At 33.2% G+C, this 49984-nt stretch carries 46 protein-coding genes, 2 tRNA genes and 4 pseudogenes; 31 read left to right on the forward strand and 21 right to left on the reverse strand.

Annotated elements, in window-relative coordinates:
• Positions 1-652 precede the first annotated feature (652 nt).
• Positions 653-2545 (forward strand): hypothetical protein, encoded by a 1893-nt coding sequence (locus FWJ34_RS01890; protein ID WP_308253642.1) that lies wholly within the window; start codon positions 653-655, stop codon positions 2543-2545.
• A gap of 168 nt (positions 2546-2713) precedes the next feature.
• On the opposite strand, the gene FWJ34_RS01895 is transcribed toward FWJ34_RS01890, so the two are convergent.
• Positions 2714-2932 (reverse strand): SDR family NAD(P)-dependent oxidoreductase, encoded by a 219-nt coding sequence (locus tag FWJ34_RS01895; protein ID WP_308253644.1) that lies wholly within the window; start codon positions 2930-2932, stop codon positions 2714-2716.
• Between the two features lie 89 nt (positions 2933-3021).
• Here FWJ34_RS01895 and FWJ34_RS01900 point away from each other — a divergent pair, with 89 nt between their 5' ends.
• Both FWJ34_RS01900 and FWJ34_RS01905 read left to right on the forward strand, forming a co-directional pair.
• Entirely contained in the window at positions 3022-5685 is a 2664-nt protein-coding gene (locus tag FWJ34_RS01900; protein WP_308253645.1) for a TIGR03960 family B12-binding radical SAM protein, read from the forward strand.
• A gap of 78 nt (positions 5686-5763) precedes the next feature.
• Positions 5764-6342, forward strand: coding sequence for a Uma2 family endonuclease (locus FWJ34_RS01905; RefSeq protein ID WP_308253646.1), 579 nt, complete (start codon positions 5764-5766; stop codon positions 6340-6342).
• 147 nt (positions 6343-6489) lie between these two features.
• Here FWJ34_RS01905 and FWJ34_RS01910 read toward each other — a convergent pair whose 3' ends face one another.
• Positions 6490-7152 carry a PEP-CTERM sorting domain-containing protein gene (locus FWJ34_RS01910; protein WP_308253647.1) on the reverse strand — a complete coding sequence of 221 codons (663 nt, stop codon included), beginning with the start codon at positions 7150-7152 and terminating at the stop codon, positions 6490-6492.
• A 205-nt stretch (positions 7153-7357) separates the two neighbouring features.
• On the opposite strand from FWJ34_RS01910, the gene FWJ34_RS01915 reads away from it, so the two are divergent.
• The 3 genes from FWJ34_RS01915 to kaiC all read left to right on the forward strand — a co-directional run bounded on the left by FWJ34_RS01915 (position 7358) and on the right by kaiC (position 10306).
• Positions 7358-8329 (forward strand): circadian clock protein KaiA, encoded by a 972-nt coding sequence (locus FWJ34_RS01915; RefSeq protein ID WP_308253648.1) that lies wholly within the window; start codon positions 7358-7360, stop codon positions 8327-8329.
• Positions 8330-8386: 57 nt separating this feature from the next.
• Positions 8387-8692, forward strand: a complete 306-nt coding sequence (kaiB, locus tag FWJ34_RS01920) for a circadian clock protein KaiB (protein WP_017293901.1) — start codon at positions 8387-8389, stop codon at positions 8690-8692.
• A 69-nt stretch (positions 8693-8761) separates the two neighbouring features.
• The gene (kaiC, locus tag FWJ34_RS01925) at positions 8762-10306 is read left to right on the forward strand and encodes a circadian clock protein KaiC (RefSeq protein ID WP_308253649.1); all 1545 of its coding nucleotides are present in this window, start codon (positions 8762-8764) and stop codon (positions 10304-10306) included.
• Positions 10307-10329: 23 nt separating this feature from the next.
• Here the strand turns inward: kaiC and FWJ34_RS01930 are convergent, their stop codons facing one another.
• Positions 10330-10485 carry a PepSY domain-containing protein gene (locus tag FWJ34_RS01930; RefSeq protein ID WP_308253650.1) on the reverse strand — a complete coding sequence of 52 codons (156 nt, stop codon included), beginning with the start codon at positions 10483-10485 and terminating at the stop codon, positions 10330-10332.
• A 231-nt stretch (positions 10486-10716) separates the two neighbouring features.
• Between FWJ34_RS01930 and folB the strand changes: the two genes are divergently transcribed.
• The 3 genes from folB (at position 10717) to FWJ34_RS01945 (ending at position 12145) form a co-directional block, all read left to right on the forward strand.
• A complete protein-coding gene (gene folB, locus FWJ34_RS01935) occupies positions 10717-11073 on the forward strand; it encodes a dihydroneopterin aldolase (RefSeq protein ID WP_308253651.1) in 357 nt (118 codons plus the stop codon).
• A 327-nt stretch (positions 11074-11400) separates the two neighbouring features.
• Complete coding sequence (locus tag FWJ34_RS01940; protein WP_308253652.1) at positions 11401-11604, forward strand: hypothetical protein; 204 nt, start codon at positions 11401-11403, stop codon at positions 11602-11604.
• Entirely contained in the window at positions 11582-12145 is a 564-nt protein-coding gene (locus FWJ34_RS01945; protein WP_308253653.1) for a DUF3318 domain-containing protein, read from the forward strand. The genes FWJ34_RS01940 and FWJ34_RS01945 overlap by 23 nt, the downstream gene beginning before the upstream one ends.
• A 111-nt stretch (positions 12146-12256) precedes the next feature.
• On the opposite strand, the gene dapF is transcribed toward FWJ34_RS01945, so the two are convergent.
• A complete protein-coding gene (gene dapF / locus FWJ34_RS01950) occupies positions 12257-13099 on the reverse strand; it encodes a diaminopimelate epimerase (protein ID WP_308253654.1) in 843 nt (280 codons plus the stop codon).
• Between the two features lie 35 nt (positions 13100-13134).
• On the opposite strand from dapF, the gene FWJ34_RS01955 reads away from it, so the two are divergent.
• Positions 13135-13344: an Hfq-related RNA-binding protein gene (locus FWJ34_RS01955; protein ID WP_308253655.1), complete on the forward strand. Its 210-nt coding sequence runs from the start codon at positions 13135-13137 to the stop codon at positions 13342-13344.
• 3 nt (positions 13345-13347) lie between these two features.
• Here the strand turns inward: FWJ34_RS01955 and FWJ34_RS01960 are convergent, their stop codons facing one another.
• Complete coding sequence (locus tag FWJ34_RS01960) at positions 13348-13746, reverse strand: hypothetical protein (protein WP_308253656.1); 399 nt, start codon at positions 13744-13746, stop codon at positions 13348-13350.
• A gap of 305 nt (positions 13747-14051) precedes the next feature.
• Between FWJ34_RS01960 and lysS the strand changes: the two genes are divergently transcribed.
• Complete coding sequence (gene lysS, locus FWJ34_RS01965) at positions 14052-15626, forward strand: lysine--tRNA ligase (RefSeq protein WP_308253657.1); 1575 nt, start codon at positions 14052-14054, stop codon at positions 15624-15626.
• Positions 15627-15919: 293 nt separating this feature from the next.
• On the opposite strand, the pseudogene FWJ34_RS01970 reads toward lysS, so the two are convergent.
• Positions 15920-16558 (reverse strand): annotated as a pseudogene (locus FWJ34_RS01970) (Uma2 family endonuclease).
• 202 nt (positions 16559-16760) lie between these two features.
• Here FWJ34_RS01970 and glgB point away from each other — a divergent pair.
• Both glgB and FWJ34_RS01980 read left to right on the forward strand, forming a co-directional pair.
• The gene (glgB, locus tag FWJ34_RS01975; protein WP_308253658.1) at positions 16761-19046 is read left to right on the forward strand and encodes a 1,4-alpha-glucan branching enzyme; all 2286 of its coding nucleotides are present in this window, start codon (positions 16761-16763) and stop codon (positions 19044-19046) included.
• Between the two features lie 157 nt (positions 19047-19203).
• Positions 19204-19395: a (2Fe-2S)-binding protein gene (locus FWJ34_RS01980; protein ID WP_308253659.1), complete on the forward strand. Its 192-nt coding sequence runs from the start codon at positions 19204-19206 to the stop codon at positions 19393-19395.
• 328 nt (positions 19396-19723) lie between these two features.
• On the opposite strand, the gene rnhA is transcribed toward FWJ34_RS01980, so the two are convergent.
• The 3 genes from rnhA to lexA all read right to left on the reverse strand — a co-directional run bounded on the left by rnhA (position 19724) and on the right by lexA (position 21170).
• Positions 19724-20197: a ribonuclease HI gene (rnhA, locus tag FWJ34_RS01985; protein ID WP_308253660.1), complete on the reverse strand. Its 474-nt coding sequence runs from the start codon at positions 20195-20197 to the stop codon at positions 19724-19726.
• Positions 20190-20396 (reverse strand): hypothetical protein, encoded by a 207-nt coding sequence (locus FWJ34_RS01990; protein ID WP_308253661.1) that lies wholly within the window; start codon positions 20394-20396, stop codon positions 20190-20192. Before FWJ34_RS01990 ends, rnhA begins: the two co-directional genes overlap by 8 nt.
• Positions 20397-20564: 168 nt before the next feature.
• Positions 20565-21170 (reverse strand): transcriptional repressor LexA, encoded by a 606-nt coding sequence (gene lexA / locus FWJ34_RS01995; protein WP_308253662.1) that lies wholly within the window; start codon positions 21168-21170, stop codon positions 20565-20567.
• Between the two features lie 119 nt (positions 21171-21289).
• Between lexA and FWJ34_RS02000 the strand changes: the two genes are divergently transcribed.
• The 3 genes from FWJ34_RS02000 (at position 21290) to FWJ34_RS19510 (ending at position 22714) form a co-directional block, all read left to right on the forward strand.
• Positions 21290-22066, forward strand: a complete 777-nt coding sequence (locus tag FWJ34_RS02000) for a class I SAM-dependent methyltransferase (RefSeq protein ID WP_308253663.1) — start codon at positions 21290-21292, stop codon at positions 22064-22066.
• Complete coding sequence (locus FWJ34_RS02005; protein WP_308253664.1) at positions 22050-22202, forward strand: hypothetical protein; 153 nt, start codon at positions 22050-22052, stop codon at positions 22200-22202. Before FWJ34_RS02000 ends, FWJ34_RS02005 begins: the two co-directional genes overlap by 17 nt.
• Positions 22203-22477: 275 nt before the next feature.
• Entirely contained in the window at positions 22478-22714 is a 237-nt protein-coding gene (locus tag FWJ34_RS19510) for a GNAT family N-acetyltransferase (RefSeq protein WP_396231608.1), read from the forward strand.
• A gap of 82 nt (positions 22715-22796) precedes the next feature.
• On the opposite strand, the gene FWJ34_RS02010 is transcribed toward FWJ34_RS19510, so the two are convergent.
• The 3 genes and pseudogenes from FWJ34_RS02010 to clpB form a co-directional block, all read right to left on the reverse strand.
• Positions 22797-23120 (reverse strand): DNA-binding transcriptional regulator, encoded by a 324-nt coding sequence (locus FWJ34_RS02010; RefSeq protein ID WP_308253665.1) that lies wholly within the window; start codon positions 23118-23120, stop codon positions 22797-22799.
• Positions 23117-23485: pseudogene (locus tag FWJ34_RS02015) on the reverse strand (type II toxin-antitoxin system RelE/ParE family toxin). The gene FWJ34_RS02010 and the pseudogene FWJ34_RS02015 overlap by 4 nt, the downstream one beginning before the upstream one ends.
• Before the next feature lie 69 nt (positions 23486-23554).
• Positions 23555-26152, reverse strand: a complete 2598-nt coding sequence (gene clpB, locus FWJ34_RS02020) for an ATP-dependent chaperone ClpB (protein ID WP_308253666.1) — start codon at positions 26150-26152, stop codon at positions 23555-23557.
• 330 nt (positions 26153-26482) lie between these two features.
• On the opposite strand from clpB, the gene FWJ34_RS02025 reads away from it, so the two are divergent.
• The 4 genes and pseudogenes from FWJ34_RS02025 to FWJ34_RS02040 all read left to right on the forward strand — a co-directional run bounded on the left by FWJ34_RS02025 (position 26483) and on the right by FWJ34_RS02040 (position 29906).
• Positions 26483-27256 (forward strand): SDR family oxidoreductase, encoded by a 774-nt coding sequence (locus FWJ34_RS02025; protein ID WP_308253686.1) that lies wholly within the window; start codon positions 26483-26485, stop codon positions 27254-27256.
• Positions 27257-27469: 213 nt separating this feature from the next.
• Positions 27470-29407, forward strand: coding sequence for a DNA topoisomerase (ATP-hydrolyzing) subunit B (gene gyrB, locus FWJ34_RS02030; protein ID WP_308253667.1), 1938 nt, complete (start codon positions 27470-27472; stop codon positions 29405-29407).
• Positions 29408-29506: 99 nt separating this feature from the next.
• A pseudogene (locus FWJ34_RS02035) lies at positions 29507-29687 on the forward strand (type II toxin-antitoxin system HicA family toxin).
• 3 nt (positions 29688-29690) lie between these two features.
• Entirely contained in the window at positions 29691-29906 is a 216-nt protein-coding gene (locus tag FWJ34_RS02040; protein ID WP_308253668.1) for a type II toxin-antitoxin system HicB family antitoxin, read from the forward strand.
• 22 nt (positions 29907-29928) lie between these two features.
• On the opposite strand, the gene FWJ34_RS02045 is transcribed toward FWJ34_RS02040, so the two are convergent.
• The gene (locus tag FWJ34_RS02045; RefSeq protein WP_308253669.1) at positions 29929-30372 is read right to left on the reverse strand and encodes a hypothetical protein; all 444 of its coding nucleotides are present in this window, start codon (positions 30370-30372) and stop codon (positions 29929-29931) included.
• A 202-nt stretch (positions 30373-30574) separates the two neighbouring features.
• On the opposite strand from FWJ34_RS02045, the gene FWJ34_RS02050 reads away from it, so the two are divergent.
• From FWJ34_RS02050 to FWJ34_RS02070, 5 genes are all read left to right on the forward strand, one after another.
• Positions 30575-30862 (forward strand): hypothetical protein, encoded by a 288-nt coding sequence (locus FWJ34_RS02050; protein ID WP_308253670.1) that lies wholly within the window; start codon positions 30575-30577, stop codon positions 30860-30862.
• 73 nt (positions 30863-30935) lie between these two features.
• On the forward strand, positions 30936-31244 hold the full coding sequence (locus FWJ34_RS02055; protein ID WP_308253671.1) for a hypothetical protein: 309 nt from the start codon (positions 30936-30938) through the stop codon (positions 31242-31244).
• 120 nt (positions 31245-31364) lie between these two features.
• The gene (locus tag FWJ34_RS02060; RefSeq protein WP_308253672.1) at positions 31365-31949 is read left to right on the forward strand and encodes a Uma2 family endonuclease; all 585 of its coding nucleotides are present in this window, start codon (positions 31365-31367) and stop codon (positions 31947-31949) included.
• A gap of 137 nt (positions 31950-32086) precedes the next feature.
• Positions 32087-32809 carry an RNA methyltransferase gene (locus FWJ34_RS02065; RefSeq protein ID WP_308253673.1) on the forward strand — a complete coding sequence of 241 codons (723 nt, stop codon included), beginning with the start codon at positions 32087-32089 and terminating at the stop codon, positions 32807-32809.
• Between the two features lie 106 nt (positions 32810-32915).
• The gene (locus tag FWJ34_RS02070; RefSeq protein WP_396231607.1) at positions 32916-34196 is read left to right on the forward strand and encodes a serine hydrolase; all 1281 of its coding nucleotides are present in this window, start codon (positions 32916-32918) and stop codon (positions 34194-34196) included.
• A gap of 181 nt (positions 34197-34377) precedes the next feature.
• Here FWJ34_RS02070 and FWJ34_RS02075 read toward each other — a convergent pair whose 3' ends face one another.
• From FWJ34_RS02075 to FWJ34_RS02095, 5 genes and pseudogenes are all read right to left on the reverse strand, one after another.
• On the reverse strand, positions 34378-34608 hold the full coding sequence (locus tag FWJ34_RS02075; RefSeq protein ID WP_308253674.1) for a hypothetical protein: 231 nt from the start codon (positions 34606-34608) through the stop codon (positions 34378-34380).
• A 1186-nt stretch (positions 34609-35794) separates the two neighbouring features.
• Positions 35795-35867 (reverse strand) — tRNA-Ala (locus FWJ34_RS02080).
• Positions 35868-35893: 26 nt separating this feature from the next.
• Positions 35894-36595 (reverse strand): HAD family phosphatase, encoded by a 702-nt coding sequence (locus FWJ34_RS02085; protein WP_308253675.1) that lies wholly within the window; start codon positions 36593-36595, stop codon positions 35894-35896.
• A gap of 69 nt (positions 36596-36664) precedes the next feature.
• Complete coding sequence (gene arsS / locus FWJ34_RS02090; RefSeq protein ID WP_308253676.1) at positions 36665-37663, reverse strand: arsenosugar biosynthesis radical SAM (seleno)protein ArsS; 999 nt, start codon at positions 37661-37663, stop codon at positions 36665-36667.
• Between the two features lie 100 nt (positions 37664-37763).
• A pseudogene (locus FWJ34_RS02095) lies at positions 37764-38645 on the reverse strand (methyltransferase domain-containing protein); the annotation flags it as partial.
• A gap of 284 nt (positions 38646-38929) precedes the next feature.
• Between FWJ34_RS02095 and FWJ34_RS02100 the strand changes: the two are divergent.
• Positions 38930-39721 carry a D-alanyl-D-alanine carboxypeptidase family protein gene (locus FWJ34_RS02100; RefSeq protein WP_308253678.1) on the forward strand — a complete coding sequence of 264 codons (792 nt, stop codon included), beginning with the start codon at positions 38930-38932 and terminating at the stop codon, positions 39719-39721.
• A gap of 193 nt (positions 39722-39914) precedes the next feature.
• Here the strand turns inward: FWJ34_RS02100 and FWJ34_RS02105 are convergent.
• A tRNA-Asp gene (locus FWJ34_RS02105) sits at positions 39915-39988 on the reverse strand.
• A gap of 227 nt (positions 39989-40215) precedes the next feature.
• Here FWJ34_RS02105 and FWJ34_RS02110 point away from each other — a divergent pair.
• The 4 genes from FWJ34_RS02110 (at position 40216) to FWJ34_RS02125 (ending at position 43342) form a co-directional block, all read left to right on the forward strand.
• Positions 40216-41421 (forward strand): argininosuccinate synthase, encoded by a 1206-nt coding sequence (locus FWJ34_RS02110; RefSeq protein WP_308253679.1) that lies wholly within the window; start codon positions 40216-40218, stop codon positions 41419-41421.
• Positions 41422-41594: 173 nt separating this feature from the next.
• Positions 41595-42443, forward strand: coding sequence for a prohibitin family protein (locus tag FWJ34_RS02115; RefSeq protein ID WP_308253680.1), 849 nt, complete (start codon positions 41595-41597; stop codon positions 42441-42443).
• A 145-nt stretch (positions 42444-42588) separates the two neighbouring features.
• Positions 42589-42960 (forward strand): DUF1823 family protein, encoded by a 372-nt coding sequence (locus FWJ34_RS02120; protein WP_308253681.1) that lies wholly within the window; start codon positions 42589-42591, stop codon positions 42958-42960.
• Between the two features lie 40 nt (positions 42961-43000).
• Positions 43001-43342 (forward strand): histidine triad nucleotide-binding protein, encoded by a 342-nt coding sequence (locus FWJ34_RS02125; protein ID WP_308253682.1) that lies wholly within the window; start codon positions 43001-43003, stop codon positions 43340-43342.
• Between the two features lie 7 nt (positions 43343-43349).
• Here the strand turns inward: FWJ34_RS02125 and lgt are convergent, their stop codons facing one another.
• The gene (gene lgt / locus FWJ34_RS02130) at positions 43350-44177 is read right to left on the reverse strand and encodes a prolipoprotein diacylglyceryl transferase (protein ID WP_308253683.1); all 828 of its coding nucleotides are present in this window, start codon (positions 44175-44177) and stop codon (positions 43350-43352) included.
• A gap of 233 nt (positions 44178-44410) precedes the next feature.
• Between lgt and FWJ34_RS02135 the strand changes: the two genes are divergently transcribed.
• Entirely contained in the window at positions 44411-45637 is a 1227-nt protein-coding gene (locus tag FWJ34_RS02135) for an NAD(P)/FAD-dependent oxidoreductase (RefSeq protein ID WP_308253684.1), read from the forward strand.
• 609 nt (positions 45638-46246) lie between these two features.
• Here FWJ34_RS02135 and FWJ34_RS02140 read toward each other — a convergent pair.
• A complete protein-coding gene (locus FWJ34_RS02140; protein WP_308253685.1) occupies positions 46247-49783 on the reverse strand; it encodes a calcium-binding protein in 3537 nt (1178 codons plus the stop codon).
• Between the last annotated feature and the right edge of the window lie 201 nt (positions 49784-49984).

A 49984-nucleotide genomic window follows, 5' to 3' on the forward strand; every position in this document is an offset into this window, starting at 1 on the left:
GCTAAATACCGTAAATCTTAAGGCACAGATTAGGCTACATATTTCACTTACTTTGGTACACTTACTTTGTCGGAAGGATTGATAAGCAAGCGATCTCCCTATCAATCTTCTTTTTTTTTCTGGGAAACCTAGATAACAAGTAAACATAGTTTCTCATTGATTTATTATCTCAACAAGTAGGGAGATTCTTCGCATATCAGGATAAAGCTAATCTTTAGCTCCTAAATTATCCGTTTCTTGATCTACAAAAAACCTTTATATCTGTTTCATAGCAAGTATTTTAAAAAAAATTCAAAGTTGGAATCAAGGCTAGAACTAGAATTACTAACCTATTTGAATCTTAACAGAAAATATCTTTAAACCTCGTATTTATCTACATCATAGCTGCAATTTGCACAAATATTAATTTGAATTGCTAAATAGTATTTGCATATAGCTACTGAATCCAATCTCTACGGAGGTAAATTTGAGAGGGAGACTGTACCCCTTATATATCAATAGTTTGAGAATGGAAAGATTCCTTTGCAGTTAAATCTTTCTTTAACCAGACTGGTTAATATCACAATTTAATCGGAGTCTTAAAATGAAAAAGTTACCTCAAACTCTCCCTCACAACCTTAGAAAAATTACTCTGAATACTTGGCAAAGAATCTTGATCCCTTTTGCATATACTGTGGGAACAGCATTTTACGATGATTATGGTGATGAAGATAATCAGCACAAAAAACTACAACAAAAATACAAAAATCAAAGTCAAAGTAACCCAAAAGGAACAACCAAAGCTTTGTTTAGAAAATATAAAATTTATAAAGCTTTACCCAGTCATATTTTTCGCCAAGTTATTAACTTGATGATGACGTTTTCATCAACATCATCTCAAAAGTTTAAAACTGAGGGTGATATAATGAGTTTTCTAGTCAAAAAATATTTAGAGTTACATTCTTTGTTAGAAGAAGAAACAAAAGAGCCGGAACAAGAGTTTGAAATTAAAAATATACCAGAAAAAAACTTTGTTTTTACCCAGAAACAAGCAGTATCTCAGGTAATATACTCTTATTTATCACCTATTTTCGACAAGTTAACTCCTAACCTTACTAAAACCTTCCATGAAATGAATTATCGGCAAGGAGAAGATAAAGAATTATTATTGAAAGTGCTTGAAACCAATGTTATAAAAAAGTTACTCCAAGATAACGCTTTTTGGAATACCTATGATCAAAGATCAACTAAACAACAAAATGGGATGTTGTACAACAAGCTAAAAGAATTACTAGAGCGTGAAAGATATAGTGTTATTAAAACTGGACATTATAAAGCACAACATCTTACATGGAGTAACAGGACAGAATATACTGATGAAACTATGAAAATTTGTTTAGAACACCAATTGGGGATAAGAGATTCCGATAAAGATTGGTATAGTCTTTTGGATTTACATATTGATGTACGGAAAGAGTACCGCAAACTTGTGTTTGATACCTGTAGCGAAGCTGTCAAAAAACTTAAAAATGTCAAGCCTGTATATACTTCAGAGGAAATAAAATTTACATTACAATCTAAGCAAATATCTACTTTTGATGCAACATGGCAAGAATTAGAGAAAGATGGGGATTTTACTACTTTAGTATATATTTTGTTAATCCATTACAACGCTTTTGCGATTATAGGTAGTAAATTTGGCTTGAATTTCATCTTAAAAGTTTTACATGGTGCTACTTTTGGTTTTACAGAGTTGATAACTCAGCGTATTAATCGTAACTATGAGGCTAAGTATAATACATTACCTCAAAAAACTCGTAAACAAAGAGGTGATTTTACTCCCTTTAAAGGATCATTCATTCAAGGTAGTATGAATAATCTACGGAAAGTAGTCAAAATGAGCCATCGTGTAGTTGAGGGGAATCAACCTTTAGACAGCGAGGATTCTGAATCGTCGGATGAGTTATTAAGTTTCATCTCTTATGAAGACGATGAAAGCCCTGAAGATTACACTATGAACAAGCACCGTGAGCCTTTAAGAAAACACATTCGTGAGCTATTTGAAGAAACTGAAGACGCTCTTTTAAATGAGCATCCATACCTTAATAAATCAATTTTATTATGTATCTATGGCACAAGAGTTAAATACGAGCGTGTGATTGAACTATTAGAATTAGATTTAGTTCGTAATACCTTAGAAAGACGAATAATTAAACTACAAGTCGATATTCTTAAGACTACTTTAGATAAATTTTTAATTCGTCATTCTGAAATAAAAAGCCATATCAACAACATTGATCAAAAGGATTTAAAAGAGATTATTAAGGAGTATTTAACAATGAAGTATCGAGCTAAACTAGCCAAACATATCGAAAAGACTTGTCTTTCTCAAAAAGCATATCGAGGAGAAATGAATGGTAATAGAATGATGATTAAAATCAATTTCAACCAACTGGATTTATCTGATGTTTTACCAGTCATGCCTCGTACACCCCAAGAGCTTAATGAATTTCAGAAAGCTGTTGATTTAGCACAAGACAATATAAACTACGAAAAAATTCGTTGATTTATTAAACAGTATTAATTAGGGTAGGGTCTAAAGAAACCATCTTCTATTACCGCCTAGAAGGTGGTTATTTGTTCTTGTCAGCTAGGAAAGAAAGCATAGCATCTAAATTTACTCCTTTACTGGTGACGTTAAGCAATGGGTAAGAGGCATTGAGTGAATTAATCGCTACCAGCCAAGCAGCAATTTGATAAAACTTTCAAAGTTGCCCAAGAATGGGCCGATTTGTTTAAGTTCCGATAATACTTCTTTTCCTTTTTTCTCATTTTTGTCCCATAAAATACAAGAAACATCATTCTGTAGCAATAACTTTGCAGTTTCATAACCTATTCCACTTACACCGCCTGCAATAATAGCAATCTTGTTCTTTAAATTTAAAAAACTCATATAATATCTTTACAAAGCCAACTCTATAATTCTACATAAAGATTAAGATTTTCAATTGAAATTCATTAAATAATTATTTATTTTCAGCTATGTTGATCGAATCTAGTACACTAATTACACCAGAAATATTCAAACCAGCCCGTTATTTAGGCAACGAATTAGGGGCAAAACATAAAGACTTCGACACCGCTAAAGTGAGATGGGTGTTGACTTATCCCGAAGTTTATGAGGTGGGAGCGTCAAATTTAGGTCATGTTATCCTCTACAATATCATTAACGCTCAACCAAGGCAAATGTGCGATCGAGCCTACCTACCAGCGCCCGATTTAGCTATGAAGATGAGAGAAACAAAAACTCCCTTATTTGCCCTTGAAACGAAAAGAGACGTTAAAGAATACGATATTTTAGGGTTTAGCTTGAGTTATGAATTAGGAGCGACTAATATCTTAGAAATGCTCAGTTTAGCTCATATTCCCTTAACGTGGCAGGAAAGAAAAGATACCGATTACCCTTTAATATTTGCAGGAGGACAAACCGCAACCTCAAACCCTGAGCCTTATGCAGACTTTTTCGACTTCGTGGCTTTAGGTGACGGTGAAGAATTATTACCCGAAATTGGTTTAGTTATTGAAGAAGGAAAGCGAGACGGGTTAACTAGAACAGAGTTACTATTAGATTTAGCCCAAGTGCCGGGGGTGTATGTGCCTCAATTCTATGATATGCTGGAGGATGGTAGTGTTAAGCCTAATCGCCCTGATGTGCCTGAAAAGATTTTGAGAAGGGTTGCCACCCCTATACCTGCTTATTCTATCGGTTTAGTGCCTTATGTACAAACGGTACACGATCGACTTACCATCGAGATTAGAAGGGGTTGCACAAGGGGATGTCGTTTTTGTCAACCGGGGATGTTAACTCGCCCCGCCAGAGATGTTGAGCCTGAAGAAGTAGTAAATAGCATCGTTGAGGGCATGAAACAGACAGGATTTAACGAATTTAGTCTATTATCTCTCAGTTGCTCCGATTATCTCTCTTTACCAGCCGTTGGCATCGAAATAAAAAACCGTCTTCACGATGAAAATATCTCCTTATCCCTTCCCTCTCAAAGAGTCGATCGATTTGACGAAAATATCGCTAATATTGTGGGAGGCACTCGAAAAGGCGGTTTAACCTTCGCCCCGGAAGCTGGCACTCAGCGAATGCGTGATATAGTCAACAAAGGTTTAACTAATGAGGAGTTATTGCGAGGTATCCAAACGGCGGTAAGAGAGGGTTGGAATCAAGTAAAACTCTATTTCATGATAGGCTTACCCGGTGAAACCGATGAGGATGTTATTGGTATCGTGGAGACTGTTAAATGGTTGCGTCAAGAATGCCGTCACCTGAGTAAAAGAAGGCTTGATTTTAATATCACCATCTCTAACTTTACTCCTAAACCCCATACCCCTTTTCAATGGCATTCCGTTTCTACTTCCGAATTTATGCGTAAACGAAACATCCTCAAAGATGAATTTTATGGCATGAGGGGAGTTAAAGTTAATTATACTGATGTGCGCATCTCGGCGATCGAGGATTTTGTCGGTAGAGGTGACAGAAGACTTGCACCTGTGGTTAAACGGGCGTGGGAATTGGGTGCAGGTATGGATTCATGGTGGGAAAACATCGACAAGGCTTATAAAGCGTGGCAAACTGCCATTGATGAGGCTGGTTTAACTTGGAAGTATCGACTGGTAGAAAACGGCGAATGGAATCTATTTGAGAAGGCAGAAGACAGACGGCAGACGGCCGAAGGTGATATTCTAGATTATGAGCAACAATTATCAACGATTAACTATGAATTATTAGCGAATAAGCCCTTGCCGTGGGATCATTTAGATACGGGTATTGATAAACAATGGCTGGTGGAAGACTTAGAAAGGGCGTTACAAGAGGCTACTGTGCCTGATTGTGCCTTTGATGGTTGCAGTAGTTGCGGTGTTTGTAGCCCTGATTTTGGGCATAATATTGTCGTCACCCCTCCTCCTATCCCTGAATATTTAGGGGAGTTTAAGCCTAACCAAGAAAAAGCTCAAAAATTGCGTGTCTGGTTTGGTAAACAAGGAGATATGGCTTTAGTTAGTCACCTCGACTTAGTGCGTTTGTTCGATCGAGCTATCAGACGGGCGAGGATACCTATATCCTATACTGGAGGATTCCATCCGGGTCCGAAAATTTCGATCGCCCTTGCCTTATCATTAGGGATGACGAGTAATGGGGAAATAGTGGATTTTGAAAATCATACTCGGATGGATATAGCAGAATTTACCGAGAAATTAAGAGCAAGTTTACCGGCTGAAATTCCCATTTTTAAAGTGGAAGAATTGCCCGTAAAATTCCCTAAAGCTACCCAAATTTTAGATAAAGCTGAATATTTTATCACGATTTCTACGGATAATAAATATAGCCTATCTCAATGGCAAAATTGGCTTACTGATATAGAAAAATCCAGTGAAATCTTAATGAAAAAAACAGCTAAAACTGGTAAAAAAAAGATAGTTAATTTAAGGGAAAATTTAGATAAAATCTCTTTGATAAATGATAACTTTGAGGAATCAGATCAAGTTAAAATTAACTATGTAGGCAGTGCTAAAAACGATGGAAGTTTATTAACTCCTGAGCATATTTGTTATATGTTAGAACAAGTTAGTAACGAAAAAATTAACCTTATTAAAGCCCATCGAGAAAAAATAATTTTAGCCGATCATATCACCCAATAAAAGTAAGGTGATGCACCGCCCACCGATTTATATTTCATTCTTTATTAACTTAAATTTTAGCTAAAAAAATTATTAACTATGGTAAAAACAGTAATTAAATCTGTTAGTTTAAAAGAATTTTTAGATCAACCAGAAACAAAACCAACACAAGAATATATTGATAATTGTATTTATAAAAAACCAATGCCTCAAGGAAAACATAGTAGAATTCAACAAAAATTAATTAATATCATTAATAACGTTACTGAAAATAATTTAATTGCCTTGGCATTACCCGAATTAAGATGTACTTTTGATAATTATTCTATTGTGCCAGATATAGCTGTATTTAAGTGGGAAAATATACCTGTAAATGAAGATGGAGAAATTGCTAATCAATTCAATTTTACCCCAGATTGGGTGATTGAAATTTTAAGTCCAGATCAATATATGGGATTAGTTACCAAAAAAATTTTATCCTGTTTAAATAATGGTAGTTTCATGGGATGGTTAATTGATCCACAAACTAAATTAATTTTTATTTATACGGCTAATAATCAACCTCTGTTTTTTGAAAATAATAATGATATAATTCCTGTACCTAATTTTGTTGATAATTTAAAAATTACTGTGGGGGATATTTTTGATTGTTTGAAAATAAGAAAAAAAATTAATTAAACATCAGGATTGTCGTTAATTAAACCTTTAAAATTTTCCATAAATCACCTAAGTTAGCTACTAGGTAAAAAACCCAACATTTATAGTATTTTTATACACTTATACTTTTTGGGTTATTGATTGTTTAAATAAATCTACGTTTACTTACTACAGTGATTTTTGTTTCTTTTTGAAGGCAACACCCAAACCACCTGCCAATAATGTCCCTAAAATGGTTACAGGTTCAGGTACAGGTTCAGCTACAATGGGTTGTCCTACAATTAGGTTATTAACCGTAGGCCATATAGAAGTACCTGTAAAACTTGTATTAACAACTAAACTTGTTATGGGAGTAGCGTCATTAGAAATAAAACCAAAGAAATTAGTTGCACTACCAGTTACAGTGGATAAAGACGAACTTCCTCCGTTTACCGAAACGTTAATAATACCAGTAGTTAAAGCCCCAGAAACATCACTAGGAAAAAAGAAACCACCGATGGCTTTAATGGTAGGGCTAAAATTAGTGAAATTAATGGAATCATTAGCGTTATTTGCCGATAACCACTTATCACCGCTACTACCAGCACCATAAAATTCGTTTGATCCAAGTCCTGATACCGAAGCCTGATATGAGTATGTTCCATTAGTATAATTGATGGGACTTGGAGGTGTACCTGTAATAGATATACTTTCAAAATTCTCTTGATAATAACCGAGTTGAATGGCATTAAGGAAATCTGTTTGAATGGTGTAAGTGAGAATTAATGCCTGAGCGCTATTACCGATTCCGAAAACTGAGAGAGAAGTTAAAAGCCCAACCCCTAAAGCCAAAGCCTTATTGTTGTGGGGGGGGTAGAAATACTTACTTGATTCATAGTTATTTCAGTTAAAATTTTAGAAAAAGCCCACTATATTATTATTTTAAGCATCTGTCAAGCATCTATCAAAGTAAGGACAATATTCCTAATTGCTAATTGATGACCAGTCAAGTTAACATATAGCAGAGTAAATAATTTAGCATTATTAATAAAATCTCTTGTCTTCCCGATTATCCATTTGTATTTTTATTCCCATAGGACAAATTGTTCACTCCCTAACCCGGTTATTGAGTTGTGACAGTGAATTACCTATAGGCGATCGTTATCATTTACATATACTCAGTTCTGTGATCGAATTAAAAGAATTTATCATAGATAATAAAGAAAAATTAGATTGTTTAATCATTCTTAATGATAAAGTTAGCATAGAAATACTTAAAGAATTTTCTGAACTAGGATTAATCTTACCCGTAGTTATTCTTGAACCTGACGATCTCGATTTGTCTAGAGAATCTTCCATCATCGATTCACAGATTCAACTAAATCAAGATATTGCCCGGGAATCCGATACCCTTAACTATTTTTATCACACCGCCGAAATAAGAATAAGATTAAGACAACTAGGAAATATAATTAATTATATTGATAAAGCAATTACACAATTTTTGCATCTTGCACCCAGTTGTTCGATTCTGGAAAATCCCCATAATAATCAAACATCGAAACAAATAGAAGAAAAACAGAATTTTCTTTTGTTACAACAGAGAAGATTAGCGGAAAAACTAAAGGAAAGATTAGGATATTTAGGGGTTTATTATAATAGAAATCCTCACTATTTTTATCGTTATCTTTCCCAAACTGAAAAAGATGAATTAATAAAACAATTAAAAATAGATTATCGAGATATTATTTTAGAGTATTTTAATGCAGAAAATGAAGTTAATCAAGCCATCGATCAATTTGTGAATCAAGCCTTTTTTGCCGATTTGTCTGTGTCTCAAATCCTTGAGATTCATATGGAATTAATGGATAAATTTGCACAACAATTAAAATTAGAGGGAAGAAATGAAGATATATTGATGGATTATCGTTTAGCTTTAATTGATATTATTGCTCATCTTTGTGAAATGTATCGCCGTTCTATTCCCAAAGAAGATTTACCTTTTGAAGTTTTATTTCCAGTAGATTAAAGATACGCATAATTATAAAATATAGAATAAAATAAACAATTAATTTAATAATCAAATATGAGTCCTTTAAAAAAAACTTATGTCCTTAAACTATATGTGGCAGGAAATACACCTAATTCAGTGAGAGCTTTAAAAACTTTAAAAAATATTCTTGAAGAAGAATTTAAAGGAGTTTATGCTCTGAAAGTTATTGATGTTTTAAAAAATCCCCAACTAGCAGAAGAAGATAAAATTTTAGCAACTCCAACTCTGTCAAAAGTCTTGCCTCCTCCAGTTCGTAAAATTATTGGGGATCTTTCTGATCGAGAAAAAGTTTTGATCGGTTTAGATTTACTCTATGAAGAAATACGAGATCGAGAATAACTTAAATTAAATATTATTTAATAAAAATAAAACTATTTTAAAAATTAAACAATAATCTAAATTTAAACAATGAGTATAATAAAAAAAGAAGAATTAAAAGCAAAAGGAGTCAAAAAAATTCGCACCATGATCGAAGGATTTGACGAAATAAGTCATGGTGGTATTCCTATGGGTAGAACAACCCTGATTAGTGGCACTTCAGGTACCGGAAAAACCCTTTTTGCTATTCAATTTTTATATCATGGTATTAAATATTTTGACTATCCCGGACTGTTAATTACCTTTGAAGAATCCCCTAATGATATTATTCAACATGCTTATAGTTTTGGCTGGGATTTACAAAGTTTAATTGATGAAGGTAAACTGTTTATCTTAGACGCATCACCAGATCCAGAAGGACAAGATGTGGTTGGTAATTTTGACCTATCAGCTTTAATTGAAAGAATCCAATATGCCGTCAAAAAATATCAAGCCAAATTAGTTTCCATCGATTCGGTTACTGCCGTTTTTCAACAATACGATGCGGCTTCGGTTGTGAGAAGAGAAATATTTCGCCTTGTTGCTAGATTAAAATTATTGGGCGTAACGTCAGTAATGACTACTGAAAGATTAGAAGAATATGGTCCTGTCGCACGGTTTGGAGTGGAAGAATTTGTCTCTGATAACGTGGTAATTGTGCGTAATGTGTTAGAAGGTGAAAGAAGAAGAAGAACCATCGAAATATTAAAATTACGAGGTACAACCCACATGAAAGGAGAATATCCTTTTACGATCACAGGAGATGGTATTAATATCTTTCCTCTTGGTGCTATGCAATTAACTCAAAGGTCATCCAATACTCGTAGTTCATCGGGAATTAAAACCCTTGATCAAATGTGTGGAGGTGGCTTCTTTAAAGATTCAATTATTTTGGCTACAGGTGCTACTGGTACGGGTAAAACTTTGTTAGTCAGTAAATTTTTAGAAGAAGGTTGCCGACAAGGAGAAAGGGCAATTTTATTCGCTTATGAAGAATCACGGGCGCAACTGTCTCGTAACGCTTTTTCTTGGGGTATTGACTTTGAAGAAATGGAACAAAAAGGACTCTTGAAATTATTATGTTCTTATCCCGAATCAGCAGGGTTAGAAGATCATTTACAGATGATTAAATCCGAAATAGCAGAATTTAAGCCTAGTCGCATTGCCATCGATTCTTTATCAGCATTGGCTAGAGGCGTTACTAATAATGCTTTTCGTCAATTTGTGATTGGAGTGACGGGATATGCAAAACAGGAAGAAATTACAGGATTTTTTACTAATACTACCGATCAATTTATGGGGGCTCATTCCATCACGGAATCCCATATTTCCACTATTACAGATACAATTTTAATGTTGCAATATGTTGAAATTCGAGGCGAAATGTCCCGAGCAATTAATGTCTTTAAAATGCGAGGATCATGGCATGATAAAGGAATTCGAGAATATTCTATTAGTAAAGAGGGACCTGATATTAAAGATTCATTCCGAAACTATGAACGTATCATTAGCGGTTCACCAACTCGTATTACTATTGATGAAAAGACGGAATTATCTCGCATTGTCAAAAACGTTAAAGATAAAATAATTGATTAACAGTTATTTAACCATCTTTTTTGTTAGCCGTAACTTCCCCTGAAATAGGATTGATTTATTTTCAATTCTCGTTTTTGATTGTTACGGTAGGCTTTAATTTCCCAGCCATCATCATCATAATCAACCTCGACAATGGGAGAAAAACCTTGATTTTCTAAATTTCTGATAATTTCTGACAAAGGTTTTGCCTGAAGGGGGGCTTATCATCACCTAAAGCATTCGAGGTAACGCTAATACCCGTTAATAACAACAAAACAAAGATCGTATTTTTCATAAAATATTACATTAAAATTAATTATTAATTCTTGGTGACGAATTTATTAGTTTTAAGTTTCATTTTTTAGACTTGAGTCATAAGTAGTTCCAGAAATGCTATAACTTTTTTAAGTATTAAAGGTTAATCAATTATTATGGATTGTATCGAAGTTACAGGTATTCGCAGTTATGGTTATACAGGTTTTTTAGCCGAAGAAAGAACCTTAGGGCAATGGTTTGAAGTGGATTTAACATTATGGGTAGATTTGCAACCATCAGGAAAAAGTGATGATTTGAATGATACCTTTGATTATCGAAATGCCATTGCAATAGTTAAACAGATTATCCAAACTGCTAAATTCGCCCTTGTCGAAAAATTAGCACAAGTAATCGCTGAAGAAATTGTAAAAATGGAATCTATCCAGAAAGTCAGAGTCAGACTATCAAAACCAGCGGCACCTATCCCCGATTTTGGAGGCAGAATAACCATTGACATCACCAGAACTCAATAAATGTTATAAAAGTTTACATATTTGTCAATTATTACTAATTTTTTTAGTGCTAAAATTTAAGCATTATTAGGCAAATAATTGGAATTTCAGGGAAAATTAACCGTTTATCTCTAGTTTTCGTTCTGATCTAAAAAATCGAAAAATTTGTCAAATTATTAGTATATAGGATTTTTTTTTAAATTGTTTCATTTGGAAAATACTCTCTTTTGTCAAAAGAAATTAAAACAAACTAAATTTGACAACCAATCAAAAATCTTATGTAATATTTATTGTGAGGAAGTGAATCTAATTTTTTTTTATAGATCACTTATAAGGGAGATAAAAACTATGATTTACAATATACGCAAAATTAGTCATGCTCTGTGGCAATATCTAAATCAACCTCTAAATCCGAATATTGAGCAGGAATCTGTTTGGAAACCAACCCGTTTTTGGTATTTATACAAAATTAGATTATTAGAGATTTGTTGGTTGCAAGATTCTTTTTTACCTTCCCACGAAAATCAAGATGAGTATAGAACAGGAAATTAACCGCTTACAAGATTTAATGCCAGCATCGGGACGAATATACTGTAAAATTCGCAGTAAACCTCAACAAACTGAGATTATTACTACTGTTTTTCCCCTTCCTTGGCAATCACGAAATCGTTTAATTTATATTAATTTCGACTTATGGAGAAAATTATCTATCCCTCAAAGGGACTTACTTTTCTTGAGGAATGTTGCTTTTTCTTTGGGGGTAAAATGGTTTAAATTTAACATTTATCAAGGTATTTTTTTCACTGCATTAGGAGCATTAACATTAGAAATAACTAATCAAGATATAGTGGGAATAGTTCTTTCTGGTAGTTTATTAACTATGACAGGAAATCATATTTGGAAACAAAATCGTAGTATCGAAAAAGAATTAGAAGCTGATGAAGGGGCGATCAAAATAGCCATAAGACGTGGTTACTCCCCCGAAGAAGCCAAAAAACATTTAAGGGAAGCTATCGAAAGTTTATCAACTATTGAATCTCATGGCAGTTTAAACTTTACCGAATTATTAAGAGTTCAAAATCTGATGAAATAATTGAAGAAGGAAACATTATTAATTATCAACTATCAACTATCAACTGAAGAATTTAGAATTTAGCCATTGCCTATTATTACCCATTGCTGCGACTTGTGCAAAAAGTCTAATTTAGAAAACTTCCCCCGAAAACACCTTAGTAGCTGGCCCTGTCATATAAACATGATTGTCTTTTTCTGACCATTCAATTTCAAGACAACCACCTGGTAATTCTACAGTAGTGAGGCGATCGCATTTATGATTTAAAACTCCAGCTACAACAGTAGCACAAGCTCCAGTACCACAGGCTAAAGTAATACCTGCACCTCTTTCCCAGACTTTCATTTTCACATAATTAGAACGAATAACTTCGATAAACTCAGTATTGGTTTTTTTGGGAAAATAACTATTATGCTCAAACTTAGGACCAATTAAAGATAAATCTACACTATTGAGATCATCAACAAACACTAAACAATGAGGGTTGCCCATGCTTACACAACTAACAAAATAATCAGTATCATTAACTACTAATAACTGATTAATAACTTTTTCGTCTTTTTGTGCCAAAGTAGTAGGAATTTGTTGAGCTAATAATTGTGGTTCACCCATATCAACTTTAACTTGTCCATTACCCTTAATGGTAGGAGAAATTAATCCTGCCAGAGTATCGATTTTATAAGTCTTTCCTACCTTTTCAACTCCTTCTAACTCCGTCAGAAATTGAGCAAAACAACGAATACCATTACCGCACATTTCCGGCTCTGAGCCATCAGAATTAAAAATGCGCATACTATAATCAGTGTCATTTTTTGCTGGTAAAACAAAAATTACCCCATCTGCACCAATGCCAAAATGGCGATCGCATAATTTAACTGCCTCATCAGGAGAAAGAATAGGCTCAGGAGAAGCTAAATTATCAATTAAAATAAAATCATTACCAAGTCCGTGATATTTGGTAAACTTCAAAATCATAATCAATCCTCAATCAAAAGCAATAACTTACTATTATGACAGTATTTAACACGGGGTTTCCTAGTATCCGACAAATACAAAACTTTATCAAGAATAAAACACCAGTGGAAATTGGATTAATCACTAATCAAAGCGAAAAAGGGATAATATTATGGCAAGATCAAAACTGTTTCTGTCTTCAAAATAATAACAAAGAAAAAATTTTAATTTGGACACAATCCCTTGCTTATGTAAAAAGTAAATAAAAATTAACGACTTCCCTTCACACCCAAGCCTTTAAAAGAAGGAGAAGCACTACCATAATTGACTCGACAACCGATATTTAAAATACTTGTGCCACATTCTAACGGTACAACTTGCTCATTCATCATCGCCGTACAACTAATATATTCATCATCATTAGTATCCCTCACCATACAATCAATTGCCTTTGCATCAGCATGATTAACCCAAATCCGCATTCCCGTTACCGCAATGATATGTTGCCAATAAAAAACAAGTAAGAGACTCATCATCAACACACTAATCACCGCAGTAACTTTAAAACGCCAACTAGCAAAAAAAACTTTTAATTTATCAATCAAATTTTGGTTTTCATCGGTAACAGATTCATTAATTAATGGTTTTTCATCAGCTTGTATAGACATAATCGTAAAAATCTCCTTGAAATCATCATATTTTATCTTAACTCAATCTCAAAACAAGTCAGACGCTATAAAAACTAAGTGAGTGAGTAAAATTAATCGAAGCCCTTTATTTTTCTCAACACTATGATAACAATGAGTAACAAGGGGTTTTAACTCATTGCATTGCCTTGTCTATATACAATTAATTTTGCGTACTTATATACAATAAATATGTTCAGTCAAAGAAAAATTTAAAAGGCACTCATGAAAAAATTAAGATATAATTATGAGTTTGCAGTGTAAAAACATTCCATAAAGTATAAATTATGTTTTGGGCGGATAAAATAGCGGCAACATCACAACAACCCGAATTAGTGAACGATTCCAAAACCCCTTCAGGTAGAGTTCATGTTGGTTCAGTCAGGGGGGTTATTATTCATGATGTCATATATCGCGCATTGAAAAGAGCCGGAAAACCCGTTAAATTTACCTACGGCGTTGACGATTATGATGCTTTAGATACAATACCTTATTATTTAGATCAGGAAAAATTTGCCCCCTATTTAGGTTATCCTCTTTGTAATGTGCCTTCTCCTGATGATAATGCTTCTGATTATGCTAAGTATTTTATGAGAGAATTTCTCGAAGTTTTTGAGTATTTAGGAGTAAAAGCTGAAATTTATTATTTAAGAGACTTATATCGTTCTGGGAAATTAAACTCTTACATTGATCGATTTTTACGTCATGCTCAAGATGTCAGAGAAGTATATAAAGAAGTTAGTAAAGCCGATCGCCCTGATAATTGGTATCCTTTTCAAGTAATCTGCGAAAATTGCGGGAAAATTGCCACTACCAATGTTACTGATTATAACGGCAAAGAAGTTTTTTATACCTGTAAAGAAGATGCTACAGATTGGGTAAAAGGATGTGGGCATCAAGGTTGGGTATCACCTTTCGATGGTAACGGTAAACTACCTTGGAAAGTCGAATGGGTAGCAAAATGGGATTTAGTCGGTGTTACTATGGAAATGGCTGGAAAAGATCATTCTCAAAAAGGTGGATCTCGTGATGTAGCTAACGGTATTTGTCGTAAAGTTTTGCGTAAAAAACCGCCCTTTCATTCTCCTTATGAATTTATCCTTGTCAATGGCACAAAAATGAGTTCTTCTAAAGGTGTTGGTTCAGGTGCAAAGGATATGGCAGACTTATTGCCACCAGAATTATTGCGTTTTTTAATGTTAAGAACTCAACCAAAAACTGTAATTAATTTTGCTCCTAATTATGACACAATTATTCGTTTATTTAGAGATTATGATAATTTGTTAAATGATTATGCTAAATTGTTAGAAAATAATGAGCAAGTTGAATTAGATAAAAATTTATTACCCTTATTTTATGCTCAATTAGAGGAAGAAATTAAACCTTATTATACTTTTGATATAAGTACCTTAATTTCTTTATTACAAGTACCTCATTTAGACTTAAAAGCCGAGATTATTAAACGAGCGGAAAGAGCCTTAAATGAGTACGATTGGGAAAAAATCAATCAAAGAATTGCGGTAGCGAAAAAATGGTTAGAAGACTACGCAGATGAAGAAGAAAAATTAGTTATTTACTTTGATAAAATTCCTGCCACTGCCTCACAATTAACCGATGAACAAAAACAGTATTTAGCTACTTTAAAAGAGGTATTAACTACTGTTGAAAATTGGGAAGGAGAAGAACTACAAACAGCTTTATTTACTGCCACAAAACAGTTAGGAATCACCCCAAATATTGCATTTCCTGCGGTTTATTACTCATTTTTAGGTAAAGAAAAAGGACCAAAAGCTGGTTATTTATTCTTTTATTTAGATAAAGATTTTGTGTTAAAACGTTTAGAAGAAGTAATGAAGAAGTAATATAGCAATCTTATTTAATTTGTGGCATTTTAGTCGAAGAAAATTAAGAATTTAGAATGAAGAATTTAGAAATGATAAGAATTTCAGAGTTATTAACTACTATAGCAATCCTAAATCATTCGTGAAGAATTAAAGATTAAAAAATAAATCTGTAAATCTTACTATACCTTAAAGCTGACCACTGAAAGCTGATAGCTAATACCTCATAATAATCAAATTATTTTTAAATTTATTGAGAAGCCTAACTCAGAAGAAAATAATATTTTATTATTAATTATTAACTATCAACTTCTCTAAATATCATCAGGATTAATACCTAATTCTCTTAATTTATCTGCTAAACGTTGAGCTTTTTCCTCTGCTAATTGCATTTGAGTTTCTAATTCCACAAAACTGACAAATTTTTTCCCATCAGGTCTCTATATCTCTAATTGAAACTCTAATGTAACAAATTTAATTTTTAATCGAGGACTAATCCAATTATTAATAGTTTCTATCACTTCTAAACTGTTTTTCCTTCTTATCCAACCGCTTAAATCATTTTTATTTGGATCATAAAGATAGTATTCTTCTACTCCATATTGATTATAAAATTGTAATTTTTTTGCCATTTCGGTAAGGCTATTTCTGGGAGAAAGTATCTCAAAAACTACTTGAGGTGCAATATTATTTTCTCGCCACTGTAAATAAGAGCCTCTGTCACCTTTAGGGCGATCAAATGCTACCATAATATCAGGTGCTACTCTAATTTTATTATTTCCTTCCACTGGATACCAAAGTAAATCTCCAGCTACGAATACATCAGGATTATTTTTAAATAACGCATCAATGCCACCTTGAATAGTGACAATCCAACGATATTGTAAAGTATTATCCGCCATAGGTTCACCGTCACTTTCTGGATATTGAATTGGTGTTAATTGTGTTACCATAAACTTTGATCATTGATACCATTGAATATAGAATTATTTACATTTTAGGTTTTTTTAGAAGAAAATCGATCTTTTAGCTTTAACCATTGCTATATACATCAATACCTAGTAACACTTAAACAAAAAAAAGTAATTATTTTAAAAGTAAGACTAGCTATTATCATTAGAACAATATGACAAATGTTTAAATATCAAAAATTAAATGCCTACTACTATAACCTCTGAGCAAGTTAACCAAATAGTTCATAATTTACATAATGATCCTTTTGAAATACTAGGTTGTCATCTGCTGTCAGAAACAAATAATCAAAAAAAATGGGTAATCAGAGCATATTTACCAAAAGCTACCAGTGCTTCGGTGGTTATTCCTAATAGTCGTCAAGAATACGAAATGCGATCGCAACATCATCCCCACTTTTTTGAATGCGAAATCGAAGCACCAGAATTAAATAGTTATCAATTAAGAATAAAAGAAGAAAATCACGAAAAAGTAATCTATGATCCTTATCAATTCAAAGAAGGACAACTAACTGATTTTGATATACACTTATTCGGCGAAGGTAATCATCATCGAATTTATGAAAAACTAGGAGCTCACGTTATCGAACAAAACGGCGTAAAAGGGGTTTATTTTGCCGTCTGGGCTCCCAATGCGAGAAACGTATCAGTATTAGGGGATTTCAACTGCTGGGATGGCAGAGAACATCAAATGCGGAAACGTCAGAATATGATCTGGGAAATATTTATTCCTGATCTTAACTACGGGACTCATTATAAATATGAAATTAAAAATTGGGAAGGACACATTTACGAAAAATCTGATCCTTTTGGATTCTATCAAGAAGTACGTCCTAAAACTGCTTCTATAGTTGCTGATTTAGACTCTTACCAGTGGAATGATCAAGATTGGCTCGAAAAACGCCGTAATACAGATCCTCTAACTCAACCTGTCTCTGTTTATGAGTTACATTTAGGATCATGGCTACATACCTCTATTGAAGATCCCTTGAAACAATACGGAAAAACTGCTGAAATAGTACCTGTATCGGAAATAAAATCCTCCGCTCGTTTTTTAAATTACTATGAATTTGCAGAAAAATTAATTCCCTACGTCAAAAATTTAGGTTATACTCACATTGAATTATTACCCGTAGCAGAACATCCTTTCGATGGTTCATGGGGTTATCAAGTTACAGGGTATTATGCAGCAACTTCTCGTTATGGCAGCCCAGAAGATTTAATGTATTTTATCGATATTTGTCACCAAAATGACATCGGTGTTATTGTAGATTGGGTGCCTGGACATTTTCCCAAAGACGGACACGGTTTAGCTTTCTTTGATGGTACACACTTGTATGAACATGGAGATCCTCGCAAAGGTGAACATAAAGGTTGGGGTACTTTAGTATTTGATTATGGACGTAACGAAGTCCGTAATTTTCTAGTGGCTAATGCCTTATTTTGGTTCGATAAATACCACATTGATGGCATTCGAGTTGATGCAGTAGCCTCTATGCTTTATCTTGATTACGATCGAGAAAACGGTGAATGGGTAACAAATCAATATGGTGGGAGAGAAAATATCGAAGCAGTAGAATTTTTGCGCCAAGTTAACGGTACTATCTTTAACTACTTTCCGGGTATCTTATCCATAGCAGAAGAATCAACCTCTTGGGCAATGGTATCTCGTCCTCCTTATATGGGCGGTTTAGGCTTTAATATGAAGTGGAATATGGGCTGGATGCACGATATGTTAGATTATTTCGCCATGGATCCTTGGTTTCGTCAATTCCATCAAAACAGTATTACTTTTAGTATGTGGTATCATCAGAGCGAAAACTATATGTTAGCTCTTTCTCACGATGAAATTGTCCATGGTAAGAGTAACATGATTGGGAAAATGCCCGGGGATGAATGGCAAAAATTCGCTAATATGCGCAGTTTATTTGGTTATATGTTTGGGCATCCGGGCAAAAAAACCATGTTTATGAGTATGGAATTTGGACAATGGAGTGAGTGGAACGTCTGGAATGATTTAGAATGGCACTTATTACAGTACGAAAAACATCAACAACTTAAAAAATTCTTCACCGACATCAACACCTTATATAAAAATGAACCAGCTTTATATGAATTAGATTTTGAAGAAGAAGGTTTCCAGTGGATTGATTGTAGCGATAACCGTCATAGTGTTGTTGCTTTTTTGCGCCGTGCTAAAAATGGTGACTTTCTTGTCATCGTCTGTAACTTTACGCCTCAACCCCATAGTCATTATCGCATTGGTGTACCCCAAGGAGGATTTTATACTGAAATCTTTAACAGCGACTCCCGTGAATATGGTGGCAGTAACATGGGTAACTTAGGTGGAAAATGGACAGATAAATGGTTTTTCCATAACTATCAAGATTCCCTTGATTTGTGTTTACCACCATTAGGGGTTTTAATGTTAAAACTAGATGTCGAAACCACTAATTCTGTTAACAATTAAGAATCAGAAATTAGGAATTTTAGGAATTAGGAATCAGTAACTATTTATAAATAAGTTAAAATACATTGAACTTAAAGAAAAAATTTTGGGAAACAATGACAAAAGTTTGCAATAATGATAGTATTGTTTAGAATTTAATAATCAAAAAAGGTTTATAATGTACGTTTGTATTTGTAACGCTATAACCGAAAAAGATATTCAGAAAGCCGTAGAACAAGGTATTTCCAGCCTAGAAAAACTCTCGGAAATAACTTCTGTCTCTAAACATTGTGGTTGTTGTACTGATCATGCTTGTAAAGTTTTGCAAGAAGCCATGAATAATCGTAACTATAGTATGACTTCTTGTTAACAACTCCATCGCCTTGTCATTGCGAGGATTCTTCTTTCATAGAACGATGCCATTCAAAAGCAAACTTTTTACTCGATCTGTACGGACATAATATATTATGCCCCTACTCTCCAGAAACTGATGCGATATGTCCTACCACCAAATACCACAGACTTTTACTTGAAACTGGCTTGGTTTTTGGTATTTTTTTTCTGTAGCCACATCGGGTTAAACCTTTAAGCTGAGTATAGCACAAAGCCGTCATAAATGAAGGGGTTTTAAACCCAAAATTTTTGATAAATTATCGATTGTGATAATGGGGAATCAGAAATACTTTTTGACACACCCCCTACTTATAGTTAACGTCTTCTTTTAAGTTATTACTAGAGGCGGCATTAAAAGCAAGGCGATCGCAACGTTCATTTTCTTTATTTCCAGAATGTCCCCTAACCCAAGTAAAATTAAGCCGATGTTCCCTAGATAATTCCAATAATTCTTGCCAAAGATCAGGATTTTTAGCTTTTTCTTGAGCATTCCGTTTCCAATTATTCATTTGCCATTTTTTTGCCCAACCTTTAGTCATAGCATTAACAACATATTGAGAATCAGTATATATTGTCACTTGATGAGGTTTTTTTAAGGCTTTTAATCCCATAATAACGGCCAAAATCTCCATCCGATTATTCGTAGTTTTCCGAAATCCCCCCGATAGTTCTTGACGATCATTATTACTTAAGATAACAACTCCATAACCTCCCGGACCAGGATTATTAAGGCATGAACCATCAGTATAAATTTCTACTTGTGGTAAATCATTATTCATTTAGTTTTTTTCCTGAAGATAAAATATTATTAGTTTGTTCAGTGATAAATTCACTAATTTTGTGATCATAATTGGAAACGATCGCTAAGAAAGCACCCCCAAAAATATAAAGAGGAAGAGGTGTCACAAAATTTTTTAGCCATAAAAGAAATTGGGCTACTAAAAATAACAGAAGAAAACTGACTAACCAAACTTTCATTTTTTACTCCTCAAACCTTTAGAATTTAGAATTTAGAATTTAGAATTTAGCCATTGCCCCGATGCCTTTTTCCCTTTTCTGCTACCTAAACCAAAAATCTTAGAATGAAACAGTCTAGGTGATAAAGGGGGGTATCCCTACTCTCATAAAAATACTATGAGGCAATCCCTAATTAAATAAACGAAATACTCCTTGTAAAACTCCTTGAATTTCTACTTGCTCTCGAAGAGCAAAAATCGGGTCATAATTAGGATTTGAAGGCTGGAGAGTTACTTTATCGGCGGTAAAATAAACTCTTTTTAATGTTGTACCTTGTCCTTCTACTCGTGCCGCAACAATTTCTCCTTCTTTCACTTCCTCAATGTCAGAAACCGATCTCATAATTACATAGTCACCTTCAGTAATTTTATCATCGATCATACTATCACCTACTACTTGTAAAGCGTAACAGTTCGATTGATTAAATAAAGAATTAAAATCAATTTTCTCTTGTTCATCGGCAAAAGGCTCAACTAATCCTCCAGCGGTAATTTTCCCTAGTAAGGATAAACCCTGATCATAATTCTTTAAAATCTTCAGAGTCCGAGCTTGTCCTTCTGACCAGTCAATATAACCTTTTGTGCGCATTTTTTCCAGACGACTTTGAATTGGAGCTGGCGATCGCAAATTCATTGCTTTCATCATCTCCCGAATCGAAGGAGAATGTTTATTAGTACTAATATACTGAATTAACCAATCATATAGCTGTTTTTGAGGAGGAGTTAAATTTTCCATAGCTTTACCATTAAGAAATAAATAAACAATTAATGTTAATTACTACTAATTTAACCTAGAACACTCGTACTAAACAACTATTTTGATAAAATTGTTAACAAAAAATTATTTTTATTTATATGACTTCTCTGAATTTGGAAATATTAATTTGTCCTAACTGTGAGGCTTCCTTAAAATCACTCGATTATTGTGATAATTGTAAATTAGAATTTTCTCAGGATGAAGGTACACCCAAACTTTTTCCTTTTTCTCGTCATCGTACAGTTCAATATGAATTTAATTCGGATTATTCCACAATCAAAGAGGATATATTGAAAATGTATGTAAATGATCCCCCTATGGCCGATACAAAAGAAAAAATCCCTTTTCATTTAGATCTTGCTCATGCTTATGTAATTAACCAGATGCCACAACAACAGAAAATTTTGGAAGTAGGCTGTGGTGGTGGTCAAATGCGATCATGGGTTGAAACAAAAGGACATCAATATATAGGTGTTGATATTTCAAAAGCAATAGTATTCAAATGGTTACAACAATTTGGAGGTCCAGATATTTTATGTGATACACATTTTTTACCATTTAAAAATCAACAGTTTAACCTTGTCTATTCTGTTGCTGTTACCGAACATTTAGCAAATCCTTTTCTTGCTGTACAAGAAATTTATCGGGTTTTAAAACCTGGAGGTTATTATTTAGGAAATATCTCTTTTCTTGAACCAATGCATGACAATAGTTATTTTCATCTATCAATTTTAGGGGTCATTGAGTTATTAATTCAAGCAGGTTTTGAAATTAAATATGTATGGCCTGAAAGAGGATATAGTGGTTATCATGCCATATTTGATATGGGGAGTCAATTCACTAAAACCATAAAATTTATTGGACAAGGAGTATAATAAAGAATATTTTGCTTATCGAGGAGAAAATAAATTCAAGAATTTTGTCCGTCATTTTCTTAATAGGGAAGAAAAAAGAGATATTTTAGAAAGAGCTAGAGTATCTGGTGCTATTTACTGGATTGCAACTCGGTAGGCAATAGGGAATAGGCACTCTTGCAAAAATAAGAATAATTAATTAAAACTGTATTAAAATTCATTTTCCAAACTTTGTTGATTAAGTATTTTTGTTCTGATCCAAAATCTCAGTTAATCGTCAATATTAGTTGGCAATTCTGTATAGATATATTGAAAATAATTAGGAGATATGATTGTTGTTTACTACTCAAGAATAAAAACTCTCCGCCTTCATGAGAAGATTTTTTCAGTAAACTAGCTTATGAAAACTTTTTTGATTATCTGGATTGGTCAATTCATCAAGAGACTAATTTACTATCAAAAGAACAAGATAAATTTGATCAATATTGTGATCATTTAATAATTATTGATAAACCAACAGGGGAAACTATTGGAACTACTAGACTGCAAACTTTAAGTATGGCTAATAATGGATTAGGTTTTTATTCACAAACCATATTTGATCTGAGTTCCTTTCCTCTAAAGTTTGTGAAAGGAGTCGCCAGAGTTTATAGGCTTTATCATTTATAAATTGAGCAACTTTTAAAAAATAAATTCGGCTATTCAACAAAAATAATTAAGAAATTCGAATATTCTAAAACAATTTGGATAATTAAATTAAAATAGAAATTCCTTTATTTTTAACAAGATTTAACAATTTTAAAGATGAGCCTTTAGGTTTTTTTTCTCCATTTTCCCACTGTAAAATTAAACGAGAAGAGACATTCAAATATTTGGCAAATACTTCTTGACTTACATTTTGTTCTTGACGAATAGCTTTAATTTCTTCTGGTTTAAAAGATTGAATTGGACTTAAACATATCTCGTCAAATTCTTTCATTTTAGATTCACTTAACAAATCTGCGGAGTATAAATCAAATGCTATTTCATGAATAGAAGCTAAAATATCACTTTGATAAACATTTTTATTTTTCATAATTTTATCTCTTTTAAAATACCTTTTTCTATTGCTATTAATAAATTTTGTTCAGAATATGATAGCAATTCATTGCTTAATTTTTTTAGTGCTTTTAATTCTTTTTTATTGATATTATCTTGTTGATTTTTAGCAAAACCATAAACAAAAAACGCTCTATCATCTGCTTTAAAAATAATAATAGAACGAAATCAACTAGATTTTCCTTGTCCTTTTCTAGCAATTCTTTGTTTAATTAAACCTCCACCTAAATCAGCTGAAATTAAACCTTTATTTGCTCTTTCAACAGCTTCCCATAAATCTTTATCTTTGATTTTTTCATTTTTAGTAAATCTATCACAACTTTTATTTTTAAATACTCTCAAAATGATAATTAAAAACGTTATTTCTTGTTTAAATTATAATCAAAAAGGTGGGCATTGCCCACCCTACAGTTAGACTTTTTTAAGGCTTAATCTTTCGTCTTCTACATCGACTAAAATCGTGTCTCCGTCTTTAAATTCACCCCTTAAAATTGCCTTGGCGATCGCCGTTTCTAAATAGCGTTGTATAGAACGTTTCAAAGGTCTTGCACCATATACTGGATCATAGCCAATGTCAGCGAGAAAATCGAGGGCTGGATCGGATAATTTTAATGTCATTTTCTGCTCATTTAAGCGTGATTCTAGCCGTTGAACTTGGATTTTGACGATATTTCTTAATTCTGATTTTTCAAGGCTATGGAAAATGATTATTTCATCGATACGGTTTAAAAATTCTGGGCGGAAATTACCGCGCATAGCATCCATAACTCTACTACGCATCTCCTCATATTTTGAGTTATCCCCCGCTAAATCAAGAATATACTGCGAACCTATGTTACTGGTCATGATGATGATAGTATTGGTAAAATCAACGGTACGCCCTTGAGAATCTGTTAAGCGTCCATCGTCCAAGATTTGCAACATTACGTTAAATACGTCAGGATGGGCTTTTTCAATCTCATCAAATAATACTACAGAATAAGGTCTTCTGCGTATAGCTTCGGTAAGTTGCCCTCCTTCTTCATAACCAACGTATCCCGGAGGCGCACCCATTAAACGAGATACCGTATGTTTTTCCATGTACTCTGACATATCTATTCGCACGATCGCATCTTCAGTGTCAAAGAGAATTTGTGCTAAGGCTTTAGCTAACTCGGTTTTACCTACGCCAGTAGGCCCTAGAAAGATAAAACTAGCGGTAGGACGATTAGGATCGGCTAAACCAGCACGAGAACGTTGAATAGCGTCAGAAACGGCAATAACTGCCTCATTTTGTCCAATTACTCGATCATGAAGTTGATCTTCAAGGTGTAATAATTTTTCCTTTTCAGATTCCACTAATTTACTAATAGGAATACCCGTCCATTTTGAGATAATTTCTGCTATATCAGACTCGGTAACTTCTTCCCTTAAAAGTGATTTTCCGCTGGTTTGTTTTTCTGCTAATAATGCTTCTTTATCTTTAATTTGTCGTTGAATATCAGTTAATTTTCCGTACCGTAATTCAGCGGCTTTATTATAGTCATAATCTCGCTCAGCTTGTTGAATTTCAACGTTAATTTGTTCTAAAGATTTGCGTAAATTACGAATTTGATCAATAATATCTTTTTCTCCCTGCCATTGAGCATTTAATGATGATTGTTGTTCTTTTAAATTTGCCAATTCATGGTCTAATTTTTCTCTTCTTTCAACAGATGCTTGATCTTCCTCTTTTTTCAGAGATAAACGTTCCATTTCAAGTTGTAAAATTTTGCGATCAACTTCATCTAATTCCTCCGGTTTTGAAGTTATTTCCATCTTCAATTTAGCCGCTGATTCATCCACTAAATCAATAGCTTTATCAGGCAAAAATCGATCAGTAATATAACGATTAGAAAGCATAGCCGCCGCCACTAAAGCAGTATCAGCAATTTTCACCCCATGATGTACCTCATAACGCTCTTTTAAACCACGCAAAATTGAGATAGTATCAATAACATTAGGCTCATCGACAAATACCGATTGAAAACGTCTCTCTAGTGCCGCATCCTTCTCAATATACTTACGGTATTCATCAAGGGTTGTCGCCCCAATACAACGTAATTCACCCCGGGCTAACATCGGTTTTAACAAGTTTCCGGCATCCATTGCCCCTTGAGTCGCTCCGGCACCTACTACTGTATGAATTTCATCAATAAAAAGCACAATATTACCCTGAGATTCAGTGACTTCCTTCAATACCGCCTTTAGCCTTTCTTCAAATTCCCCTCGATATTTTGCCCCAGCGATTAAACCTCCCATATCTAAGGCAATAAGAGTTCTATCTTGTAAGGACTCTGGAACATCACGATTAATAATACGTTGAGCTAACCCTTCCACAATAGCAGTTTTACCGACACCGGGTTCACCAATTAAGACGGGATTATTTTTCGTGCGACGAGAGAGAATTTGAATAGTACGGCGGACTTCATCATCTCTACCAATAACCGGATCTAACTTTCCTAACCTTGCTAATTCTGTTAAATCTCGCCCATATTTAGTTAACGATTCATACTTATTTTCAGGATTTTGATCACTCACTTTTTGACTTCCTCTAATATCTTTAATAATCGATTTTAATTTATTTTCATCTAAGTTAAATTCTTGTAATAATTTCTTGCCAAAACGTTCATCTTGTGCATAGGCTAAGATAATATGTTCAATAGAAATAAAATCATCATTAAACTGTTTTCTATAATTTTCTGCTCTATCTAAAAGACTATCTAAACTTTTGCCTAAATAGACAGAATCACTGATATTTTTAATCTTAGCTTGACGGTTAATAAATTCATCAATTTTATCTCGTAAACGAGGCAGAGTTACATTAGCTTTATTAAAAATATTAACAGCTAATCCTTCTTGCTCTAAAAGAGATTTTAATAAGTGTTCGCTTTCAATTTGTTGATGTTGATTTTGTTTAGCAATATCCGGAGTTTTAACTATTGCTTCCCATGCTTTTTCAGTAAATTGTTGTGGGTTTGTTGGTTGCATTTTATTCTCTAAAATTAATAGAAATAAACAATAAATATAATAAATTAAATAAAGATAAAAACTGATAAAATAGCCTTAAGTAAAGATATTTTTCCTTTTAAATCTATAAATTATTATATAGTTTTCCTGAAAATTATTTAGATCGGAATACCTCACTAATTTAGTCGTGATTAAATCACCTGCTGAATAATCCGTAATCAATAATCTGAAATACACTAATTTAATTGCTAAAAGAGAAAGTTTACCATAGGATCTAAATATAAGTTTGACAATTTATTTTTTAAGACACAGAGAAACTACTTCTAGGGTTTATATCTATCTATTAACAAAATCATGACAAAAAAAGTTTTAATTACTGGTGCTACTGGCAGAACAGGATCTCTAGTTGTCAAAAAGTTACAATTAGATGATCATAACTGGCAAGTAATACCTTTTGCCAAATCAAAAAAGAAAGCTCAAGAAATTTTTACATCGACAGAAGGTTTTATTTTCGGTAATATTTTATCTTCAAAAGATTTGGCGATCGCAACTCAAGGTTGTAATGGGTTAATAATTTTAACCAGTGCTGTGCCAAAAATGATTGCACCACCCCAAGAAGGGAAACCACCCGAATTTGACTTTGAAGAGAATGGAAAACCAGAAGAAGTAGATTGGTTAGGGCAAAAAAATCAAATAGATGCAGCTAAAAATGCTGGAATTGAGCATATAATATTAGTAGGTTCAATGGGTGGCACAAACGAAAATCATCCTTTAAATCGTTTAGGTAACGGTAACATTTTAATTTGGAAACGCAAAGCTGAACAATATTTAATCGATTCAGGCATTGATTATACAATTATTAGAGCTGGAGGATTATTAGATAAACCAGAAGGTAGAAGAGAGTTATTGGTAGGAAAAGATGACAAATTTTTGACTTCACCTCCCAACGGTATTCCCACTTCAATACCTAGGGGCGATGTAGCTAACGTGGTAATTCAAGCCTTAAACAATCCTTTTGCTAGAAACAAGGCATTTGATTTAATTTCCCAACCTGAAAATGAAATAAATACTTCTGTTACCATCGATTGGGATAAATTTTTTCAAGAAACCACCGCTGGATTGTAAATAAAAAAACACTCTTTGAGGAAGAGAAGACTTTTTCAGTCCCCATGATTAATCTCTCATTCCTCATTACCTATAATAACCTATCCTTTTCAAAAAATGACTTGAGTGAAGGTTTAAATCGTGATATTCTCTTATATGTTATAATTTTGGATAAAAATATCATTCAAGGAAAAATAGCCGAAAAAAAGCCTTGAATCGGAGTAATAAAATTACATGAGTACAGAAAACCAAACCACGAATTACGGTGTAGATCAAATTCAAGTACTAGAGGGGTTAGAACCTGTTAGAAAGCGTCCGGGTATGTATATTGGTACTACTGGACCGAGAGGATTACATCATCTAGTTTATGAAGTTGTTGATAACTCCATTGATGAGGCTTTAGCAGGTTATTGTAGTCACATAGAAATAGAAATTAATCCTGATGGTTCAGTTACTGTCACTGATGATGGTAGAGGTATCCCTACAGACATTCACCCTACCACCAAAAAATCAGCATTAGAAACAGTTATGACAGTACTTCATGCTGGAGGTAAATTCGGAGGCGGAGGTTATAAGGTTTCTGGCGGTTTACATGGTGTTGGTATTTCTGTGGTTAACGCTCTTTCTGAGTGGGTACAAGTTACGGTTAAACGTCAACAGCAAATTTTTACCCAACGCTATGAAAGGGGTAATCCTATTACGGAATTGATAGCCAATCCTAATGCTGATAATTCTACAGGTACATCTATCACTTTTTTACCTGATAATCAGATTTTCACTGAAACTACCGAGTTTGATTATAATACCCTCTCCGGCAGACTTCGAGAATTAGCTTACTTAAATGCGGGAGTTAAAATTACTTTTAGCGATCACCGTGTTACTCCAATACATATTGAAACCTATTGTTATGAAGGAGGTATTAAAGAATATGTCACCTACATGACAAGAGAAAAAGAGGTTTTACACCAAGACATTATTTATGTGGAAGGAGAGAAAAATGGTGTACAAGTAGAGGTTGCTTTTCAGTGGTGTATTGACTCCTACAGCGACACAGTTTTGGGTTTTGCCAATAATATTCGTACCATTGACGGTGGCACACACTTAGAGGGTTTAAAAACCGTTTTAACTCGTACAGTTAATAATGTTGCACGGAAACGAAATAAAATCAAAGAAAATGAGCCCAATTTAGGAGGAGAAAACGTCAGAGAAGGTTTAACCGCTGTAATCTCTGTGAAAGTACCAGATCCTGAATTTGAAGGGCAAACTAAGACTAAGTTAGGCAACTCGGAAGTTAGAGGTATTGTTGACTCATTAGTAGGAGAAGTTTTAAACGATTATTTAGAACGAAATCCTCAAGTAGCTGATAGCGTAATCGATAAAGCCATTCAAGCCTTTAAAGCCGCCGATGCCGCTAGACGTGCAAGAGAATTAGTAAGACGTAAATCTGTTTTAGAATCTTCTCCTTTACCCGGTAAACTTGCTGATTGTAGTTCTCGTGATCCTTCTGAATCAGAAATATATCTTGTAGAAGGAGATAGTGCAGGAGGCTCGGCAAAACAAGGGCGCGATCGCCGTTTTCAAGCTATCCTACCTTTAAGAGGTAAAATTCTTAACATCGAAAAAACCGATGATGCCAAAATTTATAAAAATAACGAGATTCAATCCTTAATCACTGCTTTAGGTTTAGGCATTCGAGGGGATGAATTTGATCCTAATCAATTGCGTTATCATCGTATCGTAATAATGACGGATGCTGACGTAGATGGAGCGCACATTCGTACTTTATTATTAACATTCTTTTATCGTTATCAAAGACAATTAGTAGAAGAAGGCTATATTTACATTGCTTGTCCTCCTTTGTATAAATTAGAAAGAGGTAAAAATCATTATTATTGTTACAGTGACAGGGAATTGCAACAAAAAATAGCAGAATTTCCGGCCAATGCTAACTATAATATTCAGCGTTTTAAAGGTTTAGGGGAGATGATGCCTCAACAATTATGGGATACTACTATGAATCCTGAAACCCGCATGATGAAACGTGTTGAAATTGAAGATGCGGCTCAAGCAGATCATATTTTTACCGTGTTAATGGGCGATAGAGTTGCACCACGTCGAGAATTTATCGAAACCCATGGGCCAAGGTTAAACCTAACTGAGTTAGACGTATAATTGTAGGGTGGGCATTGCCTATCTTTTTTGTACTCATTAATATTTTATTCTTCGTCAAAAGTAAATATAATTCAGTTAAAATTAGTAATTAATACATTAATGAAAGTTAAAGATGTACTTAAACGACTGAAAAAAGATGGATGGTATCAAATCAGAATGCGTGGCAGTATTAGCACATGATCATAAGTCTGGTATCGTAGTTGTACCAAGAAAACCTAGTGATGATATTCCCATAGGTACATTAAATGCAATTTGGAAACAGGCACAAATAGGAGATTAAATAATGAAACAATATGTAGTATTTCATGAAAAAGGAGAGCATAATTGGGGTGCGATCGTACCTGATTTGCCCGGATGTGTTAGTATTGGGGACACTTTAGAAGAAGTGCAAGAAAATGTGAAAGAAGCGATCGCACTTTATCTGGAGGTTTTAGTGGAAAGAGGAGATAGTATTCCACAACCTCAAACACAAGTTGGATTTGTCGAAATAGCTGCTTAACTTGTCCCCATAAAAAGACGAGTTAAGTGACTATAATTGTAGGGTGGGTAATGCCCACCTTTTTTGTTACTAAAAATCTATCAATAACGATCGTGAATAAAAATAGACCGCAAATAGCAGTTAATGGTAATATTTGATCATCTGTATTTCCTGATAATCTAAGTAAAAATGGAATTAAAAAAGGAACAATAAATATTCCTAATAAATATAAAGGAGTGCGTAAAATTTGTATGACTTCAAAGTTAATTTGTTGGAAAAACATCGTTAAATAAGAGGGAGATTCTACTTGATTTAAAGAGTCAAAAGTTGTGATTTCTGTTGATGATATATCCTCATAATTTTCAGTTAATTGACTGTTACCAGAAACTTTCGAGTGTTTTGTTAAAGTAACGATTCTTGGCTTTAATATATCTAATTCTTCTTGATCTTCTAAATCGACTTTTCTTAAAACTTCTTCTACACTCAAAGAATTAATATAATAACTTTGCCATTGTTAATGAATGTTTAATTTAATTGTTCAAGAATACTTTTAATTACAAAATAAGAACCAACACCGATTCCCGCTACTACCAATAAAGGTGCATTGGCGATCGCCAGTCCTGTACTAACTATGATTGCAACAGTTCCTCCTATCAGTCTAGGATCTATTAACGGAAATTGCCGAGAAATTGGGAAAAGATCGTAATGGAGTGAAAACGGATTTATGTGCTAGTGTCTATAAATATATCAAAGTTTTATTAGATAAATCGGAAGAAAGAATCAATAATTATCGCAGTCTTTGTGAATGGTTAGAGGGTGCTGGTTATAAATGTGCGTTATCGCCACAGTCGTCTATTAGTGAATTATTAGCAGAAAAAAGTGTAGTAAATATAACGAATGTTAGTTGTGAAAATAAGTCGATCGTCATTAATTTTAGTTTAAAAATTCCCACGGATAATAGTGATATAAGAGATTAACAAAAAATAAATCTTATTATATAGGGAAATAGATTACTAAGAAAATCATATTTTTTGAATTTAAAAAGTAAAAATGAAAAGATTTAAAATAGTCGAATCAGATAATATTTATACATTATACCAGAGAAATAAGCATTTTTTAATGGGTTTATTTGGTTTTCCATTTGCCGTTTTATTTTGTATTTTGTTTATTAAGGCAACTGCTGAATCTGCTGTTTTATTTTATAATTTCTGCTTTTTATTAGGGACTTCCTTAAGTCTTACAGGACTATTTTCTAATCGTTATAATTATGTAAAGACTTTTTCAAAGAGTGAAGATTTACACAATTATATTGCTGAATTAAAATTAAAAGAAAAACCAAAAACTTATTTTTTAGAATAGACATCAACTATATTTATGAAAATAAGGGAACCAAGCCTATACAGGTTGAATATTATTCAATCCCTACGAGCAAAAAAAATTAATTTATAATAAGGTAATAGCTATCAATAAGAAAAAATCATGATTGCTCAACTAGAAAAAACTTACTATTCAGTAGAAGAATATTTAGAGTTAGAAGAAACCGCCGAATATAAAAGCGAATACCACGATGGGAAGATTATTGCTATGACAGGAGGTACAACTAATCATAATAAAATAGCCCTTAATTTTTGTTATAATTTTAAGTTCTTAACTAAGGGTAAAAATTACGAAATTTATATTAATGATGTGCGTCTTTCTATCCCTCTTGATAGACGTTATACTTACCCTGATATTATGATTTTTGATGATCGACCACTCTATGAAGGAGATAAAAAAACAACTGTAACAAATCCCCTCGTAATCATCGAAGTTTTATCAAATTCTACCCAAAATTATGATAAAGGAGAAAAATTTAAAAGCTACCGTTCAATTAAATCTTTTCAAGAATATATTTTAATCGATCAGTATAGTTTTTCAGTAGAACAATTTATTAAAGAATGTCAAGGAGAGTGGAAATTTAAAGAATATTTAGGAGAAAATCAGATATTAAAGTTAGGAAAAATTGATTTTGAAATATCTTTTTCGGACATTTATGAAGGGGTTATTTTTGCTGAAAATAGATAGAAACCATTGGTATTGGTAGTTGAACCAGTCACTTTCCCATTACCAGTAGTAGTAGATTTTGTTCCATCTCTAGGTGTTATTAGATAGAACAGATTGGTTAAGATTATCTTGATAATCATTAGTTTCTCAGAGCGAAAATGACATCAATTGATCAGGTTAAGATTATTTTAGTTGAACCAGCAGGAGAACGAAATATTGGTTCGATCGCCAGAGTTATGCGTAATATGGGATTATCCCGTTTAGTAATCGTTAATCCTCGTTGTGATTATCTATCCGAAGATGCTCAAATTATGGCAGTTCATGGAATCGAAATTTTATACAAAGCTCTCATTGTTGATTCTTTACCTACGGCTTTACAAGGTTGTCAACGGGCGATCGCCACTACTGCAAGGGCAAGGGGTATTACCACAGTCTTAGAAACTCCAAGAGTTGCACTTCCTTGGTTATTAGAAAAAAAGGTTAATTCCGCTTTAATTTTTGGTCCTGAAGATCGAGGTTTAAGTAATCAGGAATTGAGTTATGCTCAACGTTTCATCTGTATTCGGGCAAATCCTGAATATCCTTCCTTAAATTTAGCTCAAGCGGTAGGAGTTTGTGCCTATGAACTTTATCAAGGATTAGAGAAGATAGAAACTTCAGAAAATTTGGTTCAAGAAAAAAAAGCTAATATTGAGGAGTTAGAGGGATATTATCAACATTTAGAGTCGGTATTATTAGATGTTAACTATTTATATCCTCATACTGCACCTATTAAAATGGCAAAATTACGAAGAATCGTTAACCGTGCTAATTTGAACAGTCAGGAATTATCAATGATTAGAGGTATTTTACGTCAAATACAATGGGCGATCAAACAATAAATAACAATACAAATGGACACAAAAAAAAATTTTTATAATGTTTGATCAATTGAGTTAATATTTTTACATTCATTCATTAAAGATTTAACAATTTGAGGGGAGAACTTTGAAAATCTTTTTATCTCGAACTTCCGGAGAAAATAATTATAATAACAAATCAGACTTGCCTAAAAAATCTAAAATAATCAGGAAACAAGTGTCTCGCAGAAAAATCTCTAATGTTAATAATAATTCCACAAAAAATACTATTGTAGGAAAAAATAATATTGTTTCTACCATTAAACCTCCTACGGTTTATCAGAATGAAACTCCCCCAAATTTAGGAACTATTATCATTAATAATATACATAGCTTCGCTAATTTCGGTGCTGGCATTAGTGCTATTTTTGGTAGTGTATTGGCAAATAGTGATTTAACAAAGCCATTATTTCCCAGAATAAATTTGCCAATTGTGAAAGGTTTATCCGTTAAAATGGCTGAAATATCAGAAGAAAAAGAAACTACTTCCATAGCTGAACCAGTTGTTCAAAAATCAGAAATAAAAACATCAGACAGTAATAATCAGTCTTTGGTTTTTAGTGGTGAATTAGCATCTCTAAAAAATAAATTGATTGCACTAAAAGCTAAATATCCTAAATTAGATCCCGGGGCGTTTTTTGTTGATTTAGATAATGGTGCTTATGTTAATTTTAATGGCACAACTAAATTTGCGGCAGCTAGTACTATTAAAATTCCTATTTTAGTAGCATTTTTTCAAGATATAGATGCTGGAAAAGTTTATCTTGATGAAAAACTAACTACAACTAAGTCTAACATTGGCAGTGGGTCGGGAAAAATGCAATATCAACCCGTGGGCACTCAATTTTCTGCTATTCATACAGCAACAGAAATGATCATCAATAGTGATAACACGGCAACGAATATGATTATTGAAAGATTAGGAGGTAAAGATATATTAAATAAACGTTTTCAAGAATGGGGTTTAGGTGCAACGGTAATCAATAATCCTTTACCAGACTTAAACGGTACAAATACTACTACTCCCAGAGATTTAGCAATGGTATTAGTTAAAGTTAATCAAGGTGAATTAATTTCTCTGAGATCCCGCGATCGCCTTTTTGAGATTATGAGACAAACAAAAACGAGATCATTATTACCACAAGGAATTGAAAAAGATGCTTCTATTGCTCATAAAACAGGGGATATTGGCACTATATTAGGAGACGCAGGAATTATTGATATACCCAATGGTAAACGTTATATTGCTTCAGTATTAGTAAAACGTCCTTATAACGATTACTCTGCTAGAACTTTAGTTCAAGAAATTTCTCGCACCGGCTATCAACATTTTAAATGGTATTCTCCCCGTCCTCCACTGAACAAGTAACAAAAGAACATTAAGTTTACATAAAAATATTTACTTGTTTGTAGTTAGCCCTTTAGGGCTTATTTTTAATTGATAAGCTTCAGACGCATCTAAGTTAACTATGAGAGGTAGGGAAGAGGAAAGAGATAAACGAATGTAAGTTAAATGCGTTTTAGCTTAATACCTCATCGTTGTATAATCCTCAAAATTCATTAATTCCATCTAAAACTTGACATAAATATTCAATTTTTTGAAAGGCTTGTTGAGTTGATAATTTGCCATTACCATGTAATCCTGCTATGTAGTTAATCTCAGCTGTAAATCGTTGTAATTTTTGATTAGGAATTAAACCTTGAAAATAGTCTTTACCATGATAAGAAGAAATTGGATAGAGAAAATCTTGTTTAACTTCTTGAAGAGTAACATTGTTCATTGTTTTCTAACCTCCATACTTACTATAGATGAACCTTAAATTTATCTTAACCTAATCTTAACCTAGAAAATTGAAGTATCAAGAATAATTAATATTTAAACCCACATTCCGCATATTTCAAAAGATTACTAAAACTGGTATAAGTTTAGTATTGTTTTAAAAAATGTTATTTTCAACCTTTCCCAGAGAAATTCATCTTATTAATGGCGATCGCCCTTAAAAATCAATTTGGAAATTTCTTTAATTTTACAAGTTGACGTGCGGAATGTGGGTTGTATCATTCTGTTTAACAATAAACATTTGACAAATAATTTTACGGCTTGATTATCAAAATCTCGACTACTTACTGTATCCTCGAAACTTGATCAAAACTTAACAAAACTTAACAAATATTTGTGCGATTTACTGAACACTACAGATACGGATTACCGATAAGTAAAGATACTTAATAACTCTTTGGTTAAATATAGTTAGCAATACTACTATTGAAGTCTACTTTATTCTTTATTTAAAACAAAACATATGGAGAAAATTTCACTGTTTTAGGTTTAAATCGTTGTTTGTTTAGAAAAAGCGATCGCACTTAACCTAAAATTAAGTAATTATGAATCTGAAATTGATTTTTGGGACTGGTATGAACAAAATATTAAGGGTATCAATCAAAAGGCTTTTAATGATTTAATTACCTTCCAAGATGTTATAAGGATTTTTTAGCGTTCCTGATAAAAGAGGTTTACCTAGAAAAGAAGATCGTAAGTCTGATCAGAAAAGCTACGATCAAGAAAATGGAAGATATTTTGATAAATTACCATTAGAAAAAACCATCAATTATCAAATACTTTATGATACTTTATTTCAATATTGTGATAATAAAAATGAAAGAAGATTTCAAGATTGTTTAAGAGTATTTCTTAGACTATGTGAATATAGTGAATTAGAATCAATATATATAAAATTAAGTAAGTTAAAAGTTAGTAAAAATAAACGTAATCCAAATAATAAACATCCAAAACAATCACCTTTAACTATTGAAGAATTTATCCAATTTCAGCAACAAATAATAAATGAGGATAATCAGGACCAAGAGGAAAGAGACTCTCCTTAATTGTTGAAAGATAATTGAAAACATTTTATTTTATGACAAAATAACTCATTGAAACGATTATGGGAAAAGAGTTATAGGAGATGGAGAATAGGGGGATCGAACCCCTAACCTCTGCGGTGCGATCGCAGCACTCTACCAACTGAGCTAATTCCCCAAACTAATGATATATTATAGCAAAAATTAGGCTTTTACTAAGGTTTGGTCAATCCAATCTAAATCTAATTCCATGAGATGATCAACACACCAATTAGCTTGTCTTTGTAACAAATGGAAAGGATAAGTATTTGCTACCCCAACTACAGAGATTCCAGCATTTTTTGCGGCTTCGATGCCGGTAGGAGTGTCTTCGATGACTAAACATTCTGATATTTTAAGGGACAAATCAGGATTTTGTTGATTTAATTTTTTAATGGCTAGTAAATAGCTACTAGGGTAAGTATTTCCGAATTTTATGTCTTCTCCTGTCACTAGAACATTAAAATATTGTTTGAGATTCATTCTTTCAAGGAGATATTCTGTGTCTTGTTTAAAATTTTTTGTAATAAGTGCTAGGTATAAATGACGAGTTTGAAGATGAAGGATAAATTCAATTACTTTGTCATAAATGGGCAGCTGTGACATTTTACTAACAATTTCATGATACGCCTTTGCCTTTTTTTGTACTAATTTATCTAAGTCTTCCTCAGAGACAATTCTTCCTCTATTTGCCAGTATATCTTTTAAACTAGATCGATCATTTTTTCCTAAACAAAATTGTTGATATTCTTTTCCTGAAGGCAGTAAATTTTCATTTAATAATAAATCATCGATCAATTGTTGATGTATTCCTTCATCATTAATAATTACGCCATTAAAATCAAATAAAACCGCTTTTAAAACCATTATAATTTTATTTAAAATTTAATCTTTTTGTTAATTATTATAGCCTAACAATCATTTAATTGTTAATTATTAATTGTTAATTGTTAATGAGCCTCCGCAACTTGAACCACTTCCCGCAGTACAACCGTAACAATAATTAGCCGTTTGAATTTCCCCGATTAAATCAAGGTTATTTTGTTCTAAAATTTGAGTTAAAGTAACTTTTTGTTGTTGCTTATTTAAAGAATAAATGTTTTCCATTTGGTTAAAATCACAGTCATAAATATTCCCTAAATAATCTACTGATAATTGATTACGACACATTAAAAAAGGTAAAGTAACTTTATTAAAATTAGCCTCTAAAAATTGTAAATAACTATCTTTTATTTGATGTTTTTCTAAATGAAAATTAGCTCTACCGATAGGTAAATTAGTAATAGTCAATAATTGATTAAATTTAATATTAAAGTTATTTTCTAAATACCGTTTATAATCTTTTTCAAGATTTTGTTGATTAGGGGTTAAACTGAAGTTATTATTCTTCGGTAAAGGGGGATTATATACCAAATCAATAATTAAATCTGGATTGATTCCATAGCCTAATTGATTAAGTTTTTGTAAAGCAAGAATTGATTGACGATAAACTCCATTACCTCTTTGCTTATCAACATTATTTTCTAAATAACAAGGCAAAGAAGCAACAACTCTAACTTTATTTTTGGCAAAATATTCAGGTAAATATTCATAACCAGACTCAAAAAAAATGGTTAAATTAGATCTAATTATTATTTGTTTATTATTATTTTTGGCAGCTTCAACCAATTCGGCAAAACCATAGTGCATTTCTGGTGCACCCCCAGTTAAATCAATGATTTTGATTTGCGGAAAGTTGTTAATAATTGTAACTAATTGTTGACAAATTTCGGGAGTTAATTCTTCTTTTCGTTTTGGAGAAGCTTCTACATGACAATGATTACACACTAAATTACATTTTCTACCTAAATTTATTTGTAAAACAGTTATTTTTTCCTTTGGTAAAGAATGACTAATTTTGTCAGTAAAGTTTGTTATTTGATCAGTTGTTACCATTAGTTATTGATAATAATTTTAATTAAAATAGTTCTTGTCAAAGTTTTAGTCTAAAAAAAAGTGATTTTCAAAAGCAATGCCTACCCTATTTTTAACAACAGGATTGTTTTGGAGAACAGCAAGAGTTATTATTAGTTATTGCTGTCTTTTCTTTATAGGCTTTTACTGTTAAGGAGCGAAATTCTATACCATTAATTACTTGCCAAGATTTTTGTTGTCGAGCTACTATTTCTACTTGTTTAAATCCAGCATTTTCAAACATTTTAATAAATTTATCCTCACGAAAAGCACCCGATATACAACCACTCCATAATTCAGGATCATTTATCATTTCTAAAGGGACATCTTGATCACAAATTATATCAGAAATAACTGCTTTTCCGCCTTTTTTTAAAACTCGATAAATTTCATCAAAAAGTTGTTTTTTATCATCAGGTTTAACTAAGTTTAAGACACAGTTAGAGACTACTACATCAACAGAATTGTCTTTAATTAAGGTTTCTTCTTTCCGAAGACGTTCGCATTCTGTTTCAAAAGTGCGTAATTGTTCTAAACTTTTAATAGGGTTATTTTTTAACCATAATTCTACTTGATCTAAAGGTAATTTTAAATCTTGAATTTTACCTTTAATAAAGTGGGTATTTTGATAACCTAATTTATCGGTAATTTCTTGCTGATATTTACGAGCTAAGTTTAACATTTCCTCATTAAAATCAACACCAAAAACTTGTCCATTTTTACCGATTTTTTGAGCAATAATATAACAATTTTTTCCTGCCCCTGAGCCTAAATCAACAACTATTTCACCTTCATTTACATATTTTGTAGTATCTCCACATCCATAATCTTTTGCTATAATTTCATCAGGGATAATTTGCAAATATTTAGTATCATATTCCGTTGGGCAACATAAACTTGCTTCATGATTTTTTGCTCCTTTTTCATATCTTTCTAATACGGATTTTTCAAGATCGTAACTCATATGAATTTAATTTTTATTTTAAATAATTAAGAGAATAAGTTTAATTTTAAGGGCTAATTTTTTATAGTTGATTAGACATCAAGTATAGTGAGAAAATTTAGAGAGAAATTCCTGACTACAAGCTACTTAAAAATATTTGGTTCTCAAAGTCTATTGTTAATTAATTTATTAAAGCTAGTTTACCTGAAATTTAGCTGAAATAACCTGAAATTTACTAATCAATGATGATGATTGAGCCACAAAAAGTTAAAATAATTAAGATCAAATTAAGAAATGTAAAGTCTATGGATGAAATTCCAGTCGCTTTGAGGGAAGCAAAAAAATCTGTGGTTAAATCAAATTCTATAGCCATACATATAGTTAATATAATTATTATCGCCACTACCATAGGGTTATTAACATTGGTTGTACTTTTTTTTTACCGAAATCCTGAGTCACCACAAATTAAGAATAAAAATTCTGTCAGTGAAACTCCCAATAATAGCAATAGCCCGATAACAATACCCGATAATTCCCTTTCAACAGAGAATAGTGAGGGAAAAAGACTTGATAATATTTTAGGACATTTACCCTATAAACAAGCTCCTCAAAGTGAATTAAAATCCATCACCAGTGACGGAAGTATTAAGTTAAGGCAAAAAGCGGCTGATAAGTTTTTACAAATGCAACGGGATGCAAGGACACAAGGTGTCATTCTAACTCCTATTTCAGGATTTCGCTCTGTTAAAGACCAAGAATATCTTTTTTTTAAGGTAAAAGAACAACGAAAACAAGTAACATCAAAAAGAGCCGAAGTAAGTGCTCCTCCGGGTTATAGTGAGCACCATACTGGTTATGCTCTGGATATTGGTGATGGTAATGTTCCTGCAACTAATTTAAATACTAATTTTGAAAACACTGCCGCTTATAAATGGTTAAAAGAAAATGCACCCCAGTATAGTTTTGAGTTATCTTTTCCCCAAGATAATTTACAGGGTATCAGTTATGAGCCTTGGCATTGGCGCTTTGTAGGAGATACTGATAGTTTAGAAACTTTTTATCAATCACGTCAACTTACGACTAAAATTAACCGTTGACAATATCTGTACAGTAACAAATTAAATAGCGTGATAACAAATTAGTGTCATCAGAAAATAAGACTCTTCAAATTTGAGTAAGAATTGAGTAAACTTAATAAATTCAAGATTTTTGCATCAAATTTGCATCAATTATGATAATTATCATAAGTCAAAGGAGTGAACCCTAATCAAAACAAGTAATGTAAAGAAACGGGACTGACGGGACTCGAACCCGCGACCTTCCGCGTGACAGGCGGACGCTCTAACCAGCTGAGCTACAATCCCATTTGATTTGACTCACATATTCGATGATAACAAATATTAAAAAAAAAGTCAATATAAACGGACAATTTGTTCAGATATGGGGCAAAAAAAAGAGAATAAATTAAAACCGATTAAATTTTACTCTCAAGAAAAGAGGGAAAAGTAGGCAAATCTTGACTTTTAATTGGTTAAAAATACTCTTATTGCTACAATAACCACTTAGTTCTATCGATAGTAGAGTAAATTTTATGAGTCGTGCTAATAAAGTAGTTTTAGCGTATTCTGGGGGAGTTGATACCTCTGTTTGTATTCCTTATTTAATGAAAGAATGGGGTGTTAAGGAAGTAATCACCCTAGCGGCGGATTTAGGACAAGGAGAAGAATTAGGTCCTATTCAAGCAAAAGCATTAAAATGTGGTGCTGTAGAGTCCTTGGTGGCGGATGCAACGGAAGAATTTGTCATTAATTATGCTTTTCCTGCTATTAAAGCTAATGCGTTATATGAAAATCGTTATCCCCTTTCTACGGCGTTAGCTCGTCCTTTAATTGCTAAATTGTTGGTAGAAGCCGCTGAAAAATACGGTGCTGATGCAGTAGCCCACGGTTGTACTGGCAAAGGAAATGATCAAGTTCGTTTTGATGTTGGTATTACGGCCTTAAACCCTAACATTAAAATTTTAGCCCCTGCTAGAGAATGGGGTATGAGTCGGGAAGAAGCGATTTCCTACGGTGAAAAATTTGGTATTGAAGCACCTGTTAAAAAATCTTCTCCTTTTAGTATTGATCGCAACTTATTAGGCCGTAGTATTGAAGCAGGACCTTTGGAAGATCCTATGACTGAGCCTCCAGAAGAAGTTTATGCTTTAACTAAATCCATTGTAGATGCCCCTAATGAGCCTGAATATGTAGAAATTACTTTTGAAAAAGGCATCCCTGTCGCCGTTAATGGTGAGGGTTTATCCCCTGTTGCTTTGGTTACTAAAATTAACGAAATTGCTGGTAATCATGGTTTTGGTCGAATTGACATGATCGAAAATCGAGTAGTAGGGATTAAATCAAGAGAAATTTATGAAGCGCCAGCTTTATTAGTGTTAATCAAAGCCCATGAGGATTTAGAAAGCCTAACTTTAACCAGTGATGTTACCCATTATAAAAGAGGTCATGTAGATGAGATGTATAGTCGTTTAATCTATGAAGGTTTATGGTATAACCCCCTTAAAACGGCTTTAGATGCTTTTATTGATGAAACTCAAAAACGAGTTAGTGGCACGGTTAGAATTAAATTCTTTAAAGGTAACGCTACTGTAGTAGGAAGAAGATCAGATTATTCTTTATATAGTCCTGATTTATCTACCTATGGCGGGGATGATCAATTTGATCATAAAGCAGCAGAAGGATTTATTTATATTTGGGGATTATCTACTAGAGTTTGGGCTGAAAAAAACAGATCTTAAATAATTAGGAATGAGAATGAGGAATGAAGAATTTAAAAAGTATAAAATAATAATACATAATCTTCTCCTCTTCTGTGTTCCTTTCTTCCCCTTATCTTGTTCTAATGAAAAAATGAAACTCAGGTAATGTTAGAATTAATCTATATTTATCGAACTTTTAGGAGTTTAAACAATTGGATCGTCAACCAACAGCCAGTATCTCTAATTTGATTGCTGGGATTTTAGCCGCTTTACTGGTATTCGTAGGTTTTAATTCTTTCATTATTATTAATCCTGGACAAGCTGGAGTCTTGAGTATTTTAGGAAAAGCTCAAGATAGTGTATTATTAGAGGGTATTCACTTCAAACCGCCTCTCGTCTCTAACGTTGATGTTTATGATGTAACTGTCCAGAAATTTGCTGTCCCGGCTCAAAGTTCAACAAAGGATTTACAAGATTTATCGGCTAGTTTTGCCATTAATTTCCGTCTTGATCCTTTAAAAGTGGTAGAAATAAGAAGAACCCAAGGAACTTTACAAAATATTGTTGCTAAAATTATTGCACCCCAAACTCAAGAATCTTTTAAAGTTGCGGCGGCTAAACGTACTGTAGAAGAAGCGATTACAAAGCGTACAGAATTAAAAGATGACTTTGATAATGCTCTGATTACTCGTCTTGAAAAATACGGTATTCTTGTTTTAGATACCAGTGTCGTGGATTTAGCTTTTTCTCCTGAATTTGCTAGGGCTGTAGAAGAAAAACAAATCGCTGAACAACGGGCTCAACGTGCGGTTTATATAGCTCAAGAAGCTGAACAACAAGCTCAAGCTGATATTAATCGTGCTAGGGGTAGAGCCGAAGCTCAAAGATTACTTGCCGAAACTCTTAGTAATCAAGGTGGTGCTTTAGTGTTACAGAAAGAGGCGATCGAAGCATGGAGAGAAGGTGGGGCGCAAATGCCGAAAGTATTAGTTACTAACGGTGCTGCCAGTAATGGGGGGAATGTGCCGTTTATCTTTAATCTCAGTGATATGGAAAAATAATTTAGAATTTAGAATGAAGATTTTACTAGCTTTCAGTGGTTAGCTTTCAGCTTTCAGTGGTCAGCTTTGAGGTATAGTAAGATTTACAGATTTATTTTTTAATCTTTAATTCTTAGCCAATGATTTAGGATTGCTATACCTTATTATGTTCAATAATTTACCTCCTCTTAATGATGAAACTATTTGGCAAATAATTAACGAAAAATTAGAAAATGATATTGTTAATCAATTAGTGTGGTATTATTTGGGTTATCGTTATGATTTTGTTAAGGAAAAATGGGATCTTTCTCAAGTAGAACAATCTTGGGCAGAAGAATATCCAGAACCACCAGATTTTATTGCCCATCGTCCTCCTAATGTCAAGTTAACTCGTTCTATTCCTCCTGAAAATAAACAACTATTAAAAGAAGAATTGGGTTTTAAGGGTTATAAAATAGGTGAATTTGGACCACCTCAAACTCGTCGAGCAACTATAGCGAATTGGTTATTAGGCTATCGGAAAATTAATAATTTATAATGATTTATTCGTTAAATAAATACTGCTAACAATTTAATTTATGAGTGAAACTATTTTTAGTAAAATTATCCGCCGAGAAATTCCAGCAAATATCGTTTATGAAGATGATTTATGTTTAGCCTTTAAAGACGTTAATCCTCAAGCACCCACTCATATTCTCGTTATCCCTAAAAAACCTCTTGAACGCATTGACAGTGCTGACAATGAGGATAAGGCATTATTAGGGCATTTATTATTGACTGTTAAAAAAGTTGCAAAAGAAGCTCATTTAACTAATGGTTATCGAGTTGTCATTAATAATGGTAATGATGGAGGACAAACTGTTGATCATCTTCATTTACATATTTTGGGGGATCGCCAAATGCAATGGCCACCGGGTTAAGTAATGGCTAGTTTTTAAGATCAGGTAGGGATTTTTTGAAGAGGTATAACCAGATTAAACCAAATAGACCAAAAGCGATCGCACTTAAACTAACTACTTGAGCAGTGCGCAAAAACCCAATCATTAAACTATCCGTTCTAAAACCTTCTATCCAAACTCTACCAAGACTATAAGTAATTAAATACACTAAAAATATAGTACCATTTTTTAATTTATTATTATGTTTCAGACTCCAAAAAAATAAGGTAATTAATAAAATAAAAACCCCGATATTCCATAAAGATTCATATAAAAAAGTAGGGTGAAAATACTCAAAATTTATATACTCAAAAGGTCGATTTTGTGGGGGAATATATAACTTCCAAGGTAAATTTGTCGGTCTTCCAAAGGCTTCCGAATTGAAAAAATTTCCCCATCTACCAATAGCTTGTCCTAAAATTAAAGAAGGTGCAATAACATCACTTAATTGCCAAAAAGATTGACGATTTATCTTAGCAAAAATTAAAGCGGCAATAACACCACCAATAATAGCCCCATGAATAGCAATTCCTCCTTGCCAAATAGCAATTATATCTTGAGGATGTTGGGCATAATTTTCCCACTCAAATAAGACATAATAAATTCTAGCAGTAGGAATAGCACCGATAACTAACCAAATAACTAAATCACCAATTAAATCAGGATTTATGTTACGATATTCTCCTAATTTTTGAGCAATAATAACACCGATTAACACTGCCGAAGCAATTAAAAATCCATACCATCTTAAACTTATCGGACCAATTTCAAATAAAATAGGCCCTGGAGATTGAAATTGAAAAGCAAAAAGAGTCATAATTTATTTTTCAAGGTTTATTATCGCAATTATCTTTTTTACCTTAAAAGGCTTACTAAACAGAGTAGCTATAAGTAGGTAAGTAAAATTAATTGTGGATTTTATTTTTCCCAAGCCTTTGACAACAATGCACGGCAAGGTAAGGGGTTTAAACCCCTTGTTACCCCTTGTTACCCATTGCCTATATACAATTAATTTTGCCCAAGTACTTATCAACTATAAATTATCAATAAATGACAGATTATTCTGATGTTATCATTATCGGCGGTGGTGCTGCGGGTTTTTTCGGGGCGATTAATTGTGGGATACATAATCCTAACCTCAAGATTACAATTTTAGAAGCAACAAATCAAGTATTAACCAAAGTGAAAATTTCTGGGGGGGGAAGGTGTAACGTTACCCATAATTGTTTTAACCCTAGGGAATTGGTGAATAACTATCCTCGTGGGGAGAAAGAATTAAGAGGGGCTTTTTCTCGGTTTCAACCCCAAGATACCATTAAGTGGTTTGAAAGTCGGGGAGTAAAATTAAAAACTGAAGAAGATGGAAGAATTTTTCCTATCACTGATGATTCTCAAACTATTATTGATTGTCTAGTAAAAACTGCACAACAATTAGGAATCAAAATTTTAACCAAAACTCCTGTCAAAGAAATTAATAAATCAGAATTAGGTTTTAATTTAATCCTAAAATCAGGTAATATTTTGACAACAAAATCAGTTTTAATAGCAACAGGAAGTAACCCTTTAGGTTATGAATGGGCAAAAAAATTAGGTCATTCCATACAATCTCCTACCCCCTCTTTATTTACCTTTAAAATTAAAGATCAAAGAATCGAAAATTTAGCAGGAATTAGTTTTAATAATATACATTTAGAACTCAGAATTAAACAGAGTAAAAAACTAGAACAAAAGGGAGCATTATTAATAACTCATTGGGGTATAAGTGGACCAGCTGTCTTAAAATTATCTGCATGGGGTGCTAGAATTTTACATGAAAATAACTATAATTTACCCTTAATTATTAACTGGCTTCCTGAGTATAATTTAGAATCTATAAAGCCAGAATTAAATAAGATAAAAGATTCTGTATCTAAACAAAAAGTTATTAATTTTAATCAATTTAATCTACCGAAAAGATTCTGGCAAAGTTTGGTTAATTATAGCTTAAGTAATGGGGATAAAATTTGGGCAGAAATGACTAAAAAAGAGATAGAAAAACTAGCAATAGAAATAACTAGAGGAGAATATTTTATTCAAGGAAAAGGAATATTTAAAGATGAATTTGTGACTTGTGGAGGAGTTACCTTAAAAGAGATAGATTTTAAAACAATGATGAGTAAAATTTGTCCTCATTTATATTTTGCAGGAGAGATTTTAGACATTGATGGAGTAACGGGAGGATTTAATTTTCAAAATGCTTGGACTACTGGTTATTTAGCGGGAATAGCCATAAGATAAAGTAAGGTGATGCACCGCCCACAAATCATACCTAAGATAAGAGTGAAGGGGTGAAATACGAAACTATTTTTTATAATTAAAGTAAGAATAAATCATGAAAATTTATTTAGATACTAGCGTATATAAAAGCCATTAATCCCATAGATTTTATACAGGAATTAGACAATGAAAATTAATCTTAACACAGATCAAGAAATTATCGAAGAAGCATTTAACGTCTTAATTGATCATTTAGACGTGGTAAAAGTGATGCGTTTTTGAGAAATTTGTCACTTAGGACAAGGTGATTATTCTCATATTAAAAAGCAACTATTTAAAGATGAAACCGTAGATAGTCTTTATGATAAAATCAAAGCCTTTGAAAACAACCATGATTGAACTATATCAAAGAGTTTCCCTTAATCAAGACTTCCCCGAATATAACTTAAAAATTAGCAATAAAATTCGTTTCATTGTGAGATAAGAATTCCAACAAATAAATCTCCTTGCAATCTTCTTGACAAAGCTAATAGTGAGTGATCGGTGGCTAAAGATACGGGCATAATAAATAGTCAACTGCCCCTACGATACGAGGGCAACGCCCCACCAAAAATTAATAAAAAGAAATTACTAGCTAAAGAAGAAATTAGCGGTATTAGAAGCATCAACACTAGAGGCAATATTACCAGTATTAAAAGTATTTATACCCGTAATAGTAAATAGTAAACTACCAGTGCCGAAACCAGCGTCACCTTGAGTGCCATTACCGAGACGAAATTCAGTACTAGCACCCGAAACCTTTACGTCAATGTAAAGTAAACCCACAACAGCGAATTTATCACTACCAAGGCTAAATTCATTAACAGTGTCACTACCATCACTGGGATTATAAATCACAGTATCAGTAACGGCATCTCCTAAACCTAAGTTGAGAATATCATTACCTTCACCGCCCACAAGTTTATCACCTCCATTACCACCGATAAGAGTATCATTACCAGCACCACCAGTGAGAATATTATTATTAGCATTACCAGTAATGAGGTTATTCTGAGTATTACCAGTACCATTAATAGCGGTTAAGCCCGTTAAAGTAAGATTTTCTAAATTTGCACCCAGACTATAAGTGACAGAAGATAATACACTATCGATTTCTGTAGCAGTGGTAGATGTTTCTTGAATTATATCACCAGTATTATCGACAATATAAAGGTCATTACCATTACCACCGATAAGAGTATCATTACCAGCACCACCAGTGAGAATATTATTACCAGCACTACCAGTAATGAGGTTATTCTGAGTATTACCAGTACCATTAATAGCGGTTAAGCCCGTTAAAGTAAGGTTTTCTAAATTTGCACCTAGGGTATAAGTGACAGAAGATAATACACTATCGATTTCTGTAGCAGTGGTAGATGTTTCTTGAATTATATCACCAGTGTTATCGACAATATAAAGGTCATTACCAGTACCACCGATGAGAGTATCAGCACCAACACCACCATCAAGGGTATCATTACCTGCGGCACCATTAAGGGTATTATTACCACTATTACCAGTTATAACGTTATTTAAGGTGTTACCCGTACCATTAATAATGGCAGTTGTACCTGTTAAAGTGAGGTTTTCTACGTTTCCCACCAGAGTATAAGTGACAGACGATAGTACGTTATCGATTTCTGTGGCAGTAGAAGAAATTTCTATCACCACATCCGTTGTACTATCCACAATATAAATATCGTTACCAGTACCACCGATAAGAGTATCATTACCGCCACCACCATCAAGACTATCGTTACCATCACCACCGTTAAGATTATTGTTAGCGGTATTGCCTGTGAGGTTGTTATTTAAGCCGTTACCAATACCATTAATCAGCGTTATACCTGTTAAAACAAGGTTTTCAAGGTTTGCTTCCAATTTGTAAGTAACGGAGGATTGTATAGTATCAATTTCTGTGGCAATAGTAGAGGTTTCGGTCACCACATCCTTTATACTGTCCACAATATAAATATCATTACCAACGCCACCCACAAGAGTATCTTTACCGCCACCACCACCACCATCAAGGGTATCATTACCATCACCACCGCTAAGGGTATTAGCACCACTATTACCGATGATGAGGTTACTTAAGGCGTTACCTGTACCATTAATAGCCGTTGTACCTGTTAAGATCAGGTTTTCAACGTTTGCGCTTAATGTATAAGTAATAGAAGATTGTACAGTATCAATTTCTGTAGCCGTAGTCAAAGTTTCTGTCACTACGTCACCGGTGGCATCTACAATATAGGTGTCATTGCCAGTGCCCCCTACAAGAGTATCATTACCAATACCACCATCAAGAATATCATTACCAGTACTACCATCAAGGCTATCGTTACCATCTCCACCGTCAAGAATATCGTTACCTCCTAAACCGCTCAGAATGTTATTAGCACTGTTCCCTAAGATATAGTTTTTCTGAGCGTTACCCGTACCGTTAATAGCCGTTGTGCCTGTTAAGGTGAGATTTTCTACGTTGGCTAAGGCAGTGGTATTTAAAGTGAAAGTAGCATTAGATTCAACGATGTCTATACCTTCTGCGACAAGTTCGGTAATAGCATCACCAGTAGGATTGACATAGGTATCGTTACCTTTACCACCTTTGAGGCTATCAGTGCCACTACCACCGTCAAGGATGTCGTTACCTGCACCGGATTCGATTAAGTCGTTACCATTATTACCAATGAGGGTATCATTACCGCTACCTCCATAAAGCATATCACCACCGCTAGTACCTTTGATGTTAAATAGTTCTATACCAGAAAAAGAAACTTGATCAACGTTACCACTACTATAATAAGCATATAAATTTCCGGACCAAGATCCCCCCCCTTCATGGTAAAAACTATTAGTTTTAATACCTGCTGGATAATTAGCATTACCCCCATAAGCATTAGTAGAATAATCAATGATTAGGGTATCTGTACCAAATCCACCATAAACATTATCGATTCCTAATCCGGGGTTAATGGTATCATTGCCGTTACCTGTATCAATTCTGTCGTTGTTATAGCGTCCAGTGAAGGCTATGTTATCGTTACCGCTATATGTGTAAAGGTTTTTGAATTGTTCAACGTTTTTAACTACCGTGCCGTTAGCTTGGGTAATAGTAGCACCCGTATCGGTAATAGTCAAATTAACAGTTTCAAGACCTAAATCTAGTATATTGATGGTATCTATTCCCGCACCGCCGTCAATGGTAATTGTACCGCCACCTCGATCAAAATAATCTTTTTTGGCTGTACCAGTGATGATCAATTTGTCAATGTCATAAAAATAAACTTGATCATAGTTACCACTACTATCATAATAAGCATTTACCCAGCCGTTGTAAGTACCGTTAACGTTAAAGTTAATAGCACTATTTATACCAGCAGGATAAGTATTTCCTGCAAAAGCATTACTAGAATAGTTGATGATTAGGGTATCTGTACCGTTACCACCATAAACATTATCGATTCCTAATCCCGGATTAATGGTATCATTGCCGTCACCTGTAGCAATTCCATCGTTATTATAGCGTCCTGTGAAGGCTATGTTATCGTTACCGCTACCTGTGTAAAGATTTTTGAATTGTTCAACGTTTTTAATAACTGTGTCGTTACTGGTGGTAATAGTTGCACCACTGTTGTTAATGGTGAGGTTATTAGTGGCATCGGCTAAATTGGTATAATTGATAATATCTATTCCAGCACCACCATCGATGGAGTCAATGCCTTCTACTGCTTCAATGGTGTCATTTCCTGCACCAGCGTTAACAATATCATTATTCCATCCTACCATAATATAATCATTAAAGTTTGTGGCAGTAATGTTAAATCGTTCTATATTCTCGAAATAAACCTGATCATAGTCACCATTAGTATTTTTGTAAGCAGTATGATAGCCCGAAAATGATCCCGAACCATCATCAGTGAAACTATTAGTATTTAATCCTTGAGAGTATGAGCTATTTCCGGCGAAAGTGTTACTTGAATAATCAATAATAAGAATATCATCTCCGTCTCCTCCGTAAACTTGATCAACTCCCAGTAAAGGTTGAAAAATATCATCGCCTGTATTATCCTCAGTGAGAGAGGGAAGTGTATCATTGCTATTTGTGCCTGTAAATGTAACCATATTTGTTAATGTTAAATTATAATATTGTTTACGATTGTATCAAAAAAAATAATTTATATATGTATTATTTATAAAGTTTTTATCTTTTTATTGTAGAGAACCCATAAGGAAATAAAGCCTACCCCTCTTTTGTCAAACTCCGCAAACACTTGCAATTTATAGATTCTGCAACTGTTGTAGATCAATCGATCGAGGTCATAT

Source organism: Geminocystis sp. GBBB08 (assembly GCF_016743215.1).
Lineage (GTDB): Bacteria > Cyanobacteriota > Cyanobacteriia > Cyanobacteriales > Cyanobacteriaceae > Geminocystis.

Excerpts from the sequence above, each read along its gene's own strand:
- gyrB (WP_308253667.1), top strand. The coding sequence starts at position 27,470 with ATGAGTACAGAAAACCAAACCACGAATTACGGTGTAGATCAAATTCAA.
- clpB (WP_308253666.1), bottom strand. The coding sequence starts at position 26,152 with ATGCAACCAACAAACCCACAACAATTTACTGAAAAAGCATGGGAAGCA.
- folB (WP_308253651.1), top strand. The coding sequence starts at position 10,717 with ATGGATTGTATCGAAGTTACAGGTATTCGCAGTTATGGTTATACAGGT.
- FWJ34_RS02065 (WP_308253673.1), top strand. The coding sequence starts at position 32,087 with ATGACATCAATTGATCAGGTTAAGATTATTTTAGTTGAACCAGCAGGA.
- rnhA (WP_308253660.1), bottom strand. The coding sequence starts at position 20,197 with ATGAATAATGATTTACCACAAGTAGAAATTTATACTGATGGTTCATGC.
- lysS (WP_308253657.1), top strand. The coding sequence starts at position 14,052 with ATGTTTTGGGCGGATAAAATAGCGGCAACATCACAACAACCCGAATTA.
- kaiC (WP_308253649.1), top strand. The coding sequence starts at position 8,762 with ATGAGTATAATAAAAAAAGAAGAATTAAAAGCAAAAGGAGTCAAAAAA.
- FWJ34_RS02100 (WP_308253678.1), top strand. The coding sequence starts at position 38,930 with ATGGATGAAATTCCAGTCGCTTTGAGGGAAGCAAAAAAATCTGTGGTT.
- FWJ34_RS01900 (WP_308253645.1), top strand. The coding sequence starts at position 3,022 with ATGTTGATCGAATCTAGTACACTAATTACACCAGAAATATTCAAACCA.
- FWJ34_RS01905 (WP_308253646.1), top strand. The coding sequence starts at position 5,764 with ATGGTAAAAACAGTAATTAAATCTGTTAGTTTAAAAGAATTTTTAGAT.
- FWJ34_RS02120 (WP_308253681.1), top strand. The coding sequence starts at position 42,589 with ATGTTCAATAATTTACCTCCTCTTAATGATGAAACTATTTGGCAAATA.
- FWJ34_RS02085 (WP_308253675.1), bottom strand. The coding sequence starts at position 36,595 with ATGGTTTTAAAAGCGGTTTTATTTGATTTTAATGGCGTAATTATTAAT.
- FWJ34_RS02055 (WP_308253671.1), top strand. The coding sequence starts at position 30,936 with ATGAAAAGATTTAAAATAGTCGAATCAGATAATATTTATACATTATAC.
- FWJ34_RS02060 (WP_308253672.1), top strand. The coding sequence starts at position 31,365 with ATGATTGCTCAACTAGAAAAAACTTACTATTCAGTAGAAGAATATTTA.
- FWJ34_RS01960 (WP_308253656.1), bottom strand. The coding sequence starts at position 13,746 with ATGTCTATACAAGCTGATGAAAAACCATTAATTAATGAATCTGTTACC.
- FWJ34_RS02135 (WP_308253684.1), top strand. The coding sequence starts at position 44,411 with ATGACAGATTATTCTGATGTTATCATTATCGGCGGTGGTGCTGCGGGT.
- FWJ34_RS02110 (WP_308253679.1), top strand. The coding sequence starts at position 40,216 with ATGAGTCGTGCTAATAAAGTAGTTTTAGCGTATTCTGGGGGAGTTGAT.
- FWJ34_RS01895 (WP_308253644.1), bottom strand. The coding sequence starts at position 2,932 with ATGAGTTTTTTAAATTTAAAGAACAAGATTGCTATTATTGCAGGCGGT.
- FWJ34_RS01940 (WP_308253652.1), top strand. The coding sequence starts at position 11,401 with ATGATTTACAATATACGCAAAATTAGTCATGCTCTGTGGCAATATCTA.
- FWJ34_RS01945 (WP_308253653.1), top strand. The coding sequence starts at position 11,582 with ATGAGTATAGAACAGGAAATTAACCGCTTACAAGATTTAATGCCAGCA.
- FWJ34_RS01980 (WP_308253659.1), top strand. The coding sequence starts at position 19,204 with ATGTACGTTTGTATTTGTAACGCTATAACCGAAAAAGATATTCAGAAA.
- FWJ34_RS02000 (WP_308253663.1), top strand. The coding sequence starts at position 21,290 with ATGACTTCTCTGAATTTGGAAATATTAATTTGTCCTAACTGTGAGGCT.
- kaiB (WP_017293901.1), top strand. The coding sequence starts at position 8,387 with ATGAGTCCTTTAAAAAAAACTTATGTCCTTAAACTATATGTGGCAGGA.
- FWJ34_RS02125 (WP_308253682.1), top strand. The coding sequence starts at position 43,001 with ATGAGTGAAACTATTTTTAGTAAAATTATCCGCCGAGAAATTCCAGCA.
- lgt (WP_308253683.1), bottom strand. The coding sequence starts at position 44,177 with ATGACTCTTTTTGCTTTTCAATTTCAATCTCCAGGGCCTATTTTATTT.
- FWJ34_RS01990 (WP_308253661.1), bottom strand. The coding sequence starts at position 20,396 with ATGAAAGTTTGGTTAGTCAGTTTTCTTCTGTTATTTTTAGTAGCCCAA.
- FWJ34_RS02075 (WP_308253674.1), bottom strand. The coding sequence starts at position 34,608 with ATGAACAATGTTACTCTTCAAGAAGTTAAACAAGATTTTCTCTATCCA.
- FWJ34_RS02140 (WP_308253685.1), bottom strand. The coding sequence starts at position 49,783 with ATGGTTACATTTACAGGCACAAATAGCAATGATACACTTCCCTCTCTC.
- dapF (WP_308253654.1), bottom strand. The coding sequence starts at position 13,099 with ATGATTTTGAAGTTTACCAAATATCACGGACTTGGTAATGATTTTATT.
- FWJ34_RS02040 (WP_308253668.1), top strand. The coding sequence starts at position 29,691 with ATGAAACAATATGTAGTATTTCATGAAAAAGGAGAGCATAATTGGGGT.
- FWJ34_RS01955 (WP_308253655.1), top strand. The coding sequence starts at position 13,135 with ATGACAGTATTTAACACGGGGTTTCCTAGTATCCGACAAATACAAAAC.
- FWJ34_RS02010 (WP_308253665.1), bottom strand. The coding sequence starts at position 23,120 with ATGAAAAATAAAAATGTTTATCAAAGTGATATTTTAGCTTCTATTCAT.
- lexA (WP_308253662.1), bottom strand. The coding sequence starts at position 21,170 with ATGGAAAATTTAACTCCTCCTCAAAAACAGCTATATGATTGGTTAATT.
- arsS (WP_308253676.1), bottom strand. The coding sequence starts at position 37,663 with ATGGTAACAACTGATCAAATAACAAACTTTACTGACAAAATTAGTCAT.
- glgB (WP_308253658.1), top strand. The coding sequence starts at position 16,761 with ATGCCTACTACTATAACCTCTGAGCAAGTTAACCAAATAGTTCATAAT.